We start from the raw sequence: 57,671 nt of genomic DNA, 5'->3' as shown, positions 1-57,671 counted from the left end.
AACGCCGACGAACCGGTCCGCGAGCTGAGGCTCGTCCAATGCGCCGTCGTCGAGCGCTTCCGCGTAACTCTTGATCGTCGTCAAAGGCGTTCTCAGTTCATGGGAGACATTCGCCACGAACTCTCTCCGGGACTGCTCCAGCTTCTCCGTCTCGGTAATATCCTGAAGCACCGCGATCGCGCCCGCAACTCCCTTGTCTCTGCGGCGAATCGGGGTAAGCGTCACCCGGAACACGAGCTCTTCCCCCTGATCGTCGAGTACCCGGTTCAGTTGCAGGGACGATTCCACGCCCTCCAGCGTATCCGCGATCGGCTCCTTGTCGATGCCGAGCGCTTCGGATAACGTCGCGCCTTCCTTCAGTTCCCCGATTCCCAGCATCGCTCTTGCCCGCCGGTTCGTAACGATGACTCTCCCCAACTCGTCGGTAGCCAAGACGCCGTCGCTCATATTGGAGAGAATCGAAGCAAGCTTCTCTTTTTCTTCCTCGTTAATGGACAGCGCGTCGCTTAGCCGATCGGTCATGTCGTTGAAAGCGGAGCTAAGCTGGCCGATCTCGTCCTTGCCGAATACCGGCACGCGCTCGTCGAATCGTCCTTCCGCCACGGCGGTCGCCTGGCGCGTCAGCGCCTTGATCGGCGACGTGATCGTGCCTGCGAGCAGCACCCCCAAGATCGCGGTGAGTCCGAGCGCGATTAAGGTAGCCGACACGAAAATCCGGTTAATGCCTTCCATCGTCTGATAGAGGCTCTCCATCGACGCGACGATATAGATCGCGCCGACGATCTTGCCGTTGCTGATGACCGGCTTGGCAATTACCTTATTCCGGATGTTGCGCTCGTCGATGATCTCTTCCTCGTTGTCCCTGACCCCTTGCAACGCGCGTCCGAGGAGCAACGAAGTATTTTTCCGTCCGATATACGATTGCTCGGAGGAATCGGATGTCGCCATCACCTTGCCTCCGGCGTCCAGCACTTGAATTGCCGCGTCTCGGGTCGCGAAGTTTCTGACCAGCGAACTGACGTCGATTTCCGTCTGATCGCTCGTCCCCTTATTGTCGGAGAAAAGGTTCGGCGTGGAAGACAGGAAACCCGTCAACAGGTCCGCTTGTTTGTTCAAGTTATCCGAGAACGAGTTGATGAGCGACGTCTTCATCGTGCTGATGAAATACACGCCGATCAATTGTACCGCGATCAGGATGAGCAGCAGCACCATCATGATTAATTTAATCTGAATGCTGCGGAACAAGCCGATCCCTTTCATCCGTAATGACCGCCGTTCATCTTCGGATTGCGCACCAAATAGCCGAGACCGCGCCTCGTCAGAATAAACTCCGGACGGCTCGGGTCATCCTCGATTTTCTCGCGCAGCCGGCGAATCGTTACGTCGACCGTCCGTACGTCGCCGAAATATTCGAAGCCCCATACCGCTTGCAGCAGATGCTCGCGAGTCATGACTTTGCCGCTGTTCTTCGCGAGATAATGAACGAGCTCGAACTCCCTGTGGGTAAGATCGAGCGGTTGATTGTTCTTATAGACGACGTACATGTCCGTATCGATGAACAAGTTAAATAACCGAATGCCCTGACGCTCTGCCTCCGGCTGCACTTCCTCGTCCGCCCGCGGAGCGTCGACTTTGCGCTGGCGGCGCAGATGCGCCTTCACCCTGGCGAGCAATTCGCGCGTACCGAACGGTTTCGTTACGTAATCGTCGGCGCCAAGCTCCAGGCCAAGCACCTTGTCGATCTCGTTATCCTTGGCCGTCAGCATAATGATCGGCGTAGACAGTCGCGTCCGCACCTCGCGGCATACGTCCATCCCGTCCTTGATAGGCAGCATGAGATCCAGGAGAATCAGATCGGGTTCCTCTTCGAAAGCCAGGCGTACGGCCGCCTCTCCGTCGAAGGCGCACACGACCTCGTAGCCCTCTTTTTCCAAATTGAATTTCAGAATATCCGCAATCGGCCGCTCATCGTCTACGACCAGAATTTTGCCCAACATTCGCGTCACCGCCTTCCGCTTCTCGGAAGCTAATCTACTGTTATTATCTTAACATATTGCAGGCCAGACCCCAATGGCGTTTCGTGGTAGATCGGCGATGGGCGTGAACGCGAAAAATGACGCGCCGGTGACGGCGCGTCCGCGACGATCGTCTACCCCGGCATTTACTTCGGGAAGGCGATCCTTACGTTAAATTGATCTCCCTCGATCTCGATGGCGATCTCTCCTCCTTGCAGCTCGACGATGCTCTTGGCGATGGCGAGCCCGAGACCGGACCCTTCCGTATGCCGGGACTGGTCGGCCCTCTTGAATCTCTCGAACAATTCTTCCGCCGCGAAATCGATCTCGTAGGATGACGTGTTCTGGATTCGGAACAGGACGCGGTCGTCGGTCTCGGCGAGGTAGACGTAGACTCTCGTACCCGGAAGCGAATACTTGCGGGCGTTGCCGATCAAATTCTCGAATACGCGCCACGTTTTGTTGCCGTCCAGATTCGCATGGATATGAGGGCTCGCGATATTCACGCGGAACGGCAACGGGTTTTCCTCCGGCTGATCGCCGAATTCCGCCAGAGCCTGATTGAGCAACGCCGCGACGTCGATCGTCCGCATATCGAGTTCCACGGCGCCGCTAGCCATTTTCGAAGCTTCGGTTAAATCTTCGATGAGCGTCTTCAGCCTTTGCGACTTTTTATCCAACACGCCGACATAGGCTTCCGTTTGGTCGGGAGACAGGTCTTTCTTTTTCAACAGGTCGACGTAATTAATAATGGAAGTCAGCGGCGTCTTCAGATCGTGCGTCACGTTCGTGATCAATTCCGACTTGAGCCTCTCGCTCCTCATTCTCTCATCCAGCGCCGATCGATAGCCATGCTTCATGTTGTTCAGATGCCCGGCCAACTCGGAGAGAAGGCCGTCTCCTCCGACTTGGATCGTGGCGTCGAGACGGCCTTCGGCGATCTCCTTCGCGCCTGCGCGAATTCGGCCGAACTTGCCGACGAAGTGCAACACGTAAGGAAGAACGAAGAAGACGTAGAAAATCTCGAAGAGAATCAGCCATTTCTCCTCCTCGCTGCGATACCAATCGTAGAGACGCCAGGCGCACATCCCCGCCAACGCCGACAGCAGGATAAAGGCAAGAAGCCAAGCGGCGATACGGCGTTCCCGCAAGCCGTTCTCCCATATCCGAACGTAGACGCGCGCGCGGCTCGATTGCCACTGCTCTCTCCATGCCGGCGGACGAACGGCGATCTGGGCGATAACGAGAAAAAGAAGACCGAAGGAAATCCATAGAATGGCTTCCAGGATGCTCGCGATTTGAGTACTCGTGCTGTAAGAACCGTACGGCAGATTCACTATTTTGACTCCGATCAGCCAACAGACCGCTATGGACAGCGAAACGCGAATCTCGAGCGGGATTTTATCGACCCGGAGTTTATTTTTTATCGATTTTATATCCAATACCCCACACCACCTTTAAATATTTCGGATCGCGCGGATTGATCTCGATTTTCTCGCGAATGTTGCGGATATGGACGGCAACCGTGTTCTCCGTCATGTAGGAGGGCTCGTTCCATACCTTCTCGTAGATTTCGTCGATCGAGAACACTTTCCCCCCGTTTTCCATCAGCAGCTCGAGAATTTTGTATTCCTTCGGCGTGAGCCTCGCTTCTTCTCCGTCCACTTCGACCGTCTTGGCGCTTTTGTCCAACGTCAATCCCCGAATCTCGATTCTGTCATTCGTATTGCCCGTGCGGTACGCCCCGAGATTCGTAAACCTTCTGAGCTGGGACTTGACCCTGGCGACCAATTCCAGCGGATTAAAGGGTTTCGTGATATAGTCGTCCGCCCCGATGTTCAGCCCCATGATTTTATCGATATCCTCCGATTTGGCGGAAAGCATGATAATCGGGATGTTGCGGGTTTCGCGAATCTTGAACGTTGCTTTCATGCCGTCCATCCGGGGCATCATGATGTCCATGAGAATAAGATGAATCGCCTCCTTCTCCAGGATCGCGAGCGCTTCCTCTCCGTTGGAAGCCGTAAATACGTCTACGTTCTCGCCCGTTAAATAGATGACCAAAGCTTCCCTGATCTCGTCTTCGTCGTCCACGACCAGCACGTTGTTTTTGGACATTATCTTTCCGCCTTTGCCATTATCTTTTTCCTAGGAGTCCGTCGTTTCATCCGTAGTATGCCGTAGCCTACCAGCGATATTCCGATGCCCAGCATGACGATCCGCGCTTCCTCGTTCGCCGTCTTCAGGCCCTCCAACAGTCGAGCGGGGCTTGCTTCCAAGTCCGTATAAAATCCATAGACCCCGATCCACTTCAGTAAAATCATCAACACTCGGTTGTCCACCGAATGAACGTAACTCTTTACTCCCATCCCGTTCAACCGCGGGACAAGAGTCGGATCTAGCAGGGACCGGTAGATCGGCATCGCTACCGCTGAGAAGTCCTTGTCCTTCACGAAGGAAATCACGTTGGCGGAGGACGGATTCGAGAGGTACAGCGAATAGATTTTCCTTGGAAAAGGGTACACTCTCATGACGGCCTCGTACATATCCGGCGTATAGATTTCCGGGACGATTCGATCCAAAATCGCGGAATCGATCTTGTTCGCTTCCCGTACCATATGCTCGAATTGTCGGCTCGTCTTCTCGGGATCCGTCTCTTTCGTATCCGTAATGACGTAAATATCCGGGTACCGATGCATCAGTCCGACAATGTCCGCGAAAGACAAGGGCCGGTACTTATTCAATATCAAGTCTCCCTTGAATTGCGACAGCGTCAGCGCCGTACCCACTTTCTCAGCCAATCCGAATTGAAAATCCATCTTCCAGTCGTGCCTGGCTGCTAACTGCCCGTCCGACGTGAGGACGAGATCGACCTCGAACAATCGGTATCCTTTGTCGTAGCTCGACATGAATGCTTCATAGGAATTCGTGTACTTGGCGCCTTCGATCGCCCCCATCGCGTGGGCGATAAGCCGCTGATCCCGCCAATCTCCGTTTTCCTTGGCGGTCGCCGCCCGATTCCCGCTTTCGATCATCCCTATTCCGAACAAGATCGCCATTGCGATCATGATAGCCATTCCCCTGCGCATGTTCGTTCCCCGCTTTCGTGATTCATGGAACCCATCATACCAAGCAGGTTTGAAATTACTCCGGGGATAAAACGAAAGAAAGTTTGAAGATCCGAGAGGGAAGCTATAAAAAAAAGCACAGTCCCGCGGGACTGCGCTCGTCTTCGAAATGAGCCAATATTATAAATAGCTGGTTGGATTCTTAAGCTTGCCGTTTAAGTAAACTTCGAAGTGAAGGTGCGTGCCGGTAGAGTGCCCCGTGCTTCCCATGATGCCGATCACGTCGCCCTTCTCGACGATTTGACCCTGCTTCACTTTTACGCTCTTCATATGTCCGTACGTGGTTTTGAATCCGTTTTTATGGTTAATAATTACTGCGTTTCCTAATCCGCCCGATTTGTACCCGGCGAATTCGACGACGCCTTCGTCCGCGGCTTTGATGTTGCTATTGCCGACGATGTCGATGCCCTTATGCATTCGTCCCCATCTTTCGCCCATGTAACTGGTGATGCGAGCGCCGATAACCGGCCAGATGAATTTACCCGAACCTTCCCCGCGAATGACTTTCGTTCCCCTGAGGATGATCGTCGGGATAGGGGCTTTAAGTACTTTCTTATCAACCTGCTCTTCTTCGAGCAGCGATCCGTTACGCTTGATTAGGCGATAGGTCACTTGTTGTTTGCCTTCCGTACCTTCGCGAAGGACTTTCTGCTGACCCTTCTTCATCGAATCGCTCGTCTGGTATTGAATCGGCGGTTCGATATCTTCGACTTGCGTAACCTGCTCTTCCGAATTGACGTTGAGGATCGGCGGTTCTTCATCGGACAGATCCAACACGTCGCCGACTCTGATACTGTCGCCTTTGATCCAGCTGTTGTTCTGATGGATCAATTCTTCGGTGACATCCATCTTCGCCGCGATACAACCAATGCAATCGCCCGCCTGCACCGTGTACTTCCGAGGAATCGGCTCGCCTACCGTCAGCTTGCTGTACAGCTCGTTCGGATCCGATAGCTGCGAAGCCTCGATATTCGCCGGTACCATCTCTACCTTCTCTACGAAGGTGACGGAGGTCACCGTACGTTGAGGCTGAGCCGCGATTGCGCTCGCCTTGCTGCCGGTGCTTACGGATAACGTCTGAACTTCCGTACCGGCTTTCTTGGCCGCGCTTGCCGGAACGTACTTGTTCTTGACTTTCTGCAGCACCGCGTTAGCCGCTTTCTCGTCGCGGACGATACCGACTTCCTTGCCGTCGATGATGAGCTTCACGCCGACGGCGTGGGTTTGCAGCATGCCTTCGAGACGAGCCAGCGTAGCGCTGTCGTCGGTCTTCTTTTTGTAAGCCCTTTCAGGCTCGTATGTGACCTGTCCCTCGTTAAGCACTAGGTGGACGGGGGCGTTGGCTGCCTCCAGCTCGGCCGACTTGGCCGTCAATAGCTCGTTAACCTTAGCTTCGCTACTGATCTCGCCGATGGGCGTGCCATTCAAGATAACTTGATAGTAGTCAACGCTATGAGCTTCGACATAATTGCGCGCTCCGATTCCGACGGCGACGATTGCGGCGAGACCGCAGGCCGATACGATAATGGGGCGGCGATAATTGCGTATATGAGTGAGAATAGGCTGCGATTGTCGTTCCGTTAAAGGCTTCTCTTCCGCTTGCGCGGACCGAATCTGCCGGAAGGTTTGCCGCGTAGCCGCGATCATTTTCCGTATTCGATCCATTCCTCTGAAAACGGCCATGATACTCTCCTTTTCGCTTGCATTCGGTATTCTTTTCCCGGTTTTGGCAAAAGCATGTACTTCACTTTAGCATAGGTCCGACAAAGCGATCAACCTTTTGACCGCATTAGAATTATGAAAAATGGAAAGAACCGCCTGGCTTAACGCCCTGCGGTCCTTTAAAATGTAACCGTTTTATTTACTCCGGCGCGGTGGATGCATCCGTTTTCCGGCCGCCTTGGAGAACCTCCATCATCTGGGCGTATTCCTCTTCGCTGAGCGCGGATTTGAGCATCGTCTGCACCTTCGTCAGCTTCTCTTGCGAGAGCCCTCCTTTAAGCGCTTCGGAGAGCTGTTGGAGCTGCTCCGGATTGAGCTTGGAGACGACCGTCGCGTAAAGCTGCTGCCTTTGGTCGTCCGTCAATTGCGCGGCTCCCGATCCTTGGTTCTGACCGCTGCCGTTAAATACCGGATCGGCTTCCGGTTCCCCCGTGCCCGAGCCGGGTCCGGGGCTAGCCGAGGTCGGAGAATTCGGTTCCCCGGATACCGGCAGATCCGAGGGCTCGCTGTCGTCGCTCGCAATCGGATCCGCCTCGTGAGACGACGTTGGACTAACTTCTTCCGACGGCTTGTTGGACTCTGCGGCATTTTTTGCTTTCGGCGCGGGATGCGCTCCCCATAACGTTCCCCATATGCCTGACAAAGCGATCGGCTGAACGTCTAGCGGCAAATCCAACTGCTTCACGACCGATTCCATATAACTGTTCACGATGTACCCCGTCGTCCATATGCATAAGAAGCTGAGCAGCAAAGCCGTCGCTCCCATCCGGATCACCCAGCTTACCCACTTGAACATGATCGAACCTCCCGCTAACGCGTTTTCATAGTTTTTAGTATGGGCAAACCTCCTTCTAATCATTCCTTTTTCATAGAAAAACACCCCTTGCGCGACCCGGAAAATTCCTTGCGAGAAGGAATTTTCCCGGGTGAACGGCAAGAGGCGTGAGATAGAGTTACTATATTCGACTTAAGGTTAGGCCGCCGCTTCGGACGCCGCCGTCGCGCCCGCGATCGCTTTGCGTTGCTTGCGGGACTTTCTATAGTAGAGAAGTTCGTACATGACCGGCACGACGACGAGCGTAAGCAACGTGGAACTCGTCAAACCTCCGATTACGACGACCGCCAGCCCGCTGGAAATAATGCTGCCTCCGCCAAGGCCCATCGCTAAAGGCATCAACGCGCAGATCGTAGCGATCGCGGTCATCAGAATCGGCCGTAATCTCGTTCCGCCCGCTTCGATTAACGCTTCGCGAATCGTAAGCCCGTGCTCGATCTGTTGCTGTACGCGCTCGATCAAGACGATCGCGTTCGTGACGACGATTCCGATCAGCATGAGGAATCCGATCATGCTCGACACCGATACCGGCTCGCCGGCCGCCAACGTGCCCGCCAATCCGCCGATTAACGCGAATGGCAGCGAGAACAGGACGGCAAGCGGTGCTCTTCCTTCCCGGAAAGCGATGACCATTACGATATAAACCATTCCGATGGCAACAAGCATGGCCATGAGCATGTCGCTCATCATCTGCCCGATCTCCTCGTCGCTGCCGCCCATTTTATACTCGATCCCTGCGGGCAGTTTAAGCTCCTTGAGGGCTTTCTCCAAGCTCGCGTTCACTTTGCTCGCTTCTTTGTCCGTGATTTGCGCGGACACCGTCGCGAACTCCGACCCGTTCTTGAATTGCAGCGTGCTCGGCAACTGCGTCATCTTAACGTCCGCGATATCTTTCACGAGCACGTCCGTGCCCATCGGCGTATGAAGCTTCAGATTTCCGATATCTTCGATCGAGGCGATCGATGTACCGTTCAGCGAGAGATACAGATCGCTGGCTTTCGTACCGTCTCCGATCCTTCCCGCGTTCGTCTCCGCGAGGAACGGACGAAGGATCATTCCGGCCTGCATCGCCGAAAGTCCGACCTTCGCGGCATCCTTCTGGCGAACCTCGATGGCGATCCCTTTCGTGCCATCCTGCAGGTTATTGCTAATATGGTCGATCCCTTTGATTCCGCGCACGGTTTCGGTTATTTGTTCGGTTGCCGTCCGAATGTCCGCGGCCGACGAACCCGTAACGGTAATGGCCACGGTTCCGCCGCCGCTCATATCGTCTTTGATCAAGCTGAAGTCCGAGCCTTCCGGAACCTTCACCAGCGGACCGATCTCCTCCGTGAATCGATCCAGATCGGCTTCCGAGCGCAGCCCGATGAACCATTCCGCTCCGTTGGTTACACCGCCGCCGGTCATTCCTCCGCCGACGGTTACGTTCGTGTTCTCGACGTCTTTATTCTGGCGAATGATCGCGTCGAGCCTATCAGCTTCTTTCTTTACCGCGTCGATAGCCGTTCCTTTAGGCATCGTAAGATTAGCGAACATGTATTTATAATCCGATTGCGGCAGCAGCACGACTCCTACCTTGCCGGCAAAGATCGGAACAAGGCTGCCGGCGAACAACAGTACCGCGACGATGATTACGATCGCTTTATGTCCGAGCGACCAACGCAGCACGCGTTTGTAGCCGCGGCTCATCGCCGACGGTTTCGCTTCCTTCAGCTTGGCGTTCTTCATGAGCGCCCAAGCCATCAGCGGGACGACGGTAAGCGCTACGAGAAGGGACGAGACGAGCGCGAACCCGACCGTCAGGGCGAAGGGCTTGAAGTAACCGCCGATCATCCCTTGCAGTAAACCTAGCGGAGCGAATACCGCCACCGTCGTCAGCGTGGAAGAGGTAATCGCTCTGCCGACCTCAGCCGTAGCGGACTGGATCAGCTCCTTGCCGATTTTCTCCCCTCGCATTCTTCGCACGATATTCTCGATGACGACGATACTGTCGTCGACGACCCGGCCGGTTGCCACCGCCAAGCCGCCCAACGTCATGATGTTCAGGGTAACGTCGGTGAACGTCTTCAAGCAGATCATCGCGATGAGCATCGACAGCGGGATGGAGACGATCGCGATCAGCGTCGCGCGAATGTTCCTGAGGAAGAACAAGATGAGAATCGAAGCGAACAATGCGCCTAACGCGCCTTCGCGGGCCAGCGAGTTGACCGATTCCTTGACATCCGTTGCCCGGTTGTACATGACCAACGTTTGAACTTGGCCGTCTTTCTCCGCGTCCGCGTACGCTTGAGTCACTTTGTTCGCGACTTCCACGGTATTGGCACTGCTGGATTTCACGATGTTCAAGGTTACGCTAGGTCCGCCGTTCGTCAAGCTGATGATATCCAATGGCTTGCCCTGTTCGACCTGCGCGATATCCGACAGCTTCACGTCTCCCGCGGGAGTCAACGCCCAGCTCTTCAGTTGATCGAGCGTCGTCAGGTCGCCTTGCACGAATACCGGAAGCCGATTATCGTTTAACGTCGCTTCCCCTAGCGGCAAGCTAAGATTGTTCGCTTGAAGCGTGGAGATGACTTGCTCGTAAGTAATGCCTTTTGCCGCCATCTTGGGGGCATCTAGGCGGATATACACGCCGTCGTCCTTTAGCCCGGTTGCTTCGACGTTCGTTACGCCTTCGATCGCTTGCAGCTTCGGAATCAGCTTCGTCTTCACGATCTCGTTCAGCTGTTCCTGAGTCGTGCCGTCGCGAGCGGCTATCGAAGTGTACATAATCGGTTGGTTCGTCGTCGAGAAGTACCGAACTTCCGGCTTCTGCGCATTCTGCGGCAACTGAACGTCGCCGATCGCTTGTTTCACGACCTCTTGTTTTTTCTTCATGTCGTCGTTGAAGCTAAATTCCAGTTGCAGCATGGAGATTCCGTTCGCCGACTGGGAAGTGACGTTTTTCACGCCCTCTACGTTCTTGAGCACTTTCTCAAGCGGCAATGTCACTTGGTTCATTACTTCATTCGGTGCAGCGCCGGGATATTGGGCGGACACCATGATGCCCGGGAACGCGATCTCCGGCTGTTGCTCCTGCTTAAACTGAGTTGCGGCATACATGCCGCCTACTGCGACCAGGATGACCAGAAGAACGATGGCCACCGGATTCCTTAACGAGAATTTCGTAAAAAACTGCATGCGTACTCTCTCCACTCTTCATTTGAAATTTGTTTATGAGGTTGCGTTAGCTCGTCGCACCATGTCTTTCGGATGCAAGGTAAACTTTATGTCCATGGTTATGATTGTAAATTGCTTCCACCAACGGCAACATGGTCTGGGGTATGTTTTTTTACCTAGACTCAGGTCGGAGTCGCGATACGCCCTTCGGTTGGGGCGGAGGAGGCGTAGGCTTGTTGCTAAAATAAGTAGCCCACCGCTTCTTGAAAGTAATTTTCTTGCCAATCCCTCTGGATTAAGTAGCTCTATGCTACTTCCGGGTCACCTTACTGCCAATCGCTCTAATTTAAGTAGCTCTGAGCTACTTCCAGGCCACTTTACTGCCAATCGCACAAGTTTAAGTAGCTCCGCGCTACTTAAACTCCACTCCCCCCAAGCAAGCAAAAAAGCCGTCCGACGGATTCACATCCGCCAAACGGCTTCCCATACATACCCTATATTTTACGCACCGTAGATCGGCGCGACTTGGTTCGTCTGCTCGCGGTTGCGGCCGACGGAGAAAATCGCGATCGGAATTCCCGTTAGCTCGGTAATCCGCTTCACGAAATGCTGCGTCGTCGCGGGCAAGTCGCTAAGCGTCTTCGCTTCGGAAATATCCTCGCTCCAGCCCGGCAGCTCCTCGTATACCGCTTCGCATTCTTCCAGCAGCTTCAGGTTCGCCGGATAGTGCTCCATCAGCTCTCCGCGGAACTTGTAGGCGGTACAGATCTTAACCGTCTCCAAGCCGGTCAATACGTCGAGCGAGTTGAGCGACAAGCCCGTGATTCCGCTCACGCGGCGAGCGTGGCGAACGACGACCGTGTCGAACCAGCCGACGCGGCGAGGGCGGCCCGTTACGGTACCGTACTCGTGGCCTTTGTCGCGGATCCATTGCCCGAGGTCATTGTTCAGCTCCGTCGGGAACGGGCCGTCTCCGACGCGAGTCGTATAGGCCTTAGCTACGCCGATGACTTCGCGGATCTTCGAAGGACCGACTCCCGATCCGATGCACACTCCGCCGGCGGATGGATTCGAGCTCGTTACGTACGGGTACGTGCCTTGATCGATATCGAGCATGACGCCTTGCGCGCCTTCGAACAATACCTTCTTGCCTGCGTCGATCGCGTCGTTCAATATCACCGAAGTGTCGGTAACGTATGGACGAAGCAATTCCGCCAGCGCCAAGTAATCTTTAATGATCGAATCCGCGTCGAGACCTTCGCCGCCGTACATCTGCGTGATCACTTGGTTTTTGTCCGCGATGATCGCGCGGGCTTTCTCTTCGAAAGCTTCGGCAACCATAAGGTCGGCGATACGAATGCCGTTGCGAGCGGCTTTATCCATGTAGCAGGGGCCGATGCCCTTGCGAGTCGTTCCGATTTTGTTGTCCGCTTTGCGGTCTTCTTCCAGTCCGTCCAAGACGAGATGATACGGCATGATAACGTGGGCGCGATCGCTAATCTTCAGATTATCGGTCGAGAACCCGTTGTCGTTAATATATTGAATTTCTTCCACCAGAGCGCCGGGATTAATGACCATCCCGTTTCCGATGACGCACAATTTGTTTTGATTAAAAATTCCGGAAGGAACCATCGTTAACTTGTATTTTTTGTTCTCGATGAGGATCGTATGCCCGGCGTTATTCCCGCCTTGATAACGAGCGACGACGTCGGCTTTCTCCGCCAAGTAATCGGTAATTTTTCCTTTGCCTTCGTCTCCCCATTGCGTACCTACAACAACGACTGTTGACACTGCAATCCCTCCACCCGTAGCGTTCCTCACGCCGGCATGATAATGCCACCCGACGTCGCATCTCTGGTAGAGCGATCAGGCAGCATGATTAGTTTAGCAACTGTGATCGGGGAAGTCAACGTAAAAACGAACAATTTCACATCCGACCAAATTAATGTTCGGAATTTAGTCTTACTTCGTCTAGATTATGCACTCCCTGCATAGGCTTCGCTATGGGAACGATCCAAACTGACGAATTTGTTATAGTTCTTAAGGAACACCAGCTCGACCGTGCCTACGGGACCGTTCCGCTGCTTGGCGATGATGATCTCGATAATGTTTTTCTTCTCCGACTCTTTATCGTAATAATCGTCCCGGTACAGGAACGCGACGATGTCGGCATCTTGCTCGATCGATCCCGACTCCCGAAGGTCGGACATCATCGGACGTTTGTCTTGACGTTGTTCGACGCCCCGCGACAGCTGGGACAGCGCGATGACCGGAACTTCAAGCTCCCGGGCGATCTGCTTCAGCGTACGCGAGATTTCCGATACTTCCTGCTGACGGTTCTCCCCGGCTTTGCCCCGCCCTTGAATAAGCTGCAGGTAGTCGATGAGAATCATCCCCAGACCCTTTTCCTTCTTAAGCCGACGGCATTTGGCGCGAATATCGGACACCGTAATGCCCGGCGTATCGTCGATATAGATTTGCGCTTCCGACAACGATCCGATCGCCATCGACAGCTTCTCCCAATCGTCGCCTTCGAGATGCCCCGTACGCATACGCGTCGCATCCACGTTCGATTCCGCGCAGATGATACGTTGGACTAGCTGAGGAGCCGACATCTCCAGACTGAAAATGGCGACCGTCTCCGAAGCGCGAACGGCGACGTTCTGCGCGACGTTCAGAGCGAATGCCGTTTTCCCTACGGAAGGACGCGCCGCGACGATGATAAGATCGCTTCGTTGGAAGCCGTTCGTCATCTTGTCGAGATCGACGAAACCCGAAGGAATCCCCGCTACCCCGCCCTTATTGGTATAGAGAAACTCGACCTTCTCGAACACTTCCATGAGCACGTCGCGAATGCTGATGAACCCCGTCGCGCTGCGGCGGCTGGAAATCTCCATGATCCGCGCCTCGGCGTCATTAAGCAGCACCCCGACATCGTCTTCCGTGGCATAGCCGTTGGAGACGATCTGCGTGGCGGTACGAATGAGTCTGCGCAGGATGGACTTCTCTTCGACGATCTGGGCATAGTATTCCACGTTCGCCGCCGTCGGAACCGAGTTCGCCAGACGGGTCAAGTACATGATCCCGCCGACTTCCTCCATTTGCCCCAAGTCTTGAAGGCGGGCGGTCAGCGTTACGAGATCGATCGGTTGATTGTCGTCGTTAAGAGCCACCATCGCGTCGAATATCCGTTGATGGGAAACGCTGTAGAAATCTTCCGCCTTCAGGCGTTCCATGGAAGCGATCAGCGCTTCGGATTCAAGCAGAATCGCGCCGAGTACGGCTTGCTCCGCTTCCAGGTTCTGAGGAGGAATTCGATCGTAGACGAGTTGCTGATCCCCGCTTCCGTTCATCGGTTCATTCCTCCACGACTTGCACGCTTAGCGTGCCCTTTACGTCCGGATATAATTTGACGGTTACTTTCGTTACTCCGAGCACGCGAATCGGATCGTTCAATTCGATCTTGCGCTTGTCGATGGAAATCTTGAGCGCCTCGAGCGCTTCCGCGATCTGCTTGCTCGTAATCGCTCCGAACAGGCGTCCGCCTTCGCCGGCTTTCGCTTTGATGACGACCGTCATCTCGGACAGCTTGGCTGCAAGGTCTTGGAATTCCTTTTTCTCGTTATCCTTCTTCTTCTGGGCGGATGCCACTTGCTGAGTCAACGTTTTCTTGGCGCCTTCCGTCGCGAGTTGCACGACGCCCTTAGGCAACAAGAAATTGCGCGCATAACCTTCGGACACCTCTTTGATCTCGCCTTTTTTACCCTGACCCTTTACGTCTTGCAAGAAAATAACCTTCATTCGAATAACCCCTCTTCCTTCTCGAGATCTTGTAGGACTTGCTTTAATTTGGCCGTCGCTTCCGCGACCGTGCCTTGCATCTGAGCCGCCGCGTTCGTGAAGTGGCCGCCGCCGCCCAGTCGTTCCATGACGATCTGAACGTTGATATGGCCAAGAGATCTGGCGCTGATGCCGACGTTGCCGTCAGGCCGCATTCCAACCACGAACGAGGCTTTGATACCCGTCATGTTAAGCAACGTATCGGCCGATTGCGCGATGAGCAACTGAGGCACTTGCTTGCCGGCATCCGTTGCCGCGATCGCGATGCAATTGCGATACGTCTCCGCGTTGCGGATAATTTCCGCTTTGCGAATGTATTCTTCCAAATCCTCTTTCAGAAGCCGTTGAATGAGTACCGAATCCGCCCCGTTGCGGCGAAGGAACGATGCCGCTTCGAACGTACGGGAACCCGTGCGGAACGCGAAGCTCTTCGTATCCACCGTAATGCCCGCGAGCAATGCCGTAGCTTCCCTGACATCAAGCACGACGCGTTCGTGAATATATTGCAGCAGCTCCGTCACCAATTCGCAAGTCGAGGATGCGTAAGGCTCCATATAGACGAGCACCGCTTCGTCGATGAATTCTTCGCTCCGCCGATGGTGATCGACGATAACGATTCTATCCGTCCCTTGTAAGAGTCGCGGCTCCGCGACCATCGTCGCGCGGTGCGTATCGACGACGACCGCGAGCGACCGTTTGCCGATTAACCCTAGGGCTTGATCCGGAGCAATGAATCGCTTCGTCAGCTTCTCGTCTTCCTTGAGCATATCCATCATCCGCTGGATCGCGGGATTAATTCCCTCCAGCACGATATAAGCTTCTTTGCCGTAGAGCTGAGCCGCCTTCATAACGCCGATGGCCGCTCCGATCGAATCCATGTCCGGCATCTTGTGACCCATGATGATGACGTGGTCGCTATCCTTGATCAGATCTCGCAAGGCGTGGGAGATTACCCTGGCCCGTACCCGCGTTCTCTTCTCCACGGCGTTGCTCTTCCCGCCATAGAAGCTCTGGCGCTGACCGATCTTCACGACCGCCTGATCGCCGCCGCGCCCTAGCGCGATATCCAAGCTTCCTTGCATCAGATGGCCTAGCTCGATTACGTTGTCCGCCCCGGAAGCGAATCCGATGCTTAGCGTCATCGGCAGCTTCTGCTCGATCGTGATCTCGCGCACTTCGTCGAGCAGATCGAAACGGGATTGCTCCAGGCTCTTGAGCACGATTTGATTCGTAATGATCATATACCGGTCGGAGGATAACCTCCGCAGCAATAGCCCGTATTTCAGAGCCCACTCGTTAATCTCGCCCGTTACTTTCGACAGCATCAGCGCGCGTTGCTGTTCATCCATGCCCTGCGCGACCTCTTCGAGATTGTCCATCATGACGATTCCCAGAGCGAGCTTCTCCTCGTCGTACTTCTTTTTCAGCGTCCAACGGTCGGTAATGTCGCTTACGTACAAGAACCGTTCGTTCGAGCGGAGCAACAGCTCGTAGACCTTGGATCCGACCGTCACTTCCAGCGCGGAGTCCTTGTCTTTGAACGATTGCTGCAAGCCCGGGAAGTAAGCCGCCAGCGGCTCTCCCACGATCGATTGTTTGCCGACCACCGTAGAGATGAAGGCATTATGCCACTGAATTTCTTTCTCTTCGTTAAATAGGATGATGCCGAACGGCAGCTGACCGATGACTTCGTTGCCGACGTTCTTGATGCGATGGGTCAACGTCAACACGTAATCGTTCAAATCCTTGCGGAAAGCCTTCTCCGCAAAAATGGCGTATGCGGCTACCACGCCTCCGAGCGCCAGACCGAACAGACCGAGCAACCACTGGTACCAAGCCAAGGCGACGGTCAATATGAAGATGAGCACCAGTGCCCAGACGATATGCATACCGTGCCAACGCTGCACGAGAAACTTGGGCATATCCGCGTTCGCTCCCGTCTAAAGTTGATAAGGGGGACTAACGCTTGTCGGGCGTCGTCCCAAGCCGGTCGTTTTATTTCACGAATGCTTTGCGCAGCGGGAACGCCGCGTCGATCAAACCGATCAAATAAAGCGGAGGGAACAGTAGCAAGGGTACGCACAGGATCATCGGAATAGCCTTAGGCCACTTCTTGGCATCCGCCAGGAAGAAGAAAAATCCGATCGCCTGGAACGTAAACGCGAAGCGAAGAATCGGAACGAGATTGGAGATCGCGATCGACCAGTAGCCGTCCGCGTTGTCCGACATCGCCATGCTGGCGATCATCGCGAACAAGTAGTATAAGACAAGGCTTCTCGACACTCTCCATGTTTTCGCTCGAGGCAGGGCAGGCGCTTCGGCGCCTACCGTACGCAGGGAGAGCCGCGACAATCCGTGGGTAACGATCGTGAAGAGGAACGCGCTGAGCAGCAGCAACATCGGCAACAAATTCATGATCGCGTCGCTGAATTCGCCCGCCGTATCCGTAGCCCATCCGGCTTTGACCAAATCGCCGGTCTCCAATTGCTTTAGGCTGTCTTGTATCATCGAGGCCAGCTCGGCCTTCAGATTCACGTCGAACATAGCGGAGAATAACGCGAGCTCCAGCAGCAATTGCGCCAGAATGATAACGAACCCGACGACGATCGCCGTCTTCGCCGATTTTCCCCTCTTATACAAATGGCCGATCGCGATCGACGGGACCAAGAAGAAGAACCCGAGCGTCAACACGACCGATCCGTAAGCTCCGGAGAGCAAGAAGGCTACGAGCCCGATTCCGATCGCGTGGATCGCGAAAGATTTAACGTTTAACAGGGAATACAGCACGACGAAAGGCGTCATGACGAGGAAGATCGTCACGAAATTCAAAGGCGTCGCAAGCGTCAGCAACAGCAACAGAGCTGCCGCGCTCCAGCTTATCGACCTCCAGTTTATAGTCAATCCATTCACCTCTTGCGGATATGTTCGGACAGCTCGGACAGATCTCCGTAATGATCCTCTAGCTGATGTCCATCTTTCTTCATCTTCGCGAGCTTGTCCGCGATCGCATGATCCAGATCCTTGTAGGGAATTCCCAATCTGCGACCCAGAATGTAAGAACTCGCGATCAGGCTCGCCAAGCCATCAATGACCCGGGAGGTGCTTCCATCCCATAAAGCCTTGAATAATCTCGACATTTGTTCGAGCACTTCGGTTTTCAACCATTCGATCGTGCGAGTCTTCGTCGCTACGTCCAGGTCTCTATCCATTGCTATTCCTCCCACGCGTCAACTGGTTCATTGATGCAATAGCCCGGAAAGCTGCAAACTTCATTATATCATAAAATCAAGCTCTGAAATCAATCATCCGCGTAGGGACGCGCCTTCCCGCCCGCACAAGCATAATCGGCTTCCGCCGTCCTTAGGGATGGCGGAAAAACGTTTATGTCGGAGACGATTCAGAAAAGTATAGCGGATTTTATACTTTCTGAATCGTCGAAAAAACCCGGCCCTCGAGAGGCCGGGTCGGGTTCGCGCTTTAAATGTACTAATTCAAAGTTAACTGACTGCCGTTCTTGCCAAGCTCCCAGCCGTGCGCTTTCAAGTCGGCCAGCGCTACGTAGCTGCGATCCCCAACGGATAGCATCTCTGTTTCCGCGCCGTCGTCCCAGGAAAGCTTATAGCCCCGCTCCAGCATAAGTTCGCCGACTTTCGGGTTCGGCACCTTAGCTTCCGCTGCCTTGGCGCCGCTCGTTACCGTTGCCGCGTGTTTCAGCTTGTCCCATTGAACGGAGTATCCGTGCGCCTTCAAGGACTCGATATCCACGTAATTGTTGCCGCGATATTCAAGTAACGGAACTGAACTGCCTTGCCAGGCCAAGGTCGAGCTTCCATCCTTCACCCGCAAGAACTCGCTCTTGATCGGTTGACCCGCGCGAATATCCTTGTGCAAGCCTTTGTCATCCAAAGCGACTTGGCCATTCACAAGCACATACTTGATGCCCGCGGATACGATCTCCGGCTTCGCTACCGTGGACTTGTCGCTGATCGTGTCGTAGTCGAACACGACGATATCGGCATCCATGCCTTTGGCTATGCGGCCTTTCTTCTTCAAAGCCGGAGCTTGCTTCTCCAACCGTTGAGCCGGCATAAGCGACATCTTGGCGATCGCATCGGATAGCGAGATGACTTGCTGCTCGCGCACATAGAGACCGACCGTTCTAGCGAAAGTACCCGAGGCTCTCGGGTGATTATTATAACCGGGCTCCAGAATCGCGTCGCTGCCGATCATGACGAACGTCGCTTTCAGCGAATCGATGACGTCCTGCTTCGGAATCGCGTAGGCGACCGCGAGCTTTCCTTGCTTCTGGTATAACCTGAACGTATCGGCAGTAAGGCGCTCGTTCGTACCCGCGATTTGCAGATCGTTGTATGTAATGCGGAATCTCTTCTGCCAGCCTTCGTCGAACCGGGCGGAATTCAAGTAAGTGCCCCAGTAGTCGTAAGGATAAATGCATGAAGTCATATCGAGCCCCTCGGCTATTGCGTCGGCCACCATTTTCAGCGATTGGGTCATGGAGAAAGTGCCTCCTGTGCTGTTAATGTGGTCGATATGTACCGCTGCGCCCGATGCCCTGGCATATCCGATCAATTCATTAAGCGCGTCTATGTTCGTACCCGGCTCTTCCATGTCGGAATATCTCGCGTGAAAATAGACCGGAACGTTATATTCGTGCGCCAGCTTCATCAACGGCAGAATTTCCTTGTCGTTCACGCCCGGAACGTATTCCAAGCTAAAAGAGATACCCAGTACCCCGTTGTTGAGCGCTTTTTCCGCTTGGTCGACGAGCGTCTGCACCTGCTCCGGCTTCGCCGTATCGTAACGGCTTAGCTTGAACTGGTTACGCGCCTGGGTATAGAAGAACGAAGCTCCGAAATTCACGGGAGTCCTATTCTTTACGTAGTAGGGGTACCATTTCTCCGGAGAGCTCGTTCCTCCATGCATCGCGATGTTCGTCGTGACGCCGTCGGCGATCTTATTCCAGACGCCCAGCGGATTGGGATCATACGACAGGTTGTCGATGAATCCCGGCGCCACGACGAGCCCCGTCGCGTCGATCGTCCGCTTTCCCTGCAGCTTCTTATCGGTTACCAGAACGACTTTGCCGTCTTGAACCGCAACGTTAAGCCCTTCCCGGTCGAGCTTCGTCTCCGGATTCACGACTCTGCCGTTGGAGATTACGATGTCATAAGTTTTGCCCAATTCGGATGCCGTCGGCTGATCGATCATGGCCTCCGCGTCCGCAGCTTTTGCCGTCGGGGTTGGATTCCCCGAACCCGAAGCTTGCGGATTTCCTCCCGAAGTGGACTCGGCGCCGCTCGGGCCGGATGAGGAAAGCGGCGAGGCGTTCTGATCTCCGAACAGCGAGTTCGCCGCCCATATGCCTCCCGCAACGATCAAGACGGTTATCGCGATCAGAAAAGGAAACATTCTGCGTTTGTCGGGTTTTTGCTGGCTGTAGGTCATCGTTCCTCCAAAGGTTATCCAGTTAGTGGGTTGCCTAAGCTTGTCGTTTCATTTCTTTCTTCTCGTCCGATTGGATAGGAAGAAGCAACTTCTCGCAATAATCGATAATGTCGCTTCTTCTAACGATGCCGATGAAGCGATTCATATCGTCAACGACCGGCACGAAGTTCTGCGTCTTGGCCAAGGAGATCAAATCCTCCATATTCGCGTCGATTCGCACGGCCAGGTTATTCATTCTTAACGGAACGTCGCATAGCGATACCCTGTGCAATTGATCGAAGCTAAGTTCAGGGTGCGCCTTCAAGTACCACAGCAAGTCGCCCTCGGTCACCGTGGATTTGTACTCCCCCGTCTCGCTGATGACGGGAACTGCCGTGTAACGATAACGTTCCATTCGTTCTAACGTCTGGCGAAGAGTAGCTTCCTCGTTCACGCAAACGACTTCTTGTTTCGGTAATAGGAAAAAGGCAATATTCATGATTTCTAGCGGTCCTCCTTCGTTCTAATGGTCTTCGACTAACCGCAATCGGCTGTCAAAACGAAAGATGCCGCGGCTCGCGGCCGCGGCAACTTCATTATATCACCACGCGTTCTGGTTCACCATCGACGTAGTGGCAAATGTTGTCACTTTATGCCGCATTATTGTTGGAAGTCGAACCGCCCTGCGTAGTCTGATCTTTCTCGCCAGGCACCACAAGCTCGCTTTCCGGCGTTTCCGGATTCATCCATGTCGCGATCGTCGATTTCACCGCGGCCAGATCGGTTTCGTCGGCAAGGTAGTACCACAAATTCTGGTCGCCCATCCGCTTGCCTTCGCCTTTTAACGTATAACTCTTAATTTCATGTCCTACTTGCAGGAATTGCTTGGCAAGGTCGCTCATCGACGAGGGGGCAATGTCCGTCTTGAAGTTATCGCCCACGATACCGAGAATCTCGGGAATCTTGTTCCATTGCTGCAACGAAGACGTCTTGTGAACGAGAGCCTCCAGGAACGCGCGATTGCGTTCGGTTCTCGACATATCGCCGCCGGCATCCTCGCGATAACGTACGTAGTTCAACGCTTCGACGCCCGAATAGCTGTCTTTGTTCGCTTTTACGGTAAACTTCTCGTGGTCCGCGCCTTTGTTAACGATATCTTTGCCGATCGGCAACGGGATACCTCCGAGCGTATCCACGACTTTGACGAAGCCTTGGAAGTTAATCGACGCGTAGTGATCGACTTTGGCATCCAACAGCTTCTCCACGCTGTTCACGGCCATCTCCGGACCTCCGAATGCATAAGCGTGCGTGATTTTGTCCTTCTTATCTTTACCTACGATTTCTGCGTACGTATCGCGAGGGATCGATACCATCAATACCTTGCCGTCTTTCGGCCGAACGACCGTGTAGATCAGCGTGTCCGAGCGTCCGCGTTCTTGGGCTCTAGCATCTACGCCCATTAGCAGCATGCTGAAGGGGTCCTTTACCACATTCGCGTTTGCTTCATCCCCAACTGGCCGATCCGTCAACGGTTTATAGGAATCGGCAAAGCTAGCCTCCACTTTATCCGATAGGAATATATCGTACCCCAATGCCGACAGAGCCCCGCGATTCGCATAGATGACCCCCGCGGCAACGATCAATACCATAAAAGATGAAATCAGAATGACTTTTAAACGACGATATTTCCGCATGACAACTCTCTCCTTCTTCTTTCTCCTATTGTTTTTCTCTCTCTATTTGAGGACGCGCCCGTTTTTTGTCTCTTCATAGACCCCTAATATACGATTTAAATCCGCGGGAAGTTACGAATTCTGTTTAAAAATTCATTAACCAGATAGAATCCGTTCCACGCTAACCATTATCCGGCACCTCGCAATTGTTCTGTACGTCCAATGAAACCCCGACCAAAGTACGGGTACCAAACTCACCTCAAGGCCATGATTCGGTATGCCCTCCATCCGGTATACTTCTCTCATTCAGGTCTATTTAGGAGGTTGAACCCGCATGAAAGAAGCCGTTTTGCAGCTTCGCAACGTAACGAAGAAGATCGGCAACCGCAAGATCGTCGACGATCTTACGTTTGATATCCCCGCCGGGGAAGTATTCGGATTTCTCGGCCCGAACGGCGCCGGCAAAACGACGACGATCCGCATGATCGTCGGACTCATCTCGATGACGAAGGGCGAAGCGATCGTCAACGGCGTCTCCGTCAGCAAGAACTTCGAACTGGCCATGACCCACATCGGAGCCATCGTCGAGAATCCGGAAATGTACAAATTCCTATCCGGTTATCAGAATCTCGTCCACTTCGCGCGTCGCCACTCGGGCGTCACGAAACAGCGAATCGATGAAGTCGTTAAAATGCTTGGACTCCAGAATCGGATCCACGAGAAGGTTAAACGCTACTCTCTCGGCATGCGACAACGCCTCGGCGTCGCCCAGGCGATTCTGCATCGGCCATCTTTGCTTATCCTCGACGAGCCGACTAACGGTTTGGATCCTGCCGGTATTCGCGAGCTTCGCGATTATCTGCGCAAGCTAACGCGGGAAGAGGGCATTTCCGTTATCGTCTCTTCCCACCTGTTATCCGAGATGGAGCTGATGTGCGACCGCGTCGCCATTATTCAAGCCGGCAAGCTCATCGATATTCGATCCTTGCAGGAAAACAAAGAAACCGCGCAATCCAAAATCATGATCGAGGTTAACGACCTGCAAGCAGCCCATCGCTTGCTGGCGTCGGCATTCGACGAAACCCGACTATCCGTCAACGGAGATCAACTCGAGGTTTCTTCGGATAAGGCGGCCATTCCGGACATTGCAAGGCTACTGGTAAAGGCGGGGCTCGACGTCTACGGCATACATGCCGTTAAGAAATCCTTGGAAGAGCAGTTCTTGGAAATTACGGGGGGTGAGATGGTTGTCTAGCCTTAAGCAACTGATTCGCAACGAAAACATGAAAATCTATCGGCGTCCCCGGACTTGGCTTATGATCGGATTTCTCGTCGTCGTTCTTCTGATCATGGGGGGCGTCATGAAATGGGACGAGAGCCGCAGCTCCAGTTCCGACTGGAAACAGCATTTAACCGAGCAGAACGCGCAAATTCAAATGGATCTGCAACAAAACAAAGCGGTCGACGCCGAATCTAAAAAATGGCAAACCAATACGATCAAGATGAACGAGTATTATTTGGACAACGACATCAATCCGAATAAACTCTCGCTCTGGGACTACGTCGACAACTCCGCTTCGCTCATTATGCTAGTTACGATTCTGACCGTGATCATCGCAGCAGATATGATTGCGGCCGAGTTCTCGTGGGGCACGATTAAGCTGTTGCTCGTCGGCCCCGCTTCGCGAACCAAAATCATGCTCGGCAAATACGTCTCGACGATGGTCTTCGCGTTGCTGCTGCTTCTGATCTCGTTCGCGGTTGCCTTCGGAATCGGATCGTTTCTCGCGGGCTTTAACGGGCTGACTCTGCCCCATCTTACCATCGGCGCGGACGGAATCGTTCACGAAGGCTCCATGATCGTGAACTCTCTTCAGAAATACGGCTATGCAATCGTATCTCTGCTTATGTACGTGACGATGGCCTTCATGATATCGGCCGCTTTCCGCAGCTCGTCGATGGCGATCGCCTTCTCGCTCCTCTTCATGTTGGTCGGGAATACGTTGTCCATGATCTTGAGCGGATATGGTTGGGTGAAATACTTGCTCTTCTCGAACATCGATCTAACGCAGTACCTAGAAGGATCTCATCCCTTGCGACCGGAAATGACGCTCTCCTTCTCCCTCTTGATGTTGGCCGCTTATTACGTCGTGCTCCAACTCGTGGCCTGGTTGCTGTTCACCAAACGGGACGTGGCGACCTAAACTAACTTTATCTGACGCGCAAAAACCCCTGCGGATCTATCTACCGTTCGAACTCGTAGATAGATCCGCAGGGGCTCTTTACTTGCATAGATTACTTTGTCAGGATTGTCGTTCTCTTACCGGTTGCTTTGCGAACTATCGGAGCTACTTCCGTCGCTAGAAGCTCTATGCCTTCGGCGACCTTCTTAAACGGTATGCCCCCGATGTCTAACTGCGCGATAAAACGCCGATGCCCGAACATCTCGTATTGATGAAGGATTTTCTCGGCGACTTGTTGCGGGCTGCCTACGAATAATGCGGTATCCGGGCCTGCCATTTGTTCAAAGTCGATTCTGGATATGCTGCGCGTCGTTCCTCTCTGACGGTTAACATAAGACCAATAATTCGAATAGTAAGGATAGAATTCATCTTTCGCTTGTTGAGTGGTTTTCGCGAGATATCCGTGCCCCGTTATACTTACTTTGAGATCCTCTAGCGTATGTCCGGCCTCTATACCGGTTTTATAATAGAGATCGACGAAGGGCTTAAACCGTTCCGGATCGCCTCCCAGAATCGCAATGGCCATGCCAACCCCTAATTTGCCGGCACGGTTGGCGCTCTCTGGCGAGCCCCCGACGCCAATCCAAAGGGGTATCCGGCTTTGAACTGGTCGAGGAGAAATTTCCGCGTTCGTTAATGAGGTGCGATATTGACCCGACCAAGAGATTCTCTCGGCTTCGTTTAGCTTGATTAACAGGTCCATATTTTCCGCAAACAGGTCGTCATAATCTTTCGTGTCATACCCGAACAGCGGGAAAGATTCCAAGAACGCTCCTCGGCCGGCGATGATTTCCGCTCGACCGTCCGAAAGCAGGTCAAGGGTAGCGAAATCTTCGAATAATCGAACCGGGTCAACCGTGCTTATCACGGTAGTTGCGCTAGTTAATTTAATGCGTTTGGTAGTCTGGGCGATCGCGGCGAGTACGACCGGCGGAGCGGATACGGCATAATCTAATCTGTGATGTTCCCCGACGCCGAAAATATCTAATCCCGCCTCGTCGGCGAGTTTGGCTGCTTCGATAATTTCCTTCATGCGTAATTTCGCGTTAACCGCTCTGCCTGTATGAGGATCCGTTCCTATATCGCCAAGCGTATAGATCCCCATTTCAATTCCTGATTGTGTCATTTTGATACCTCTTCGTAATTAATTGTATGCTCAGTCGTTCGGACAACCGCCTACAGCGGCCAAGTGACCAGAACGATTGATTTTGGTCTGCAAATATTTCTCGTTATATTCGGAAACATCGCCCCACAGCGGAGTTCTTCCCGAAACGTGCATACCTGCGTTTTTCAAAGCTTCTAATTTTTTGGGATTATTGGTGATCAACTTAACCGGTTTCGTACGAAGCGCCTTTAACACTTGAATGGCGTCGCTGTAGCTCCGGGCATCATCCGCAAACCCCAAATTCAGATTAGCTTCAACGGTATCGAACCCGTTTTCTTGAAGAACATAAGCCATCGCTTTGCTGAACAAGCCGATTCCTCTTCCTTCATGATTGGCCAGATAGAACAATGCACCCGTCCCATGCTCCACGATCATCTTCAGGGATTGTTCCAATTGGAATCCGCAATCGCACCGCTTGCTTCCGAATAGGTCTCCCGTGTGACAAATCGAATGCATTCGGATCAGCGCATCTTCGTGATTGTGGAAATCTCCATAGGCTAACACGCTGGATTGTTGCATTTCGGCTAAATTAATGGAAGATAATTTCTCGATGATCCGTTCGAAATTTTCGGTTACTTCTTTGCATCGCAACCAGCAATACCATTGGAACGTCGCCGTTTCGCCATCCAAATCGATAGGCAGCTGAACAGGCCCGACCAAATACAAAGCTTCTTCGCCGGTTTTGATCAACTTGATTTTCTTCTCTAAAATGGAGATGACTTTCTCTTGAAGTGCCGGCATGAGATGACCCCTTATCATTCAATTTAGAATTAGTAATTCCATTGTTTTAAGGCTACCCAACAACCGAGATCTAATTCCCTTACCCGTACTCTTATATTAACTTACTTTATGTAACTAAGTTTAAATAAATAAGATACATTCGTCAAGTTATGATTGTTTCCTTTTCTCCGAATCATACAGAGAGAAAGAAGCAGATTCTATTCGAATCGTGCTTCTTGTGATGTTGTCCGATTCAACTGCAGCTCCTGCAACTGGCGGCAGAAAGCTGAAAAATCCGGGGTTTGAGCCAAGTCGTACATCAAAATCTTCTTAATGATAGTCTCGACGATTTTTTGCTCAAGATCATCCTGGCGGTCCGGCTTGGTTTTGTAGCGTGCGCTGTTGATGACAGGGGTGAACATCGTAATGATTTCCTCAAGCGCCTCTTTATCGCCGGCTTGAGCTTTAAGTACCAAATCAAAAAGATCATTGCCCATGGCTTCCCTCGCTCGTGTTTTTATTATTAATGACTTCTATCAGCTTCAATATGCTTTCGGTAAGCATTTCGAGCTTCTTTTCGAACCTAACAAGCAAGTATCCGGTCAGTACAATCGGAAAACCGACCTGACTTATTCCCGTAAGCAAATACGTGAGGGGTTGATCATCCATATCAATCACCCCCTCCCCATATCGAGCCGTAGTTTCTTCAGTGCTAAGTTACGCATTTTGCAAACGGCTTGCGGGGAAACGCCAATCATCCGAGCGATCTCATTGTCCTGGTAGCATAAGGCATAGCACAAGGTTGTGATGAGTTGTTGTTTTTGGGAAAGCGCAGTGAAAGCCTGCGACAAACATTCGTTCTGAAACGACGCTTGAAATTGGCTAGGATTGGCGGTTGTCGGCTCACTTTCTCGGATTTCTTTTTTACCAAGTAGTGATTCACCAAGTGTCCCGCCCCCTTCCGACACGGGACGATCGAATATGAGTATTTGCCGAGAATCGTTTTTATGATGAGCACGTAGTTGATCGATCGTGCAATACTTAATGGTGGAGACGAGAAATTTTACGAACCGCATACGGAAAAAGTGTTTCCGGAATCGATCTTCCAGCTCTCTTCGACATTCCTCTTCGCCATCGAGCGTGCGCAAGAAAAGCTCGATATTATGTTCCAGTTGGAAAAAGTCTTGAACGACCTGATCCGAGAAAACGGTTCTATTCGCAATGCTATATTCGCGAAATCGTTCTTGTTGGTCGTAAGTTAGCGTCATCGGCAATCACCTCAATTTCGATTTTCCTGACCTTATTAAAGTGGTACATGAAGCCTTAAAAACAACCCAAATAAGAACACTTGTTCTTATTTATTAAATAAAAAATCCCCTTAAAGGGGAACATACGTTCTTGTTTTGATTCTATTATACCATGATTATCCTATATTTTGGAGTGGGTTCTTCTTTCTAATGCTAGAGCTATTTAATATATCCCATGAACTTCATTCCCTCAGGGGTTAGATCGTAGTGTTCTGCCTTTTTGTCTAACCCATAGTACACATCGAATTGATTGTTTTTCATGAACACCACGGATCCGTTCATGAGCTTATTTAGGTTGGCTGCTTGAGCTTGGCTTGCCGAGGTGAATTTGTAAATGGTTGTTTCCGGGATAGTGCCACCTGCTGTGGAGATAAACTCTTTTTTACCATCACCATCAACATCCTGTTCAACGACGTGGCTTTCCGTCTGCCAGAAAGAGTTTGGCTTGTCTTTCTCAATAGACAAGTATTGTGTAATCGGTGCCGATGCGCCTTCGAAACCCTCTACCTTGATTAAAGGAATACCGTTGAAATCGATCTGGCTCACGTTTATGGCGGACGGATCGTCATACCCAATTAAGCCATCGATTTCGAGTTCTGTCGACGATGTTTTGATGCTGGCGAATATATTATGCTCATCGCTTTTCTTCGTATAAAGATTAATTGTGCCATCTTGGACATTCTCTGTCCTAAGAACTTTATTTACATCCTTTGTTTGAACCGGGCTTAATTTGGCCTTCGTGATTTCAACGGAGTCGTAATGAACCGGCACGATGTGAGGGTTTGGCTCTTCTCCTGCTTGATTATCCGCAGGCTGGCTTTCCGTAGGCTGAGCCTCTACTGATTGACTTTCCGTTGGTTGGCTCGATATGGAGGCTGCCGGCGACTCCGGCGACACTGACGCTTGCTTCGATTGTGTGCATCCAGCAAGTATACACAGGAGACCAATGAGTAGTAATTTTTTTGTCATGTGTTACTCCTTTGTCTTATGTATTTGCTAAACCATCAATTCCAAATATTAGACATCATTAACTTTATAGTATTTCTCTATTTACGCATCGTCAAGTTTGCCCGACTGGTTGCTTGCAAATACATAAAAAGCCAGCAGATAAATCCGCTGGCATGAAGAGGTTAAGACATCAGTTCAATTTTAACTGTGCCTGCACCGGAAGGCTTACCGATCTCGACCCATGCGCGGTAGCCGAGTTCAACCCCACGGTTCGCAGGAGATGTATCCGTAACTTTGACGACGATCGATTGGCTGTTCGAAATGTTCGTGACTTTAACGAACTTGTTCTTATATAGCGTGCTCCAGGAGTTCGTCGTGGTCATCGAAGCTGTCAGACCGGCCGGGTGAAACACTTCGCCGTTGCCCGTGCTGACGTTCAATATGTTCTGGGCAGCATAACCAATCTCCGGACAAGAAGACTGCGTTCCCGCTTGCGTTCCTTGGCATGGCACGCCGTAGAAGTCGCAAATGGCGCTCGACGAAATTAAGCTGGTCGAGGTGCCGGTATTCGTCGGAACGACCAGCGATTGGCACGTGGTGCGACCAAGGGCATCGGCGAAGTTCAGATTGACCGCCGCTCGGATGTTGTTTGCGAGGTTCAGCGCACTGTACCAGCCGTTTGTGGTGGCAGATGGCAAGGCGATCAGCAGGGTTTGGTCTTGGTTGAAGCCGTCATTGAGGATCGTGGATTCGTAGAGCTTTTCCGGATAGCTTCTCCACCCGTCCGCGCTGTTCGTATCGTACAGATACGTCAATTGGCTAACGTTTTTCCGAACCAGCGGGCAAACAACCAAGTAGTACCCTGTCGAGTAAGACGGAGTAATGAAATCCAAGTCACGGTTTGGATCGCTAAAGAGGGCGTTCAACCGTTTGACTGTATTGGTTGCAGAAGTGAGGTCGCCGTACGATGTGACCGATGTACCGTTGACTTGCACGTAATAAAAACTACCTTGCTGAGAAACTGCTGCTGTATTAGACATTCAAATTTCCTCCGATATGCCACAAGGCGCAATTTTTTTTGTGAGATCGGGGGGTATTCAGAATGACGACTACCCTTTCGCCAACTCCGAATGTTCTCATGCTATTAAAGTGGAAAATCTGAAAGTAAAAACAACCATTATCGGCTCCATAAATAAAAAAAACCGCCGGCATGTGGCGATTTAGCTCTTACTCCGATTGAACTTTCATCAATTAGTTGTGCCTAGCTTGACTAGGCGCGCTATAACAAAAAAACGCCGCCGGATAACCGGCAGGCGTTCTCTTGTGTTGTGTGGTGCTAATCTTCTAAAGACTACTCAGTCGTGTATGGCAGCAAAGCCATTTGACGTGCGCGTTTGATCGCTACAGTCAACATGCGTTGGTATTTCGCTTTCGTGCCCGTCACGCGACGTGGCAAGATTTTGCCGCGCTCGCTGATGAACTTACGAAGCAAGTCCAACTCTTTGTAGTCCACGTGAGTGATTTTATTTACCGTGAAGTAACAAACTTTCTTACGTTTGTTACGGCCGCCACGGCGGAATTTACGAGGCTCGCGTTGCTCGCCACGATCTCCACCGCGATCTCCGCCACCGCCGCCTGTACGGCTGTGTGCAGGGCGCTCTTCACGTGCTTGAGGTTGTGTTTGTTGTTCGCTCATTTGTTATCCGTCCTTTCCAGTTAAAATGGCAAATCATCGTCCGATATATCGATCGGTCGCCCGTCATCCGCGAAGGGGTCATTGCTGTTGCCGGTATTGCGCGAGCCAGAGCTGCGATTGCCGCCTCCGAACCCGCCTCCGCTATTGTTTGCGTTGCCGCCAAAGCCGCCCTCTTCTCTTCCTTGTCCGCCGCCGCTATCGCGGTTGGCTGATTCCAGGAATCGAACATTATCGGCAATGACTTCCGTCACATACACGCGTCGGCCTTCGTTGTTCTCGTAGTTGCGCACTTGAATGCGGCCTTCCACGGCGGCCAGTCGGCCTTTACGAAGATAATTGGCACACGTTTCCGCGAGCTGTCTCCAAGTGACGATCGGGATAAAATCCGCTTCGCGCTCCTCTTTGCTTCCGGAGAACTGACGGTCTACCGCTAAAGTAAATTGGGTAACGGCTACGCCGGCTGGCGTGTAACGCAATTCGGGATCCTTGGTCAGGCGCCCTATGAGAATAACTCGATTCAACATCGCGGCTTCCCTCCACTAAACATGACATTAAGGCTTGCGGCGGAAATCCGCCTGGTGCTGTGCGGTTTACGCGGTTTGTTCTCTGACGATCATGTGACGAATAATTTCGTCCGTAATCTTCAGAACGCGTTCCAACTCCGTGACAACTGTCGACGGAGCTGTAAAATGAACCAACACATACGTCCCATCGCGGTGTTTGTTGATCTCGTAAGCAAGACGACGTTTGCCTTGAACGTCATGCTTCACGATCTCTCCGCCGTTCACGATGATGCCCTGGAATTTTTCCACGACAGCTTGAACGGTTTCTTGTTCCACGTCCGGACGGATGATGTACATCAACTCATAGTTGCGCATCTTCCGTTCACCTCCTTTAGGTCTTTGGCCTCCCACTTGGTATACCGATGAGCTTGTCTTCGGCTGGGAAGCAAGGAGCATGCTTTCTTTGGCATGCCTGAATACTTTATCACAATCGCCCGAATATCGCAAGGAAATTCGCGCTACACTATCCGTTAGACAGGGGGTGATGATCATGGGTGAGCAGACGCAATTCGAACCGGGCCAACGCGCGCCGAATGACGGTGATTACATGGAAGTCGGCGAAGATTCGTTCCATATGGGCATCAATAATCCGAAGCACGTAACGTTGAGAAAGGGCCAGCAATTCCCGGAAACGTCCAATCATAATCGCAAGTGGAAAAAAGTAAAGCAGTTCCATTAACCTTTTTCGAATCGGAATGTATAGGTTACGCGAATTTGAGCCATTCTATATTTCGGCGACGGAAAACGAGAGGTGTGGTTCCCTTGAACGACGTGGAGCAACAACCGCAAGAGGTATCGTTCCATTCGGAGTAGGTAAAACGGAAGCGAGGCGTTGTGCTAAAGACTATTGTCTGTAACACATTTAGTTTCTGACATCCGGTCACCGAAGCGCCGAGTTAAATCGGCAACGTCATGGTTACGTCTCAAAATGCAACTCATTACACGTCGCCCGAGAACCCCGCAAGGGGTTCTTCGTCATTTGTCGTCCTTCGGTCGTTTGAAGTACGCATCCAGACCTTCCGCGATCCCGGCGACGATTAGATCCTGATAGTCGGCCTTGCTCATCTTCTCATCTTCTTCTTTGTTCGTCATGAAGCCCATTTCAATCAAGAACGTCGGTACTTTCGTATAGTTAAACCCGGTCAAATCTCCTCGGGCATTCACTCCGCGCAGCTTAGCCCCGGTTTCTTTGATCACCTGCTGGGACACGAGCTTAGCGATATCCATGCTCGGTTTTGAGATTGGCTTCGTTAATTCATTGCCGGACGACGGATAGAAGAACGTCATCCCCTTCACTGCGGGATCGGTGCTTCCATCGGCATGGAGGCGAATCATGACGTCCGCTTTTGCTTCGTTGCAGACGATCGCGCGCTCGCTATTAGATAGATTAACGTCATTCGTCCTGCGGACCATGACGATCCGATATTTCCCCTTTAGAACCGTTTCTAGCTTAAGCGCTACTTCGAGCGTAAGCTTGTACTCCGGTTTCTTCGTGAATACTCCGCTCGTCCCCCCAGCTACCTTCGCCTTCATCGTCTTGCTTCCCGGGGCGATCGGTTCCAGCTTGAGATTCGCCTTCGCTTGGTGGCCAGCTTCAATGCAGATCAAAGGTTTCTTGGCCGTTACTTGATCCAGGGCCGATTCCGATTTCGCCCCCGCAGCCACCGCCGAACTCGCTCCTACTTCACCAACGACAAGCCATAAGAGGCACAGGATCATCCCGATTCTATAGATGATGCTTCCTCGGATTGCGTTTCCTATCGCTCTTCGCATTTAACGTTCACGCTCCATTGTCTGCTTGCTTGCTCGCTCTTAGTGTTATCTATTCGCTTGCGGACGAAAAAAACCTCCCACTCTGTTCGAGTGAAAGGTTCTATGGGTTGTTGTATAAGGTGGCGGAGAGAGTGGGATTCGAGTCCCTGTGCCTACAAACATGCCCCCGGCATGTTTGCTTAACGGCCCGTTCGAACCCCACCGCCATCCAACAAAAAAACGACCCCGATGGGGTCGCACATTGTTTTTTTGTTGGGTGGCGGAGAGAGTGGGATTCGAACCCACGCACGCCTCGCGACGCCTAGTTGATTTCGAGTCAACCCCCTTGGGCCTCTTGGGTACCTCTCCGCAGCAAGAAAAATCATATCATATTTCTATTGGACACGCAACTGGATTCGGTATCCAGCAACTTTTACCCGTTGTCGCTATCCGTTGCCTGCGGTTCTTCCCCTGCCGCCGACCTCAGCACCTTTTTCAAGCTCTTCTCGAACTTCGCCCGAGGGAGCAGGATGCTATGCTTGCACTTCACGCATTTGATCCGGATATCCATCCCCATGCGGATGATCTCCATCTCGTTCGCGCCGCAAGGATGCTGCTTCTTCATCAGCACGACATCGCCAAGCTCGAATGTTTTCCGCTCCATTCCGATTGTCCCCTTCGCTTCGTTTCTCCCTGCCCTGCTAAGTTGTCGCGTTCCCCGATTCATCCGCATTAACGTCCGTTGCAGCTACGGCTTTCGCCGTATCGAACGCTTTCTTCAATTCCGTGTTGATGAGACGCGTAATTTCTCCCGTCCTATTCGGCTTGCATCTCGCGGTCACTCTTATCGTCATCTGGTTCATTTCCAGCGTCTGAATGCCGAGCACTTCGGGTTTCGCCGTCAGATACGGGCTCTCGATGCGGTCCAACACTTTGCGAATCGCAGCCATCTGCTGCTCGACCGTCTTATCCGAAGAGATCGTAAGATCTACGACGGCAAGCAATGGGTTGACGGAGAAGTTCGTCACTTGAACGATTGCCCCGTTTGGGATAATATGAATTTCCCCGGTCCAGCTCCGTAGCCGCGTCGCGCGCAGGCCGATCATTTCTACCGTCCCTTTGAACGTACCGAGTTGGACGACGTCCCCGACGGCGAATTGATCTTCGAGGATAATGAAGAATCCGGTAATGACGTCCTTTACGAGACTCTGGGCGCCGAACCCGATCGCGAGTCCGATCACGCCCGCTCCTGCCAGCAGAGGCGCAAGCTGAATGTGGAACTCTCCTAGAATCAGTAAAATCGTGATGAAGTTAATGATATAGGAAGCGGTGTTCTTCAGCAGCTTCCCCATCGTCTGGACGCGTCTTGTTCGCAGCTTTAATCGTTTCGATTTTTTCTCGTTGGTCACATGGTCGACGAAACGGTTGAGAGCCATCAACGCCAATCGGCTAACGATGATGATGAGAACGACCCGAAGAAGAACCATTGTTGCATCTTCCCACATTCCCGTATTCCTAATCGTATCCCAGATTTGATCGATGAACTTGTTCCAGAGGTTTCCCTCCATGAATCCCTGTTGTATTGCGGGCCAAGAGCGCATAAGGCCAAAACTCCTTTAAACTCATTGAATCTGCTCGTACCCTGTCCGCGTCTTCTCGAACAGTCCTCTGATCTCGACATGTTCGGATTGAATGATCTGGCGGACCTGCACGAGCTCCTCGCCCGAGAACGCGATCGATAACGCGCACCCGGCCGTTATTTCCTTAGGCGTCGGACATATATCAATCTCGATATCCGCGTATTCGAGCAGCATCTCCGCACGTAAGGCTTGCTGCGTGGAATCGAATGCGATCAAGAGAGATTCCATCGGATACTCACTCCTGCTCCTATAATCTGAACCTTTCTGGTCGTACAAGTATAAAAGAGCGTTTGCGTCCATATACTAGTAACATACTAGGGTAGGAGGCGAATCGGACGAATGAACGGCGCGTGGGAGAAACGTCCGGGCTCCGCACCAGAATCAGCGGCGCTCTCTTTGAAGATTCCTTTTAACGAACCAACGGTCTTGCATCGGCTATCGCAGAAGCTTGAATATTATTTGGAGGCACTGCCGCTTGAGCGCCGCATCGTTATCGTCTGCGTAGGAACGGACCGTTCAACCGGGGATTCGCTCGGCCCGCTCGTCGGAACCGCCTTGGCCAGAGAATACAGCAGCTTATTCGATTTATACGGAACCTTGGAAGAGCCGGTTCATGCTATGAACTTGGGGGACACGTTGCTTAAGATCATGAGAAGCTCGCGTCAGCCCTTCGTCATTGCCATCGATGCTTGCCTTGGACAAGTATCCAGCGTAGGCTGTATCCAAGTCGGAGACGGGCCTGTACGGCCGGGAGCCGGCGTCAATAAAGAGCTGCCTCCGGTCGGAGATATCCATATGACGGGAATCGTAAACGTCGGCGGATTCATGGAATACTTCGTCCTGCAGAACACTCGATTGAATCTGGTCGTTAAGATGTCCGAGATTATCGCCCAAAGCCTCCTGAATGCCGTACATAAGACGCGAAGCAACGCCGTTATTCCTTTTGCATTGCCTGATTGATCGCGATTTTTTCTTCCGGAGTGAGCATGTACGCAGACTGTCCTTTGTCGATCGGTTTCGCGTACAGGAACGTTTGTTCTCTGCCGTGTATTCCCGTAATGACCACGCCATCTTGGTCATTATTCACGAATGCGATCGAGAAGCTAAGGTCGCTGCCCGAATCCGAGAATGCATTAAACCGATGAACGCCAATTCTGCCCTTAAGGGTGGATAGGCGTTTTTCTTGTTGAGCTAGCTGCTCGGCTTGATTTCGTTGTTTATCATCGATAGCGGACATTTGCACGTGCACGGCGTTCATTACTTCTTCCATATTGTCGACCCCTGTATCTCCTACAAGCTTGTGGTGCGAGTTTTTCAGCTTGCGAAGCTTGCCCGAGAGAACTCCGAGCCATATGATCGCGATAAGAAGAAGCAAACCCTCTCCAGCCGCAATCCCCATTGCGAGTTGATCGTTCCAGCCATTCATCTTCTCTTTCCCCCATTTATCTCTTGCTATGCTTTTGCTTTCTATGATCTCCCGCCATGCAACGTTCGTTTAATTTCCTTTACCGCTTCGACCATAGATACGATTTCCGATTCGTTCGTAAAATATCCGGGACTGGCGCGTACCGCCCCCGTCTCGTAGGAGCCTGCCGTCTCGTGTCCTAGCGGCGTGCAATGGAATCCCGCCCTAACCGCGATACCGAATTGCTGATCCAATAAGAAGGCCAGCTCGGAAGGATCTACTCCGTCTAGCAAGAAAGAAACGATCGCCGTGCGTTCGATTCCGATGTCTGGCCCCAATATCGTTAATCCGGGTATCGCCTGCAGTCCTTCCATCAGTTCAAAGGTTAAATGCAGCTCCCTGGCATGAATCGCTTCCGGCGTTTCTTTAAGCACGAATTGCGCGCCTTCGGACAACCCCGCTATTCCGACCGTATTCGGAGTTCCCGCCTCATAACGATCCGGTCTAACGGTCGGCTGTTCCGGCGCTTCCGATTTACTGCCAGTACCGCCCTGCATGAGCGGCTCGAGCTCCAAGTTCGGATCAATGTACAGTCCTCCGGTGCCCTGCGGTCCGAACAACCCTTTATGGCCGGGGAATGCCAATAGATCGATCCTCATCCCCGCCACGTCGATCGGCAACACCCCCGCGCTCTGGGCGGCGTCCACTAGAAGCTTAATCCCCCGGCTGCGAGCGATCTCTCCAATCTCTCCGATCGGCGTAATCGTCCCTAGCAGATTGGAACTATGCGTTGCGGCAATGAGCTTCGTCTTATCGGTAATCGCATCGATCACCTTCGCCGGGTTTAATACGCCTTGGCTATCCGTCGCGACATAAGTGACTTCTATGCCCAACTTGCGCTTCAACGCCTCTAATGGACGTCTCACGGAGTTATGTTCTAATGACGTCGCGATGACATGATCCCCTGGCTGCAACAGCCCTTGTATCGCCATATTCAAAGCATGCGTCGTATTTAATGTAAATGCGATATCGTTGGGGTTGCCGATTCGGAACAATCTAGCAAGCCTCTTGCGGGCTTCGAATAGAACTCTGCTCGCTTGAACGGCCATCTGATGACTTCCGCGCCCCGGGTTCGCCGCGCTTGTCTTCATTGTCCGTTCCATCGCTTCCCAGACTGCCGGAGGCTTCGGCCAACTCGTCGCCGCGTTATCTAAGTATATGATCGGCTTATCGTTTTTCATCTCTATTCACCGCCTTAACGCAACAATAGCATACCTTAGTTTAATCCTTCCTTAGGAAGATTACAACTTGGGTATGCTACCGTTATGAAGGCTATGCCATCGCCTTTAGAAGCTCTAGCAGACGTTCCAGATCGCTCTTTCCGAAGTAGGAAAGTTCGATTCGTCCCTTATCTTTGTTAGGCTTAATTTTCACCGTCGTTTGAAACTTTTCTCTTAACGTTTCTTCTATTTCTTCCAAGAACGGGTCGCGTTTCTTCGCCTTAGGTTTGGCCTTTACGTCGGCCTTTTTCGTCTCCGTCTGTTGAACCGCTTCCTCTAATTCGCGAACGCTCCACTCTCCGGCAACCGTTTGCTTGGCTAATTGACGCTTCAAAGCTTCATCCTTAAGTCCCGCTAATGCACGAGCATGTCCCATCGACAATGTTCCACGTGAAACATAATCTTTGATTTCCTCGGGCAACGACAGCAGCCTTAGGAAGTTGGCAATGTGCGAACGCGACTTGCCGACCTTGAGCGACAGCTCTTCTTGAGTGAGATTAAACTGGTTCATGATCGCTTGGTAGGCTATCGCAACCTCGAGTGAATTCAGATCCTCGCGTTGAACGTTCTCGATAAGCGCAATTTCCATCACTTGCTGATCATTGTACGTTCTAACAACCGCAGGAATCGTTGCATTGCCAAGCAATTGAGAAGCTCTGAACCTTCTCTCCCCGGCAATGATCTCGTATCCCTTTAAGGCTTGGCGAACTACGATCGGCTGGATGACGCCATGCTCGCGAATAGATTCCGCTAACTCTTTTATCGCATCTTCTTCAAACGTTTTACGAGGTTGATAGGGATTCGCGCGTAATTGCGTTAATGGGATTTCTACGATCTTATCGTCCTCTTTAATAGAGAGCGAGGTGATCAACGCGTCTAACCCTTTACCTAGCCGCTTGCTCATACGAGATCACTTCCTTCGCCAGCTCTAGATACACTTCTGCACCTTTGGACTTCGGATCATACGTAATGATGGATTGACCATGCGAGGGTGCTTCGCTAAGCCGTACGTTCCGCGGAATAACGGTCTGGTAGACCTTCTGCTGAAAATACTTCTTAACCTCTTCGATGACTTGAATGCCAAGATTCGTTCGGGCATCGAACATCGTGAGCAATACGCCTTCGATCTGCAACGACGTATTCAAGTGTTTCTGAACGAGTCGAATCGAATTGAGCAGTTGGCTCAAGCCTTCCAAAGCGTAGTATTCGCACTGTATCGGAATCAGTACGGAATCTGCGGCCGTTAACGAGTTAATCGTCAGGATGCCTAGCGACGGCGGGCAATCGATCAATACATAGTCGAATTCATTACGAACAAGCGCCAGAGCTTTCTTCAGCCTGATCTCGCGGGACATCGTCGGCACAAGCTCGATCTCCGCGCCGGCTAGTTGAATCGTAGCCGGAATAATTTTCAGATCGGGAATAATCGTATCGGCAATGGCCTGTTTGGGATGTACTTCGTTGATCAACACGTCATAGATGCAATAATTCACGTCGGCTTTGTTGATTCCGATTCCGCTTGTCGTATTGCCTTGGGGATCGATATCGACGATTAACACGCGTTTTCCAAGCGATGCGAGGCATGCGCCTAGATTAACCGATGTCGTCGTCTTACCGACTCCGCCCTTTTGATTGGCAATCGCAATGATTTTAGACAACCTGATTCACCTCAATATATTGAAACATCTCTTTCTCGTCCTAACGCAGGGAAGAAAGGAAACAAAAATGCGGCCCCATGTCGTACGCTTACCCTACATCCGCTCTTTGACAAGCGTCGCGAGTGTGCGCATGGGCATCCGCAATGTACTATCGTTTAGGAATTCGGATAATGATCTCGTAATGGTCTTCGCAATCTTTCTCGCTAGCATCGATCGGAATCCCCGAGCCCTTAACCATATCTACCGATTGTCTGAACGTATTCACGGCTAATCGAACGTCTTTCGTGAAGGAGAAGCGTTTCGTCCTCTTCGGCTTAGTAGCCTCAAGATAGAACGCAATACGGGCTTCCGTTTGTTTCACGTTAAGATCCTTCTCGATGATCTCGCCCAATAGCTTGTTCTGGATTTCCTCGTTCGGCAACGACAACAACGCTCTGCCGTGACGCTCGGTGATTTTCCGTTCCAAGAGCGCTTGACGAACCGTTTCACCCAACTGCAGCAATCGAATTTTGTTGGCAATCGTCGATTGGCTCTTGCCTAATCTCTGAGCCAGACTCTCTTGCGTGAGTTGATGAAGATCGATAAGGTTCTGATAAGCAATCGCTTCCTCTAACGAGGTTAGACCCTCGCGCTGAAGATTCTCGATTAGAGCTACTGACGCGGCCTGCGAGTCGTTGATCTCCCGCACGATTGCCGGGATATAATCCATCCCCAGCTTCGTTACGGCTCTCCAACGGCGTTCGCCGGCGATAATTTCGAATTTCCCATCCCGAATTCGGACCACGATAGGCTGAATAATGCCATGAGTCTTGATCGTCTGGCACAGCTCATCAATACGGTCGTCATCGAACACGGAGCGCGGTTGATACGGGCTCGGAACGATCTCGCGAATCGGAATTTGTTTAACTTCTTCTTGATTGCTACGGTCTGATAAGCCGAGCAGTCTTGAGAATGACTCTTTCATATCTCTCGGATCACCACATTAAGTAAGATAGGCGGATAAGTTTTGTGTCCATAGCGACGAAAAAGCGCCGCTTAGTTGCGCCCATTGGCACGCATACGCGGCACGCTCATCTGTTACTTACTAGTATTCGCTATGATGACCCGATTTTCCTGCCTGCAAAAAAACTTTCGCGCCATACCAACTATATAACCTTACCACTTTGAACATCTCTCGTAAACGTAAAAATGTTCCACGTGAAACAATGCCGTGTCGACCTCGCATTGTTTCACGTGGAACATTTTATGTGGAGTCAAATCTATGAATTCGAGTTGGTAGCGACAGTAGTCGGTTTCACTAACGGCGATTTAAGAGGAATCCCCGATTTGCGCGGATAAGCCGCGGGCGTAGGCCCCTTCTTCACGCATACGACAAGATGTCGGTCCGCGCCCTCCGTCGGCAAAGCAAGTCGCCTCACGTCCGAGATTTTACCGTTTAGCTTGGCGAGGCTGAATCTTGCTTCGTCCACTTCCGCTCCGATATCCGTACCTTTCATTGCAATGAACGTTCCGTCCGGACGAACATAGGGGAGGCAGAATTCGTTAAGTACCGCGAGTCGCGCAACCGCTCTTGCGGTGACGACGTCATATTGATCCCGGTACTCTCTTTTTCTTGCCGCATCCTCCGCCCGACTATGGAGACTCTCCACTCTCGTTAGTCCCAGCCTGGTGGTGACCTCGTTAAGGAACCCGATCCGTTTGGCTAGTGCGTCGATAATCGTCACTTTTAAGTGAGGATAAGCAATGGCTAGCGGAATGGATGGAAAACCGGCGCCGGAGCCGATGTCAGCAAGAGAACTCATCTCGTCAAATTTTACGACTTCGGCTAACGTCAATGAATCGTAAAAATGCTTCTCGTACACGGCCTCCCTCTCGGTTATGCCCGTTAAGTTCATTTTCTCGTTCCATTCGATGAGCAAAGCATAATAAGTCTCGAATTGTTGGAGTTGATGCTCGGACAGTTGAATGCCTAACTTACCGACTTGTTTCGTAAAATTATCGCGTATCGTATCCGTCATGAACTATGGGCCGCCGCGGTTACTCGGTTATAATGCTCCAAGTGAACAAGCAGAATCGACAAGTCTGCTGGCGTTACTCCTGATATTCTAGATGCTTGCCCGATCGATAACGGACGAATCTTGCCGAGCTTCTGTTTCGCTTCCATAGCTAAGCCATGAATAATGTCGTAGTCGATATTGTCCGGGATGCGTTTTTTCTCCATTTTCTCCATTCGGTCGACTTGAAGCTGCTGTTTCTCGATATATCCCGCGTACTTAATCTGAATCTCGACTTGTTCCTTAATGTCATTCGACAATTCGATCGGGGATGGAGCGATTTTCTCCAAGTTGCCGTAAGATATTTCTGGACGGCGCAGCAACGTTAATCCGTCAATCGAGTTATTCAATGGAGTTGATCCGACTTCTGCCAGCATCGCTTGAACCGCTTCGTCCGGACGGAATTTCGTTTCCTTCAATCGATTGATTTCTTCTTCGACGCGCGCCTTCTTCTCAAGGAACTTCTGATAGCGCTGCTCCGTAATCAAACCGATCTCGTAGCCGGTAGGAGTCAACCGCAAATCCGCATTGTCATGACGCAACAACAGACGGTATTCCGCGCGGGATGTTAATAACCGGTAGGGTTCATTGGTTCCCTTGGTTACGAGATCATCGATCATAACGCCGATGTATCCCTTAGAACGATCGATGATTACCGGTTCCAAGCCCTTGGCCTTACGCGCCGCATTAATCCCGGCCATGACCCCTTGCCCTGCCGCTTCTTCATAACCGGATGTTCCGTTAATCTGGCCTGCGGTGAATAGGTTGGGAACGACTTTCGTTTCGAGAGAAGGCCATAGCTGCGTAGGGACGACCGCATCATACTCGATCGCATAACCGGTACGCATCATTTCGGCTTTCTCCAGACCCGGAATCGAGCGCAAGATGTTCAGTTGCACATCTTCGGGCATACTCGTCGATAAGCCTTGTACGTAATACTCCTTCGTATTGCGTCCTTCCGGCTCGAGGAAAATCTGATGCTTCGGTTTGTCCGCGAACCGAACAATTTTGTCTTCAATAGAAGGACAATAACGCGGACCGGTTCCTTCGATTAATCCGGAGAACATGGGAGCCCGGTGCAAGTTATCGTTAATGATCTGATGCGTCTCTTCGGACGTATACGTGAGCCAGCAAGGGAGTTGTTCCTCCGAATGCGCCATATACTCCGTCTCGTAAGAGAAATACTTCGGATTCGCATCCCCCGGTTGAATTTCCGTTTTACTGAAATCGATCGAATCTTGGTGAATGCGCGGAGGCGTTCCCGTCTTAAACCGCGCCAATTGCAAGCCGTTACGTTTAAGCGCTTCGGACAATTTAATGGCAGGTTGCTGATTGTTCGGTCCGCTCTCGTACATTAATTCGCCCAAGATGACTTTGCCGCGCAAATACGTTCCGGTCGTTAATACGACGGTTTTGGAACGATACTCGGCACCCGTTTTCGTAACGACGCCGACGCATGAACCGTCTTCCATGATCAAATCTTCAGCTAACCCTTGACGCATTGTCAATTTAGGCGTGTTCTCGATCGTTTCCTTCATTGAATGTTGATACAGGAATTTGTCCGCTTGCGCTCTCAGCGCATGGACGGCCGGACCTTTCCCCGTATTCAGCATTCGCATCTGAATAAATGTCTTGTCGATATTCCGGCCCATTTCTCCGCCCAAAGCATCGATCTCCCGCACGACGTGACCTTTCGCCGGTCCGCCTACCGAAGGATTACACGGCATGAACGCGACCATATCCAGATTAATCGTCAATAATAGCGTTTCGCAGCCCATTCTGGCCGCGGCTAAAGCGGATTCGCAACCCGCATGTCCGGCTCCGATTACGATGACGTCATAATCACCCGCATGAAAACCCATTTTCAATCCTCCTCGCTTTCTACTTGCGATATTTATTTACCAAGACAGAATTGGGAGAAAATCTGATCCAGCAACGAATCGCCCGCAGCATCCCCAAGAATTTGACCTAACGACTCCCAAGACGCCGCGATGTCGATCTGAATCAGATCGATCGGCACGCCTTCGTATGTTGCGTTAATGGCATCCTCTAACGAGCACTTCGTTTGATGAAGTAAGGAGATATGCCTCGCGTTACTTACGTAAGTGATATCATCGGATTCGACGGCCCCGCTGAAGAATAAACCGGATACCGCTTTCTCCAATTCCTCGATGCCGTTGCCTTCCTTAGCCGACAAGTACACGATGCGTTCTTTTGCATAATCCTGTTCGACTTCCGAGATCTCCAGCTCACCCGGAAGATCGATCTTGTTTATGACTACGATCGTTGGACGATCCTTCAGTTGCTCAAGCAGCTTTTTCTCGTCTTCGTGAAGCGGCTCATGATGATTCAGTACAAGGAGAATCAGATCCGCGTCGTTCAGCGCGCCATGCGATCTTTCTACGCCGATTTGTTCCACCTTATCGCTCGTCTCGCGAATGCCGGCCGTATCCAGCAACCTGAGCGGTATGCCCGATATCGATACGGATTCCTCCACGATATCGCGGGTCGTGCCCGGAATATCCGTCACGATCGCTTTATTTTCCCGAGCAAGAGCATTAAGCAAAGAGGATTTGCCGGCATTAGGGCGACCTACGATAACCGTCATAATGCCTTCTCTTAATATTTTGCCTTCATTCGCGCGATTTAACAGCTGTTGAACTTGCAACAATGCCGACCCGCAATGATCGCGGATCAAATCCGCAGTGACGTCTTCCACGTCATGTTCGGGATAATCAATATTGACTTCGACGTGCGCCAATAACTCGATCAGCTTCTGGCGCATCGGAATAATCTGCTTGGACAACGAGCCATCCGCTTGCTTGCGCGCGATTTGGAATGCACGGTCCGACTTAGACCTAATCAGATCGATAACGGCTTCCGCTTGCGACAAATCAATGCGCCCGTTCAGGAACGCACGCTTCGTGAATTCCCCCGGTTCGGCCAATCTTGCCCCATGGCGGACAATCAACTCCAGAACCGACTTCACTGCCACGATACCGCCATGCGTGCTAACTTCGACGACATCCTCGGCCGTAAACGATCTCGGTCCTTTCATGACCGTCACGAGTACTTCATCCAATACATTACCATTATGCGGATCGATTATCCAACCATATTGCACGGTGTGGCTAGCGACTTCGCGCAAATCCTGTTTGGACTTAAAAACCTTGGCTACCGTATCCACCGCGGCCGGACCGCTCACCCTAACGACGGCAATACTGCCTTCTCCTAAGGCCGTCGCAATCGCCGCAATCGTATCTTCATTCATCCCCATCCCTCTTTCCTATCCGAGCCCTCATACAAAAAACGCAATGACCCCCCAACGTTGCGGAAGCCATTGCGCGGTTTCATTCAATTACTTCAAAGCGATGACGATTCGACGATTCGGTTCGTCTCCCTGACTGTAAGTCTTCACGTTCGGATTGCCTTGCAACTTGGCGTGAATGATCTTGCGTTCTTGGGAAGTCATCGGTTCCAACACGATTTCTTTACGCGTACGGATAACCCGCATGGCCATTCGTTCGGACAGCGCTTCAAGCGTCTGGCGACGGCGTTCACGAAATTGCTCCGCATCGAGCACGATTCGAAGATGATGATCCGAGTGGCGGTTAGCCACGATGTTCGCCAGGTATTGCAGAGAATCCAATGTCTGTCCACGTCGACCGATTAGAATGCCTAAGTCGGAGCCCGAAATATTAATCCGAACTGCTTCATTCTCGTCTATCCGTTCAACAGAAACGGTAAGTTCCATTGCCGCCGACGTTTCGCGAAGAAACTTAATCGCTTCTTCTACGCCGTCCGGCAATAAATCCAACTGTACTTTTGCCTCTCTGGCTCCAATGAGCCCGAACAACCCTTTGCTTGGTTGCTCCAATACCGTAACGTTCACCCGGTCCTCTAGCACGCCCAATTGGGCTAGACCGCTACGAACTGCATCTTCTACCGTTTTTCCCGATGCCAGGAGCATTTTCATTTCGCACGGGCCCCCTTACCTTTACCGCTTGGGTTAGGCTTTTTCTTTTTTGGAGGGTTATCGCCATTCTTGTCGTTATCGGTATCTGTCTTAGGCGAATTTCTATACATGAAATAGTTTTGCGTAATCGTGTAGATGTTGCTGTAAATCCAGTACAACGGCAATGCGACAGGGAAGTTAATCGCCATTACGAAAATCATAATCGGGAATACGTACATGAGCCCTTTCATAGGGCCGACCATCGTCTGTTGCTGCGCCATCATCATCGACTGGATTAGAGTCGTGCACGCTGCTACGATCGGAACGAGGTAATAGTACCAGTGCCCGGAATTGTTAGGCGTTAATCCAAGCTCGAATCCGAGGAACGTATGCTCGCGAATCGCGACGTTCTTATAGATGGAATTATACAATGCGATGAAGATCGGCATCTGAACGATAAGCGGTAAACATCCGGCTAGCGGATTAACTTGATGCGTCTGATACAGCTTCATCATTTCTTCTTGTTGCTTCTTAGGATCGTCCTTGAATTTCTCGCGGACCCTCTTCATTTCCGGTTGCAATACTTTCATAGCTTGCGTGTTCTTGTATTGTTTAATCATTAATGGAAGGATCAGCGTCCTTACAATAATGGTAAGCAATAGAATCGATAGCCCGTAGGAACCGCCGAACCACTCCGCGAACTTGTCCAACATGAACGAGAACCAATACACGACGTTACGCGTCCACCATGAATGGCTATCCGCCATCTCAGCCGTGTGCATCGCTGCCGTCTGCGGAGAGCAACCCGACAATAGCATCATCATCGACAATGCGCCAAGAATAATCCACCATTTGCGATTTCGCAACAAAACCAAAAACTCCCCTCATAAACGCCCGGCATGCCGTAATGTTAACTTCGATTTTCAAGCGTAGGACCTGGCAGTCCCTTCATACAACTATTCATGTTCACTATACCATAAGAAGAAAGGCAAAGAAAAGCTAAGGCTTGCCATAGCTGCCTTAGCTTATTTGCCTTGTTTATTATTTCGATTATTCGGCCGGGTTCCTCTGCCCTGGGACGGTTGTCTACCTTGATTGCTCGGAGTTGAACCCTTGAGCAAACCGGATTTTCTTAGCACGTGCAAGATGCTGCCTTCCATCTCCTTATAATGAAGAGAAAGCGCAGGCTTCCGCACGATCAAGACCAAATCCATCTCATCCAGCAGCTTCGGCGCGTTTAATCTGACGATTTCCTTCACCATACGCCTTAGTCGATTGCGCACGACCGCGCCGCCGAGTTTGCTGCTGGCCGATACGCCCATGCGAAAGGTGCCTCGATCCGATCTCTTCCGCCAATAAACCACGAATTGCGAGTTGGCGAACGACCGGCCATACCGGTACACCTTATTGAAATCTTCCCGTTTCCGAAGGCGCAGCTTTCTATGCATCCCACACCGCTCCATTTATCCGGAACTAACTACTAAAGAAAAAAAGACCACGTCGAGTGGTCTTTCGTTCTATGCTGTCAATACTTTGCGACCTTTTTGACGACGAGCAGCGAGAACTTTACGACCGTTCTTCGAGCTCATGCGGCTACGGAAACCGTGAACCTTCTTGCGTTTGCTTACATTCGGCTTAAATGTAGGACCCATGATTCCAACCCCCTTACTTAAAAACTCACGTCCATTTATTAAACCACGAACCGCCCAAAAAGTCAATGATCTGCCCTTTCCCCAACTTTTTACTTATGCACATGTGAATAAATAATAACCATGTGAATGAACATTGGTGAACAATGTCGAAGCATCGCACATCTTATCAACAATATCTTGTGCTGTGCACAGTTTTCGTCCACAAGTTATTGAAATTGTGGATAACAAGGCGAAATCCGTTGAATAAAGCGGGTTTGTCTGCTATGATTAGTCATGACTTTAGCGGTGGATTACATGTTTTTCCCTTTCTTTTATCAACAGCCTGTGAATAACTTTGTGAACAAACCCCATTTCAGTGGACATCCCCAATATTAATTCAGGGAATTGTGTGGATAACTGGCCGGACAGAAGAGCGGCTGCAAGTTTTCCGCTTCTTTTTTGTCCTTACGATGGAATAAAGGAGAGAAATTGTCGTGGACAACCACAACAACGAGGTCTGGCAACAAGTGTTGTCGGTCATCCAAACGAAGCTAAGCAAGCCCAGCTTCGACACCTGGTTCAAAGCGACGAAAGCTTCCTTCTTAAGCGATAACGCGGTCATCGTAACCGCGCCGACGACGTTTGCCGTTGAATGGCTCGAAACGCGTTATACGAAACTGGTATCCTCGACGCTTTCCGAATATATCGGCAGACCCGTGGATGTTAAGTTTTCTATAGAAGAAGTTCGTCCCGCGGAACCGGCGGAACCCGCCCAGGCGAATCCCGCCAACCGCGTTCAAGTAGCAGAAGAACCGATGATGCACATGTTAAACCCGAAATATACGTTCGACACGTTCGTAATCGGCGCGGCCAACCGATTTGCTCATGCGGCATCGCTTGCCGTCGCCGAGTTGCCCGCTAAATCCTACAACCCGTTTTTCATGTACGGAGGCGTAGGACTCGGCAAAACCCATCTCATGCACGCGATCGGGCATTATATTCTCGAACATAACCCTCATATGAAGGTTTTGTATCTTTCCTCCGAGAAATTCACCAACGAATTCATTAACGCGATTCGCGATAACCGGGGCGAAAGCTTCCGCAACAAGTATCGCAACATCGACGTGCTGCTTATCGACGATATTCAATTTTTGGCCGGTAAAGAGGGAACGCAGGAAGAGTTTTTCCACACCTTTAACGCGCTGCACGAAGAGCATAAGCAGATCGTCATCTCGAGCGACCGCCCGCCCAAGGAGATTCCGACGCTCGAAGAAAGGCTTCGATCCCGGTTCGAATGGGGACTGATCACCGATATTCAACCGCCCGACCTGGAGACGAGGATCGCCATCCTGCGCAAAAAAGCGAAGGCGGAAAATCTCGATATCCCGAACGAAGCGATGATGTATATCGCCAACATGATCGACTCCAACATTCGCGAGCTGGAAGGCGCCCTCATTCGGATCGTCGCCTACTCCTCGCTCACGAATCAGGATATTTCCGCTCATCTGGCGGCAGAGGCGCTTAAGGACATCCTCCCGACCGGACGCAATCGATTAATCACGATGCAGGACATCCAGCAGCGCGTCGGCGACTACTACGGCCTCAAGCTCGAAGACTTCAAGGCGCGCAAACGGACGAAAGCGGTCGCCTTCCCTAGGCAGATCGCGATGTATCTGTCTCGGGAGCTGACGGACTACTCTCTTCCGAAGATCGGAGACGCTTTCGGAGGCCGGGATCATACGACCGTTATCCATGCCCACGAGAAGATTTCGCAGCTGCTTAAAGTGGATCAGGATTTATACAAAATTATCAACAGCTTGACCGAAAGAATCAAAAATTTAACGTAATTCGACAGCGACGCCTATGCACAAAGCATCCACATGTGGATAGGCGTTGTTTTCGAGCTTTTTCGAGCTTATCCACATATTCACCGCCCCTACTACGACTTAAAGATTTAAACATGCTACAATATACGCATAAACGACGAGGTGAACCGATGAAATTCACGATATTGCGCGGCGAGCTTAACGAAGCCATTCAACACGTATCGAAAGCCGTCGCTTCAAGAACGACGATCCCGATTCTTAGCGGAATTAAATTAGATGCCAGCCTGTCCGGAATTACGTTAACGGCAAGCGATACCGATATTTCCATTCAAAGCTTTATTCCACTTGAAACGCCTAATAAGACGATTGCTACCGTTACGAGAACGGGCAGCGTCGTGCTTACGGCCAAATTTTTCGTGGAAATCGTCAAGAAGCTTCCTCATGAAGAAGTTCATATCGAAGTCGGGGAAAGGTTCCAGACGTTGATTACTTCGGGAGCGACGGAAATTCAACTCGTCGGATTGGATCCGGAAGAATTCCCGGTCCTTCCTTCCGTACAAGAAGATCAAGTCGTATCGATTCCGGGAGATTTGCTGAGGGACATGATTCGGCAGACGGTATTCGCCGTAACGACGAACGAATCGACTCCGATTCTTACGGGCGTACTTTGGAACTTGCAGGATGGCATATATAAATTCGTGGCCACGGACCGTCATCGGTTAGCGAGCCGTTCGGCAACCGTCGAATTGTACGATGTTCGTTTTTCCAATATCGTAATCTCGGGCAAGACCTTAAACGAACTGGCGAAAATCGTTCCCGACCAGAACGTCATGGTAGATATCGTCGTTGCGGAGAACCAAGTGTTGTTCAAGCTAGGCAACGTTCTGTTCTATTCGAGGATGCTGGACGGAACTTATCCCGATACTTCCAAGATTATTCCGCAGCAATTCAAAACAGAACTCGTCCTGAACACCAAATCGCTCAGCGACTCGATCGACCGTGCCTACCTTCTCTCCAGGGAAGAGAAAACGAATATCGTCCGTCTCATTACGACCGACAACGGAGGTATCGAGATTTCCTCCAGTTCCTCGGAGCTCGGAAAAGTTACGGAGCAATTAACCGTGACGGAGATGCGCGGAGAACCGTTAAAAATCGCGTTTAACTCCAAATACATGCTGGACGTGTTGAAGGTTATCGACAGCGAGGAGCTGTTCATCGGCTTCAACGGGGCAATGAGTCCGATCATCATTCGCCCGAACGACCACGAGCACAGCCTGCATCTCATTCTTCCTTACCGGACTACGAACTGAGGGGCATACGATGAAGAAAATCGGAATATCGACGGAATATATTACGTTGGGACAATTCCTGAAGCTTGCGGAATGCATCGGTACCGGAGGAGAAGTCAAACACTTCCTCCAGGAGAAAAGCGTAAGGATCAACGGGGAGCCCGACAACCGCAGAGGGCGCAAGCTAAGAGTCGGAGACGAGATCGAAGTCGAAGGCTTCGGCTCGTTCTCGGTCGTCATCCGTTAAACCGGAAGCGCGGACCGGCGTCTCCCTACGACGGTTGGAGAGGGATTAATCGATGCAATTGAATTCGTTGGAGCTTCAAGGTTATCGGAACTATGATTCGCTCAAGCTGTCGACGCAGGGCGGGGTCAACATCTTCATCGGCCCCAACGCCCAAGGGAAAACCAATCTGATCGAAGCGATCCACGTGTTGTCTTTGACGAAGTCCCATCGGACGTCCAAGGACAAAGAACTGATCGGCTGGAATCAGAGCGCGGCGACCATCAAGGCGCAAATGGCCAGAAAACACGGCGACGTGAGTCTTGAGCTGCAACTGTCCTCCCAAGGGAAGAAAGCTAAGATCAACGGCTTGGAGCAACGCAAGCTGAGCAGCTTCGTAGGTACGCTGAACGTCGTATTGTTCGCGCCCGAAGATCTCGATATCGTCAAGGGAGCACCGGGCGTGCGCCGCCGTTTCATGGACATGGAAATCGGCCAGGTGCATCCCGGTTATTTGTACGACATGCAGCAGTACCAGAAAATCCTCCAGCAGCGCAACAATTACCTGAAGTCGACCGACATACGCAAGGCTTCGCCGGAAATGCTGGACGTGTGGAACGAGCAGCTTGCGACGACGGGTGTTAAAATGATGCAAAAAAGGAAAACCTTTATAATACATCTGCAACGTTGGGCGGAGAAAATCCATGCCGGCATTACGGGAGGCAACGAACGTTTCACCGTGGAATACAAGCCTTCGTTCGGCAATGCTTCTGGTATAGATAACCAAGATCAATCTTCTTTATTCGAACAATTTATGTTAAAGTTATCACAAGGCAAGGAACAGGAATTCAGGAGAGGCATGACCTTAACCGGCCCTCACCGGGACGATCTTAGCTTCGCCATTAACGGCAAGGACGTGCAATCGTTCGGATCCCAAGGACAGCAGCGCACGGCGGCCCTATCGCTTAAGCTGGCGGAATTGGAGCTCATGCACGAGGAAATCGGAGAATACCCATTGTTATTATTGGACGACGTTCTGTCGGAATTGGATCAAACCCGTCAAACTCAGCTTATAGAGACGTTCCAAAGCCGGGTCCAGACTTTTATTACGACGACGGGCTTGGAGAGCGTTAACATGAGTCGCTTGAAGGATGCTTCTCTCTTTCATGTGAGAAACGGCCAATTGCTGCGCTAAGATTAGGAGGAACTCCGTGTACATTCATCTGGGCGGGGAAAAAATAATACGAACGTCGCAGCTCGTGGCTATTTTTGATATTTCCATTGAGCAATCTTCCAAGCTGTCGAGGCAGTTCGTCGTGCATGCGCAGAAGAACAAAGAAGTGGAAACGATCGGGGAAGAAGATCCTAAATCGATTGTTGTAACGGAGCATAAAGTTTATTACTCCCCCATCTCCACGTCCACGCTCAAGAAGAGGGCGCACATTTTGGAAGGGTAAGTACTTCCTGTATCGTTAAACAGCAGCGGTTACGCAAAGAAGGCGGTGGAAGGTTTGTCCGTGAATTCACAGCAAAACACGTATGACGAGAGTCAGATTCAAGTACTGGAAGGTTTGGAAGCGGTACGCAAACGTCCCGGTATGTATATCGGTTCTACCAGCGGCAAGGGCTTGCACCACCTCGTCTGGGAAGTCGTAGATAATAGTATCGACGAAGCGTTGGCCGGCTACTGCACGCGGATCAACGTTATCATACATGAAGACAACAGCATCACCGTTATCGATAACGGCCGGGGGATTCCGGTCGGTATTAACACCAAGCTCCAGAAATCGACGCTAGAAGTCGTTATGACCGTTCTCCATGCCGGCGGCAAGTTCGGAGGAGAAGGGTATAAAGTATCCGGCGGTCTTCACGGCGTAGGGATTTCCGTCGTTAACGCCTTGTCGGAGCAAGTAATCGTCACGGTTAAACGGGACGGTCATATTCACCAACAAGAATATCGTCGCGGCGCGCCGCAATACGATCTGAAGATTATCGGAGATACCGAAGAAACGGGAACCGAGACCCGGTTCAAACCGGACACGGAGATTTTCACCGAGACGACGGTCTATGATTACGACGTGTTGGCGGGTCGTATTCGCGAGCTTGCGTTCTTGAACAAAGGCATCGAGATCACGCTCAGCGACGAGCGTACGGGCATGAGCGATTCGTTCCATTACGAAGGCGGTATCATAGAGTTCGTGCAATATTTGAACCGCACTCGCGAGACGATGCACGAGCAACCGATCTATGTGGAAGGCTCCAGGGATCAAATCCAATGCGAGATCGCGATGCAATACAACGACGGATACTCCGAGAACTTGTACTCTTTCGCGAACAATATCAATACGCACGAAGGCGGAACCCACGAATCCGGATTCAAGAGCGCTTTAACTCGGATCATTAACGATTATGCCCGCAAAATGGGTTTCGTGAAGGAAAACGAGTCCAACTTGTCCGGGGATGACGTCCGCGAGGGCTTGACCGCGATCATTTCGGTGAAAATTCCGGAGCCTCAGTTCGAGGGACAAACGAAGACGAAACTCGGTAACAGCGAAGTTCGCGGTATCGTAGAATCATTGTTCAGCGAGAAATTGCTACAGTTCTTGGACGAGAACCCGTCCGTCGCGCGCAAAGTGATGGATAAAGGTCTTCAAGCCGCAAGAGCGAGAGAAGCCGCGCGTAAAGCGCGTGAACTTACCCGCCGCAAGAGCGCGCTGGAAGTCAGTTCTCTGCCGGGTAAGCTAGCCGACTGTTCATCCAAGGATGCTTCGATCAGCGAGCTTTACATCGTAGAGGGAGATTCGGCGGGCGGTTCGGCCAAGCAGGGCCGGGATCGTCATTTCCAAGCGATATTGCCGCTTCGAGGCAAGATTCTTAACGTCGAGAAAGCCAGACTGGATAAAATATTGTCCAACTTGGAAATAAGAGCAATGATTACGGCGCTCGGCACCGGGATCAGCGACGAATTCGATATTGCCAAAGCCAGGTATCACAAGATTATCATCATGACCGATGCCGACGTCGACGGCGCGCATATCCGCACGTTGATCCTTACGTTCTTCTACCGTTACATGCGGAAGCTGATCGAAGAAGGCTACGTCTACATTGCCCAGCCTCCTCTCTTCAAAATCGAACGAAACAAGACGGTTCGATATGCGATGAACGAGAAGGAACGGGATATCGCGATCGCGGAGTTCGGAGAAGGCGCCAAGCTGAACATCCAACGTTACAAAGGATTGGGAGAAATGAACGCCTCCCAGCTCTGGGAAACGACGATGGATCCGGACAGCCGCACGATGCTCCAAGTACGCATCGAAGACGCGATTAAAGCCGACCTTATGTTCGATACTTTGATGGGCGATAACGTCGAGCCTCGTCGGGAATTCATCCAACAGTATGCGAAATACGTTAAGAATTTAGATATTTAAGCACGACTTGAATAAGGTCATGCGAACAGAAAACAGGGGGTATCTCTACCTAGGGATACCCCCTGCGGATTAAGCTTTGCGCTTGCGGACTCTGAACTTTCCGTAAGAGATCGCGTAAGCATAGATTCTGCGGAAGACCGAACGGGAAGGCAGCTTCTTGAATATGAACGGATCGGGTGACGTGTTGACCTCGAGCACCCACGGTTTCAGTTGTTGATCGATGGCAACGTCGATTCCGATTTCCTTTAGCCTCGGAAATTTCTTGGACAGGGTATTGGCGATCACGACTCCGAACTTTAGAAGCCGACTCTCGTATAGTTTCAAATCTTCTTTGGACAAGTAATTTTTCAACAAAACGGCGACGGGTAAGGGAGTTCCGCCCGCGTGATAGTTCGTAACGATCTTACGGGGATGAGCGACTCGCCCGATCATTCCGGTGGATTCCCACTGGGATCGCGGATTATGTTGTACCATGACTCGGAGATCGAATCTCCTTCCGTCGTGTTTCAACAGGTGAATGCCTTGTTGGACAAGGTAAGGCTTCGGTTTCTTCACTCGACTCAGCACTCGGAACATCTCGTCGAATGAAGAGAAAGCGTATTTCTTCTCGCCGGATTGGAAGCGATAGGGATTATCCGCTCCCGGTATTTTCTCCAAGCGGATAACGCCGGATCCGAAAGTACCGTAAACGGGTTTTACGTAGATCATTCCGAAGTGCTCCAGCAAATTCTCGACGGATGTTCTCTGATAATGAAGCGTTACCGGTACGTATTGGCGAAGGACGGGATCAGCAAGGAGTACGTCTGTCTTGGCCCACTTGCTTCGGACGCGCTGAATCGGCATAAGGGGTTCATCCAACCTTTCCCTTCGGCATTATGGTATAATGGAATTATTGTTTATTTTGTAATTTATGACGGAATTCGCATTGCGGTGTGTCAACCACGGCGAGTTCTAACTCGCTTGCATATTGGTTAAGGAGGATCTTCATGTCGGAAGAACAACGCTCCCAAGTCCGCGACCGCGAAATCGGGGTCGAGATGCGGGAATCGTTCATGGATTACGCAATGAGCATCATCGTCAGCCGTGCTTTGCCGGACGTTCGCGATGGCTTGAAGCCGGTTCATAGACGTATTCTCTATGCAATGTCCGAGCTTGGAATGGCTCCGGATAAGCCTTATAAGAAGTCGGCGAGAATCGTCGGCGAAGTTATCGGTAAGTATCACCCGCACGGTGACTCCTCCATCTACGAAGCGATGGTTAGGATGGCGCAAGATTTCTCGCTCCGCTACATGCTCGTTGACGGTCACGGTAACTTCGGTTCCGTCGATGGCGACTTCGCGGCAGCGATGCGTTATACGGAAGCTCGCCTCTCCAAGATCGCTATGGAGATGCTTCGCGATATTAACAAAGAAACGATCGATTACCGGCCGAACTACGATGGCGAAGAATCGGAGCCCGTCGTTCTGCCGGCTAGATATCCTAACCTGCTCGTGAACGGGAATACCGGTATCGCGGTCGGTATGGCAACGAATATTCCTCCCCACAATCTGCGGGAGGTCATCGAAGGAACTCAAGCCTTATTGCGCGATCCGGAATTAACGCCGTACGACTTGATGGAATACGTCAAGGGTCCGGATTTCCCGACGGCAGGACTCATCTTGGGACGGGTAGGCATTCGTCAAGCTTACGCGACCGGACGCGGCTCGGTAACGATGCGCGCCCGGGCGACGATCGAGGAGACGAACGGCAAAGCCCGCATCCTCGTTCATGAGATTCCGTACCAAGTCAATAAAGCCAGACTCGTCGAGAAGATCGCCGAGCTCGTGCGCGAGAAGAAGATCGACGGAATTACCGACCTTCGGGATGAATCCGACCGCAACGGTATGCGTATCGTCATCGAATTGCGCCGCGACGTGACGCCTACGGTCGTGCTTAATAACCTGTACAAGCAAACCCAGATGCAGACAAGCTTCGGAGTGAACATGCTCGCGCTCGTGAACAACGAGCCGAAGACGTTGAACCTCAAAGAAGTGCTATACCATTACATCAAGCATCAGGTAGAGGTTATTCGCCGACGTACGGAATACGATCTGAAAAAAGCGCAAGCTCGCGCTCATATTCTGGAAGGTCTCCGCATCGCGCTCGATCATCTCGACGAAGTCATCGCGCTCATTCGCGCTTCGCGAACGACGGAAGAAGCTCGCGAAGGCTTGATGGCGCGGTTCGGTTTGTCTCACGACCAATCGCAGGCGATTCTCGACATGCGTTTGCAACGCCTTACCGGCTTGGAACGCGAGAAAATCGAGCAAGAGTATGCGGAGCTTCTGCAGAAGATCGCCGAATACCAAGCGATTCTCGCCGACGAGCAGCTCGTGAACGACATCATTCACGACGAGCTCGAAGAGATTAAGCAGAAGTACGGCGACGAGCGCCGCACGGAAATTACGGTCAGCGACGACGAGATTCTGGACGAGGACCTGATTCCTCGCGACGACGTTGTCGTCACGATGACTCACACCGGCTACATCAAGCGGTTGCCGGTATCTACCTACCGCAGCCAGAAGCGCGGCGGCAGAGGAATCATGGGCATGGGCACGAAGGACGATGACTTCATCGAGAACCTTTTCGTCTCCAACACTCACCACTACCTATTGTTCTTTACGAACAAAGGACGCGTGTTCCGGATGAAAGCCTACGAGATTCCGGACTTGAGTCGTACGGCTCGCGGAACTCCGATCATCAACTTGATTCAGATCGAGCAAGGCGAGACGATCAACGCGGTCATTCCGGTCGAATCGTTCGAACCGAATCAATTCCTCTTCTTCGCTACCCGCAACGGGATCGTGAAGAAGACGCCTCTCGACGATTACGCGAACATTCGCAGAGTCGGGTTGATCGCGATTTCCTTGCGCGAAGACGACGACCTGATCGGCGTTAAGCTGACGGACGGCGAGCGCGAGATCGTAATGGGAACGAGCCAAGGGATGTCCATTCGTTTCTCGGAGCAAGATGTCCGGGCAATGGGACGTTCGGCTACCGGCGTAAAAGGAATCCAGCTCGACGATGACGATAAAGTAATCGATATGGATATCGTTAACCCGGATCAAGAAGTATTGATCGTAACGGCTAAGGGTTACGGCAAACGGACGCCAATGACCGAATACCGGATTCAGACCCGCGGAGGCAAAGGAATCAAGACTTTGAACGTTACCGAGAAGAACGGCGTTATCGTCGGACTGAAGGTCGTTCATGACGACGAAGACTTGATGATCATGACTTCCTCCGGAACGTTGATCCGTACGAGCATGTCCGGTATCAATACGATGGGCCGGATTACGCAGGGCGTTAAATTGATCAACATCAGGGACGACGATTCCGTGGCGACGGTCGCACGCGCGCCTCGAAGCGAAGATTCGGATTCAGACTCTGAGGAAATAGAAGGCGGAACGGAAGACAACGAATAAGTCGTCTTCCCGGGTCGCCCAGGGGAGGGGTGCACCATGCCGGTTATTCCGATAGCGCAAACGCAAGTTGGCGATCGGTTAGTCAGCGACGTTCAGACCGCGCTCGGAAGCGTGCTGCTGCAGCAAGGCCGGACTTTATCGGAACGGGATAAGGAAATTTTACACGCTTTCTTAATCCCGTCCGTCGATATCGTACGTGTCGGATTAGAAGAGCAGAGCGCCGATGCGGCCTCCGAGGAGTCTGCCGCGACGGCAGAAGCCAAGCTCTCTTCGTTGCAACAGCAATTTCTTGAAATGGAGAAGCTGCTTAAACGCATTATGTCGATGGTTGGATCCGGACTTAAAATTCCGGTATTGGAATTGCGCAATGGTTTAAGCGCGCTTATCGAGCATTTAGACAAGTATAACGTGCTGACGTTTAGTGCTCCTCCGGCAGTAGGACCGATAGACGTCTTGGTCCGCAACAGCGTGCTTAGCGCGATGACTTCCTATATGCTCGCGAAGTGGAACAAGTTCCCCGAGAAAGATTGGCTTCCTATCGCGATGGCAGGTTTGCTGCATGACATTGGCAACGTAAAGGTGGATGCGGCGATTCTTCATAAGCCGTCCCGTCTAAGCGCGGAAGAAATCCAAGAAATGCGTCAGCATACGGTATACGGATTCAGGATGCTCGAAGGAATCGCGTCGATGAATCAAGGGGTATGGCTATCCGCGCTTCAGCACCATGAACGGATAGACGGCAGCGGATACCCGATGAAGGTGAAAGGGGAGAAAATACACCCTTACGCGAAGATCGTGGCCATTGCCGATATGTATCACGCGATGACCTCCAATCGTAATTACCGTAAGGCGGAATCTCCTTACCTCGTGCTCGAGGAGTTGCATTCGGGATCCTTTGGCAAGCTAGACCCCTTGTACGTGCAGACCTTTATTGAAAGAACCACTCAATTCCACAACGGAGTATTCGTTAAACTGAACAATGGCAGCATCGGGGAGATCGTCTTCTCCGATCGCAACCATCCGACGCGGCCAATGGTGTCCTTGAACGGACAGATCGTGAACCTGGCGCAGAATCGGCAGCTGTTCATTTGCGAAGTGTTCTCTACTAAATAAGAGCTTTGGAATGGATAAAGACCGGGGAGTTGGGGGGTGCCGACTTGCCGGTCTTTATGCTAATTAAAAGAGTTGAGAAAAAAGTTGAAAAAAGGTGTTGCATTCGTTCGCCCAGCGTGATATATTAATCAAGTCGCCGTTAGCGCGGACGACGAAAAACGAAACACGAATTGTTCTTTGAAAACTGAACATTGAGCGTAAGAAACAAACAAACGTCGAGGTCGACTTTCGAGTCGGCGGAGACAAACCAGCAATACAGATTGAGCCTCAAAGGCTCTTAAATAAGAAGCCTCGGCTTCACTATTATGGAGAGTTTGATCCTGGCTCAGGACGAACGCTGGCGGCGTGCCTAATACATGCAAGTCGAACGAATCTAGAAGTTAGCTTGCTAACTTCTAGGTTAGTGGCGGACGGGTGAGTAACACGTAGGCAACCTGCCCCTAAGATCGGGATAACATTCGGAAACGAATGCTAAGACCGGATACATAAGTTGA

The 57,671-nt window shown here is 51.6% G+C and carries 56 protein-coding genes, 1 tRNA gene and 1 rRNA gene (1 of these 58 running past the window's edge); 13 read left to right on the top strand and 45 right to left on the bottom strand.

Annotated elements, in window-relative coordinates:
* The 17 genes from walK to D7Z26_RS16165 form a co-directional block, all read right to left on the bottom strand.
* Positions 1–1,260 carry the 5' portion of a cell wall metabolism sensor histidine kinase WalK gene (walK, locus tag D7Z26_RS16245; protein ID WP_120978047.1) on the bottom strand. The gene continues 570 nt to the left of window position 1, outside the view, so only the first 1,260 of its 1,830 coding nucleotides appear in the window; it begins with the start codon at positions 1,258–1,260; the stop codon falls past the left edge of the window.
* Positions 1,257–1,997 carry a response regulator YycF gene (gene yycF, locus D7Z26_RS16240; RefSeq protein ID WP_120978046.1) on the bottom strand — a complete coding sequence of 247 codons (741 nt, stop codon included), beginning with the start codon at positions 1,995–1,997 and terminating at the stop codon, positions 1,257–1,259. The genes walK and yycF overlap by 4 nt, the downstream gene beginning before the upstream one ends.
* A gap of 164 nt (positions 1,998–2,161) precedes the next feature.
* Positions 2,162–3,457 (bottom strand): HAMP domain-containing sensor histidine kinase, encoded by a 1,296-nt coding sequence (locus D7Z26_RS16235; protein ID WP_233566979.1) that lies wholly within the window; start codon positions 3,455–3,457, stop codon positions 2,162–2,164.
* On the bottom strand, positions 3,432–4,133 hold the full coding sequence (locus D7Z26_RS16230; RefSeq protein WP_120978045.1) for a response regulator transcription factor: 702 nt from the start codon (positions 4,131–4,133) through the stop codon (positions 3,432–3,434). The genes D7Z26_RS16235 and D7Z26_RS16230 overlap by 26 nt, the downstream gene beginning before the upstream one ends.
* Positions 4,133–5,083, bottom strand: a complete 951-nt coding sequence (locus tag D7Z26_RS16225) for a phosphatidylinositol-specific phospholipase C/glycerophosphodiester phosphodiesterase family protein (RefSeq protein WP_158602344.1) — start codon at positions 5,081–5,083, stop codon at positions 4,133–4,135. Before D7Z26_RS16225 ends, D7Z26_RS16230 begins: the two co-directional genes overlap by 1 nt.
* Before the next feature lie 180 nt (positions 5,084–5,263).
* On the bottom strand, positions 5,264–6,826 hold the full coding sequence (locus D7Z26_RS16220) for a M23 family metallopeptidase (protein ID WP_120978043.1): 1,563 nt from the start codon (positions 6,824–6,826) through the stop codon (positions 5,264–5,266).
* A 178-nt stretch (positions 6,827–7,004) separates the two neighbouring features.
* Positions 7,005–7,661, bottom strand: a complete 657-nt coding sequence (locus D7Z26_RS16215) for a hypothetical protein (RefSeq protein ID WP_120978042.1) — start codon at positions 7,659–7,661, stop codon at positions 7,005–7,007.
* A gap of 177 nt (positions 7,662–7,838) precedes the next feature.
* Positions 7,839–10,880 (bottom strand): efflux RND transporter permease subunit, encoded by a 3,042-nt coding sequence (locus tag D7Z26_RS16210; RefSeq protein WP_120978041.1) that lies wholly within the window; start codon positions 10,878–10,880, stop codon positions 7,839–7,841.
* Positions 10,881–11,360: 480 nt separating this feature from the next.
* Positions 11,361–12,650, bottom strand: coding sequence for an adenylosuccinate synthase (locus tag D7Z26_RS16205; RefSeq protein ID WP_120978040.1), 1,290 nt, complete (start codon positions 12,648–12,650; stop codon positions 11,361–11,363).
* 185 nt (positions 12,651–12,835) lie between these two features.
* The gene (dnaB, locus tag D7Z26_RS16200; RefSeq protein WP_120978039.1) at positions 12,836–14,212 is read right to left on the bottom strand and encodes a replicative DNA helicase; all 1,377 of its coding nucleotides are present in this window, start codon (positions 14,210–14,212) and stop codon (positions 12,836–12,838) included.
* Between the two features lie 4 nt (positions 14,213–14,216).
* Positions 14,217–14,660 carry a 50S ribosomal protein L9 gene (gene rplI, locus D7Z26_RS16195; RefSeq protein WP_120978038.1) on the bottom strand — a complete coding sequence of 148 codons (444 nt, stop codon included), beginning with the start codon at positions 14,658–14,660 and terminating at the stop codon, positions 14,217–14,219.
* Positions 14,657–16,621: a DHH family phosphoesterase gene (locus D7Z26_RS16190; RefSeq protein ID WP_120978037.1), complete on the bottom strand. Its 1,965-nt coding sequence runs from the start codon at positions 16,619–16,621 to the stop codon at positions 14,657–14,659. The genes rplI and D7Z26_RS16190 overlap by 4 nt, the downstream gene beginning before the upstream one ends.
* A 73-nt stretch (positions 16,622–16,694) precedes the next feature.
* Complete coding sequence (locus tag D7Z26_RS16185) at positions 16,695–17,600, bottom strand: DUF2232 domain-containing protein (protein ID WP_158602343.1); 906 nt, start codon at positions 17,598–17,600, stop codon at positions 16,695–16,697.
* Between the two features lie 5 nt (positions 17,601–17,605).
* Entirely contained in the window at positions 17,606–17,908 is a 303-nt protein-coding gene (locus tag D7Z26_RS16180) for a MazG-like family protein (RefSeq protein ID WP_120978035.1), read from the bottom strand.
* A 277-nt stretch (positions 17,909–18,185) separates the two neighbouring features.
* Complete coding sequence (locus D7Z26_RS16175; RefSeq protein ID WP_120978034.1) at positions 18,186–20,165, bottom strand: amidohydrolase family protein; 1,980 nt, start codon at positions 20,163–20,165, stop codon at positions 18,186–18,188.
* 34 nt (positions 20,166–20,199) lie between these two features.
* Complete coding sequence (locus D7Z26_RS16170) at positions 20,200–20,643, bottom strand: CBS domain-containing protein (RefSeq protein WP_120978033.1); 444 nt, start codon at positions 20,641–20,643, stop codon at positions 20,200–20,202.
* Between the two features lie 151 nt (positions 20,644–20,794).
* The gene (locus tag D7Z26_RS16165) at positions 20,795–21,838 is read right to left on the bottom strand and encodes an LCP family protein (RefSeq protein ID WP_120978032.1); all 1,044 of its coding nucleotides are present in this window, start codon (positions 21,836–21,838) and stop codon (positions 20,795–20,797) included.
* A 313-nt stretch (positions 21,839–22,151) separates the two neighbouring features.
* On the opposite strand from D7Z26_RS16165, the gene D7Z26_RS16160 reads away from it, so the two are divergent.
* Both D7Z26_RS16160 and D7Z26_RS16155 read left to right on the top strand, forming a co-directional pair.
* Positions 22,152–23,072, top strand: coding sequence for an ABC transporter ATP-binding protein (locus D7Z26_RS16160; RefSeq protein ID WP_120978031.1), 921 nt, complete (start codon positions 22,152–22,154; stop codon positions 23,070–23,072).
* Positions 23,065–24,021, top strand: a complete 957-nt coding sequence (locus tag D7Z26_RS16155) for an ABC transporter permease (protein WP_120978030.1) — start codon at positions 23,065–23,067, stop codon at positions 24,019–24,021. Before D7Z26_RS16160 ends, D7Z26_RS16155 begins: the two co-directional genes overlap by 8 nt.
* Positions 24,022–24,112: 91 nt before the next feature.
* Here D7Z26_RS16155 and D7Z26_RS16150 read toward each other — a convergent pair whose 3' ends face one another.
* The 10 genes from D7Z26_RS16150 to rpsF all read right to left on the bottom strand — a co-directional run bounded on the left by D7Z26_RS16150 (position 24,113) and on the right by rpsF (position 30,774).
* Positions 24,113–25,186: an LLM class flavin-dependent oxidoreductase gene (locus D7Z26_RS16150; protein ID WP_120978029.1), complete on the bottom strand. Its 1,074-nt coding sequence runs from the start codon at positions 25,184–25,186 to the stop codon at positions 24,113–24,115.
* A gap of 30 nt (positions 25,187–25,216) precedes the next feature.
* Complete coding sequence (locus D7Z26_RS16145; RefSeq protein WP_120978028.1) at positions 25,217–25,966, bottom strand: GTP cyclohydrolase II; 750 nt, start codon at positions 25,964–25,966, stop codon at positions 25,217–25,219.
* A gap of 197 nt (positions 25,967–26,163) precedes the next feature.
* Positions 26,164–26,442 carry a helix-turn-helix domain-containing protein gene (locus D7Z26_RS16140; RefSeq protein ID WP_120978027.1) on the bottom strand — a complete coding sequence of 93 codons (279 nt, stop codon included), beginning with the start codon at positions 26,440–26,442 and terminating at the stop codon, positions 26,164–26,166.
* On the bottom strand, positions 26,432–26,614 hold the full coding sequence (locus D7Z26_RS16135; protein WP_120978026.1) for a YvrJ family protein: 183 nt from the start codon (positions 26,612–26,614) through the stop codon (positions 26,432–26,434). Before D7Z26_RS16135 ends, D7Z26_RS16140 begins: the two co-directional genes overlap by 11 nt.
* A gap of 5 nt (positions 26,615–26,619) precedes the next feature.
* The gene (locus D7Z26_RS16130; RefSeq protein ID WP_147423869.1) at positions 26,620–27,213 is read right to left on the bottom strand and encodes a sigma-70 RNA polymerase sigma factor region 4 domain-containing protein; all 594 of its coding nucleotides are present in this window, start codon (positions 27,211–27,213) and stop codon (positions 26,620–26,622) included.
* Positions 27,214–27,411: 198 nt separating this feature from the next.
* On the bottom strand, positions 27,412–28,221 hold the full coding sequence (locus D7Z26_RS16125; protein WP_120978024.1) for a hypothetical protein: 810 nt from the start codon (positions 28,219–28,221) through the stop codon (positions 27,412–27,414).
* A gap of 161 nt (positions 28,222–28,382) precedes the next feature.
* Entirely contained in the window at positions 28,383–29,240 is an 858-nt protein-coding gene (locus D7Z26_RS16120; RefSeq protein WP_120978023.1) for an RlpA-like double-psi beta-barrel domain-containing protein, read from the bottom strand.
* Positions 29,241–29,551: 311 nt separating this feature from the next.
* The gene (rpsR, locus tag D7Z26_RS16115) at positions 29,552–29,896 is read right to left on the bottom strand and encodes a 30S ribosomal protein S18 (RefSeq protein ID WP_120978022.1); all 345 of its coding nucleotides are present in this window, start codon (positions 29,894–29,896) and stop codon (positions 29,552–29,554) included.
* Positions 29,897–29,916: 20 nt separating this feature from the next.
* A complete protein-coding gene (ssb, locus tag D7Z26_RS16110; protein WP_120978021.1) occupies positions 29,917–30,420 on the bottom strand; it encodes a single-stranded DNA-binding protein in 504 nt (167 codons plus the stop codon).
* 66 nt (positions 30,421–30,486) lie between these two features.
* The gene (rpsF, locus tag D7Z26_RS16105) at positions 30,487–30,774 is read right to left on the bottom strand and encodes a 30S ribosomal protein S6 (RefSeq protein ID WP_120978020.1); all 288 of its coding nucleotides are present in this window, start codon (positions 30,772–30,774) and stop codon (positions 30,487–30,489) included.
* Between the two features lie 175 nt (positions 30,775–30,949).
* Between rpsF and D7Z26_RS16100 the strand changes: the two genes are divergently transcribed.
* On the top strand, positions 30,950–31,138 hold the full coding sequence (locus D7Z26_RS16100; protein ID WP_120978019.1) for a YjzC family protein: 189 nt from the start codon (positions 30,950–30,952) through the stop codon (positions 31,136–31,138).
* Between the two features lie 296 nt (positions 31,139–31,434).
* On the opposite strand, the gene D7Z26_RS16095 is transcribed toward D7Z26_RS16100, so the two are convergent.
* From D7Z26_RS16095 to D7Z26_RS16075, 5 genes are all read right to left on the bottom strand, one after another.
* Positions 31,435–32,232 carry an N-acetylmuramoyl-L-alanine amidase family protein gene (locus tag D7Z26_RS16095; protein ID WP_233566977.1) on the bottom strand — a complete coding sequence of 266 codons (798 nt, stop codon included), beginning with the start codon at positions 32,230–32,232 and terminating at the stop codon, positions 31,435–31,437.
* 257 nt (positions 32,233–32,489) lie between these two features.
* Positions 32,490–32,580, bottom strand: a tRNA-Ser gene (locus tag D7Z26_RS16090).
* 64 nt (positions 32,581–32,644) lie between these two features.
* Positions 32,645–32,875, bottom strand: coding sequence for a DUF951 domain-containing protein (locus D7Z26_RS16085; RefSeq protein ID WP_120978018.1), 231 nt, complete (start codon positions 32,873–32,875; stop codon positions 32,645–32,647).
* A gap of 37 nt (positions 32,876–32,912) precedes the next feature.
* Positions 32,913–33,812 (bottom strand): mechanosensitive ion channel family protein, encoded by a 900-nt coding sequence (locus tag D7Z26_RS16080; RefSeq protein WP_120978017.1) that lies wholly within the window; start codon positions 33,810–33,812, stop codon positions 32,913–32,915.
* 21 nt (positions 33,813–33,833) lie between these two features.
* Entirely contained in the window at positions 33,834–34,079 is a 246-nt protein-coding gene (locus tag D7Z26_RS16075; RefSeq protein ID WP_120978016.1) for a DUF3343 domain-containing protein, read from the bottom strand.
* A 111-nt stretch (positions 34,080–34,190) separates the two neighbouring features.
* Between D7Z26_RS16075 and yyaC the strand changes: the two genes are divergently transcribed.
* Positions 34,191–34,811, top strand: coding sequence for a spore protease YyaC (gene yyaC / locus D7Z26_RS16070; protein ID WP_120978015.1), 621 nt, complete (start codon positions 34,191–34,193; stop codon positions 34,809–34,811).
* Here the strand turns inward: yyaC and D7Z26_RS16065 are convergent.
* The 12 genes from D7Z26_RS16065 to rpmH form a co-directional block, all read right to left on the bottom strand.
* A complete protein-coding gene (locus D7Z26_RS16065) occupies positions 34,786–35,277 on the bottom strand; it encodes a DUF4446 family protein (RefSeq protein ID WP_120978014.1) in 492 nt (163 codons plus the stop codon). The genes yyaC and D7Z26_RS16065 overlap by 26 nt on opposite strands.
* Before the next feature lie 41 nt (positions 35,278–35,318).
* Positions 35,319–36,497 (bottom strand): aminotransferase class V-fold PLP-dependent enzyme, encoded by a 1,179-nt coding sequence (locus D7Z26_RS16060; protein WP_120978013.1) that lies wholly within the window; start codon positions 36,495–36,497, stop codon positions 35,319–35,321.
* A gap of 91 nt (positions 36,498–36,588) precedes the next feature.
* Positions 36,589–37,440, bottom strand: a complete 852-nt coding sequence (locus D7Z26_RS16055) for a ParB/RepB/Spo0J family partition protein (protein WP_120978012.1) — start codon at positions 37,438–37,440, stop codon at positions 36,589–36,591.
* Positions 37,421–38,194 carry a ParA family protein gene (locus tag D7Z26_RS16050; protein WP_120978011.1) on the bottom strand — a complete coding sequence of 258 codons (774 nt, stop codon included), beginning with the start codon at positions 38,192–38,194 and terminating at the stop codon, positions 37,421–37,423. Before D7Z26_RS16050 ends, D7Z26_RS16055 begins: the two co-directional genes overlap by 20 nt.
* Before the next feature lie 148 nt (positions 38,195–38,342).
* The gene (gene noc / locus D7Z26_RS16045; RefSeq protein ID WP_120978010.1) at positions 38,343–39,158 is read right to left on the bottom strand and encodes a nucleoid occlusion protein; all 816 of its coding nucleotides are present in this window, start codon (positions 39,156–39,158) and stop codon (positions 38,343–38,345) included.
* A 295-nt stretch (positions 39,159–39,453) separates the two neighbouring features.
* Positions 39,454–40,212 (bottom strand): 16S rRNA (guanine(527)-N(7))-methyltransferase RsmG, encoded by a 759-nt coding sequence (gene rsmG / locus D7Z26_RS16040; protein ID WP_120978009.1) that lies wholly within the window; start codon positions 40,210–40,212, stop codon positions 39,454–39,456.
* Positions 40,209–42,110, bottom strand: a complete 1,902-nt coding sequence (gene mnmG / locus D7Z26_RS16035; RefSeq protein ID WP_120978008.1) for a tRNA uridine-5-carboxymethylaminomethyl(34) synthesis enzyme MnmG — start codon at positions 42,108–42,110, stop codon at positions 40,209–40,211. The genes rsmG and mnmG overlap by 4 nt, the downstream gene beginning before the upstream one ends.
* A gap of 32 nt (positions 42,111–42,142) precedes the next feature.
* On the bottom strand, positions 42,143–43,519 hold the full coding sequence (gene mnmE / locus D7Z26_RS16030) for a tRNA uridine-5-carboxymethylaminomethyl(34) synthesis GTPase MnmE (RefSeq protein ID WP_120978007.1): 1,377 nt from the start codon (positions 43,517–43,519) through the stop codon (positions 42,143–42,145).
* Between the two features lie 87 nt (positions 43,520–43,606).
* Positions 43,607–44,224 carry an RNA-binding cell elongation regulator Jag/EloR gene (gene jag / locus D7Z26_RS16025; RefSeq protein ID WP_120978006.1) on the bottom strand — a complete coding sequence of 206 codons (618 nt, stop codon included), beginning with the start codon at positions 44,222–44,224 and terminating at the stop codon, positions 43,607–43,609.
* Positions 44,221–45,027, bottom strand: coding sequence for a YidC/Oxa1 family membrane protein insertase (locus D7Z26_RS16020; protein WP_120978434.1), 807 nt, complete (start codon positions 45,025–45,027; stop codon positions 44,221–44,223). Before D7Z26_RS16020 ends, jag begins: the two co-directional genes overlap by 4 nt.
* Positions 45,028–45,228: 201 nt before the next feature.
* A complete protein-coding gene (rnpA, locus tag D7Z26_RS16015) occupies positions 45,229–45,651 on the bottom strand; it encodes a ribonuclease P protein component (RefSeq protein ID WP_120978005.1) in 423 nt (140 codons plus the stop codon).
* A 69-nt stretch (positions 45,652–45,720) separates the two neighbouring features.
* Positions 45,721–45,855: a 50S ribosomal protein L34 gene (gene rpmH / locus D7Z26_RS16010; RefSeq protein WP_120978004.1), complete on the bottom strand. Its 135-nt coding sequence runs from the start codon at positions 45,853–45,855 to the stop codon at positions 45,721–45,723.
* A 473-nt stretch (positions 45,856–46,328) separates the two neighbouring features.
* Here rpmH and dnaA point away from each other — a divergent pair, with 473 nt between their 5' ends.
* The 6 genes from dnaA to gyrB all read left to right on the top strand — a co-directional run bounded on the left by dnaA (position 46,329) and on the right by gyrB (position 52,600).
* Entirely contained in the window at positions 46,329–47,681 is a 1,353-nt protein-coding gene (gene dnaA / locus D7Z26_RS16005; protein ID WP_120978003.1) for a chromosomal replication initiator protein DnaA, read from the top strand.
* Between the two features lie 149 nt (positions 47,682–47,830).
* Entirely contained in the window at positions 47,831–48,970 is a 1,140-nt protein-coding gene (gene dnaN, locus D7Z26_RS16000; protein WP_120978002.1) for a DNA polymerase III subunit beta, read from the top strand.
* Between the two features lie 10 nt (positions 48,971–48,980).
* The gene (yaaA, locus tag D7Z26_RS15995) at positions 48,981–49,196 is read left to right on the top strand and encodes a S4 domain-containing protein YaaA (RefSeq protein WP_120978001.1); all 216 of its coding nucleotides are present in this window, start codon (positions 48,981–48,983) and stop codon (positions 49,194–49,196) included.
* A gap of 52 nt (positions 49,197–49,248) precedes the next feature.
* On the top strand, positions 49,249–50,367 hold the full coding sequence (gene recF / locus D7Z26_RS15990; protein ID WP_120978000.1) for a DNA replication/repair protein RecF: 1,119 nt from the start codon (positions 49,249–49,251) through the stop codon (positions 50,365–50,367).
* Between the two features lie 16 nt (positions 50,368–50,383).
* Positions 50,384–50,629, top strand: a complete 246-nt coding sequence (remB, locus tag D7Z26_RS15985) for an extracellular matrix regulator RemB (RefSeq protein ID WP_120977999.1) — start codon at positions 50,384–50,386, stop codon at positions 50,627–50,629.
* A 60-nt stretch (positions 50,630–50,689) separates the two neighbouring features.
* Positions 50,690–52,600, top strand: coding sequence for a DNA topoisomerase (ATP-hydrolyzing) subunit B (gene gyrB, locus D7Z26_RS15980; protein ID WP_199731726.1), 1,911 nt, complete (start codon positions 50,690–50,692; stop codon positions 52,598–52,600).
* Positions 52,601–52,669: 69 nt separating this feature from the next.
* Here gyrB and D7Z26_RS15975 read toward each other — a convergent pair whose 3' ends face one another.
* The gene (locus tag D7Z26_RS15975) at positions 52,670–53,443 is read right to left on the bottom strand and encodes a YheC/YheD family protein (RefSeq protein ID WP_120977997.1); all 774 of its coding nucleotides are present in this window, start codon (positions 53,441–53,443) and stop codon (positions 52,670–52,672) included.
* Positions 53,444–53,586: 143 nt separating this feature from the next.
* On the opposite strand from D7Z26_RS15975, the gene gyrA reads away from it, so the two are divergent.
* The 3 genes from gyrA to D7Z26_RS15960 form a co-directional block, all read left to right on the top strand.
* Positions 53,587–56,064 carry a DNA gyrase subunit A gene (gene gyrA / locus D7Z26_RS15970; RefSeq protein ID WP_120977996.1) on the top strand — a complete coding sequence of 826 codons (2,478 nt, stop codon included), beginning with the start codon at positions 53,587–53,589 and terminating at the stop codon, positions 56,062–56,064.
* A 36-nt stretch (positions 56,065–56,100) separates the two neighbouring features.
* Positions 56,101–57,177 (top strand): HD-GYP domain-containing protein, encoded by a 1,077-nt coding sequence (locus D7Z26_RS15965; protein ID WP_120977995.1) that lies wholly within the window; start codon positions 56,101–56,103, stop codon positions 57,175–57,177.
* A 302-nt stretch (positions 57,178–57,479) separates the two neighbouring features.
* Positions 57,480–57,671 (top strand): 16S ribosomal RNA (locus D7Z26_RS15960); the annotation flags it as partial.

Source organism: Cohnella endophytica, assembly GCF_003628305.1.
Lineage (GTDB): Bacteria > Bacillota > Bacilli > Paenibacillales > Paenibacillaceae > Cohnella > Cohnella endophytica.
The sequence above is the reverse complement of the archived record's forward strand: the minus strand, read 5'-3'. Positions and strand labels throughout refer to the sequence as shown.

Coding starts and splice junctions, on each gene's coding strand:
- D7Z26_RS16130 (WP_147423869.1), bottom strand. CDS start 27,213: ATGACGCTAACTTACGACCAACAAGAACGATTTCGCGAATATAGCATT.
- ssb (WP_120978021.1), bottom strand. CDS start 30,420: ATGTTGAATCGAGTTATTCTCATAGGGCGCCTGACCAAGGATCCCGAA.
- D7Z26_RS16085 (WP_120978018.1), bottom strand. CDS start 32,875: ATGGAGCGGAAAACATTCGAGCTTGGCGATGTCGTGCTGATGAAGAAG.
- dnaB (WP_120978039.1), bottom strand. CDS start 14,212: ATGAACGGAAGCGGGGATCAGCAACTCGTCTACGATCGAATTCCTCCT.
- D7Z26_RS16080 (WP_120978017.1), bottom strand. CDS start 33,812: ATGCGCTCTTGGCCCGCAATACAACAGGGATTCATGGAGGGAAACCTC.
- noc (WP_120978010.1), bottom strand. CDS start 39,158: ATGAAAGAGTCATTCTCAAGACTGCTCGGCTTATCAGACCGTAGCAAT.
- D7Z26_RS16170 (WP_120978033.1), bottom strand. CDS start 20,643: ATGAATATTGCCTTTTTCCTATTACCGAAACAAGAAGTCGTTTGCGTG.
- D7Z26_RS16065 (WP_120978014.1), bottom strand. CDS start 35,277: ATGAATGGCTGGAACGATCAACTCGCAATGGGGATTGCGGCTGGAGAG.
- D7Z26_RS16165 (WP_120978032.1), bottom strand. CDS start 21,838: ATGCGGAAATATCGTCGTTTAAAAGTCATTCTGATTTCATCTTTTATG.
- mnmG (WP_120978008.1), bottom strand. CDS start 42,110: ATGGGTTTTCATGCGGGTGATTATGACGTCATCGTAATCGGAGCCGGA.
- D7Z26_RS16175 (WP_120978034.1), bottom strand. CDS start 20,165: ATGACCTACAGCCAGCAAAAACCCGACAAACGCAGAATGTTTCCTTTT.
- rsmG (WP_120978009.1), bottom strand. CDS start 40,212: ATGACGGATACGATACGCGATAATTTTACGAAACAAGTCGGTAAGTTA.
- D7Z26_RS16145 (WP_120978028.1), bottom strand. CDS start 25,966: ATGCCGGCACTTCAAGAGAAAGTCATCTCCATTTTAGAGAAGAAAATC.
- D7Z26_RS16160 (WP_120978031.1), top strand. CDS start 22,152: ATGAAAGAAGCCGTTTTGCAGCTTCGCAACGTAACGAAGAAGATCGGC.
- rpsF (WP_120978020.1), bottom strand. CDS start 30,774: ATGCGCAACTATGAGTTGATGTACATCATCCGTCCGGACGTGGAACAA.
- D7Z26_RS15965 (WP_120977995.1), top strand. CDS start 56,101: ATGCCGGTTATTCCGATAGCGCAAACGCAAGTTGGCGATCGGTTAGTC.
- D7Z26_RS16055 (WP_120978012.1), bottom strand. CDS start 37,440: ATGAGCAAGCGGCTAGGTAAAGGGTTAGACGCGTTGATCACCTCGCTC.
- D7Z26_RS16150 (WP_120978029.1), bottom strand. CDS start 25,186: ATGACACAATCAGGAATTGAAATGGGGATCTATACGCTTGGCGATATA.
- gyrA (WP_120977996.1), top strand. CDS start 53,587: ATGTCGGAAGAACAACGCTCCCAAGTCCGCGACCGCGAAATCGGGGTC.
- yaaA (WP_120978001.1), top strand. CDS start 48,981: ATGAAGAAAATCGGAATATCGACGGAATATATTACGTTGGGACAATTC.
- rnpA (WP_120978005.1), bottom strand. CDS start 45,651: ATGCATAGAAAGCTGCGCCTTCGGAAACGGGAAGATTTCAATAAGGTG.
- D7Z26_RS16225 (WP_158602344.1), bottom strand. CDS start 5,083: ATGATCGCAATGGCGATCTTGTTCGGAATAGGGATGATCGAAAGCGGG.
- yyaC (WP_120978015.1), top strand. CDS start 34,191: ATGAACGGCGCGTGGGAGAAACGTCCGGGCTCCGCACCAGAATCAGCG.
- D7Z26_RS16210 (WP_120978041.1), bottom strand. CDS start 10,880: ATGCAGTTTTTTACGAAATTCTCGTTAAGGAATCCGGTGGCCATCGTT.
- D7Z26_RS16120 (WP_120978023.1), bottom strand. CDS start 29,240: ATGTCTAATACAGCAGCAGTTTCTCAGCAAGGTAGTTTTTATTACGTG.
- D7Z26_RS16220 (WP_120978043.1), bottom strand. CDS start 6,826: ATGGCCGTTTTCAGAGGAATGGATCGAATACGGAAAATGATCGCGGCT.
- mnmE (WP_120978007.1), bottom strand. CDS start 43,519: ATGAATGAAGATACGATTGCGGCGATTGCGACGGCCTTAGGAGAAGGC.
- yycF (WP_120978046.1), bottom strand. CDS start 1,997: ATGTTGGGCAAAATTCTGGTCGTAGACGATGAGCGGCCGATTGCGGAT.
- D7Z26_RS16215 (WP_120978042.1), bottom strand. CDS start 7,661: ATGTTCAAGTGGGTAAGCTGGGTGATCCGGATGGGAGCGACGGCTTTG.
- recF (WP_120978000.1), top strand. CDS start 49,249: ATGCAATTGAATTCGTTGGAGCTTCAAGGTTATCGGAACTATGATTCG.
- D7Z26_RS16020 (WP_120978434.1), bottom strand. CDS start 45,027: ATGATGATGCTATTGTCGGGTTGCTCTCCGCAGACGGCAGCGATGCAC.
- dnaN (WP_120978002.1), top strand. CDS start 47,831: ATGAAATTCACGATATTGCGCGGCGAGCTTAACGAAGCCATTCAACAC.
- rplI (WP_120978038.1), bottom strand. CDS start 14,660: ATGAAGGTTATTTTCTTGCAAGACGTAAAGGGTCAGGGTAAAAAAGGC.
- D7Z26_RS16100 (WP_120978019.1), top strand. CDS start 30,950: ATGGGTGAGCAGACGCAATTCGAACCGGGCCAACGCGCGCCGAATGAC.
- rpmH (WP_120978004.1), bottom strand. CDS start 45,855: ATGGGTCCTACATTTAAGCCGAATGTAAGCAAACGCAAGAAGGTTCAC.
- D7Z26_RS16075 (WP_120978016.1), bottom strand. CDS start 34,079: ATGGAATCTCTCTTGATCGCATTCGATTCCACGCAGCAAGCCTTACGT.
- rpsR (WP_120978022.1), bottom strand. CDS start 29,896: ATGAGCGAACAACAAACACAACCTCAAGCACGTGAAGAGCGCCCTGCA.
- D7Z26_RS16180 (WP_120978035.1), bottom strand. CDS start 17,908: ATGGATAGAGACCTGGACGTAGCGACGAAGACTCGCACGATCGAATGG.
- D7Z26_RS16125 (WP_120978024.1), bottom strand. CDS start 28,221: ATGACAAAAAAATTACTACTCATTGGTCTCCTGTGTATACTTGCTGGA.
- D7Z26_RS16190 (WP_120978037.1), bottom strand. CDS start 16,621: ATGCCCAAGTTTCTCGTGCAGCGTTGGCACGGTATGCATATCGTCTGG.
- D7Z26_RS16140 (WP_120978027.1), bottom strand. CDS start 26,442: ATGGGCAATGATCTTTTTGATTTGGTACTTAAAGCTCAAGCCGGCGAT.
- D7Z26_RS16095 (WP_233566977.1), bottom strand. CDS start 32,232: ATGCGAAGAGCGATAGGAAACGCAATCCGAGGAAGCATCATCTATAGA.
- D7Z26_RS16060 (WP_120978013.1), bottom strand. CDS start 36,497: ATGAAAAACGATAAGCCGATCATATACTTAGATAACGCGGCGACGAGT.
- D7Z26_RS15975 (WP_120977997.1), bottom strand. CDS start 53,443: ATGCCGATTCAGCGCGTCCGAAGCAAGTGGGCCAAGACAGACGTACTC.
- D7Z26_RS16230 (WP_120978045.1), bottom strand. CDS start 4,133: ATGTCCAAAAACAACGTGCTGGTCGTGGACGACGAAGACGAGATCAGG.
- jag (WP_120978006.1), bottom strand. CDS start 44,224: ATGAAAATGCTCCTGGCATCGGGAAAAACGGTAGAAGATGCAGTTCGT.
- D7Z26_RS16135 (WP_120978026.1), bottom strand. CDS start 26,614: ATGGATGATCAACCCCTCACGTATTTGCTTACGGGAATAAGTCAGGTC.